At 32.4% G+C, this 57,671-nt stretch carries 59 protein-coding genes (2 of these 59 cut by a window edge); 39 read left to right on the forward strand and 20 right to left on the reverse strand.

All coding sequences use genetic code 11. The annotated features are described in order from the left end of the window. From hisF to LQ679_RS09570, 9 genes are all read right to left on the reverse strand, one after another. Positions 1 to 670, reverse strand: partial view of an imidazole glycerol phosphate synthase subunit HisF gene (hisF, locus tag LQ679_RS09530; protein ID WP_126477116.1) — the 5' portion only. The gene continues 89 nt to the left of window position 1, outside the view; only the first 670 of its 759 coding nucleotides appear in the window; the start codon lies at positions 668 to 670; its stop codon lies off the left edge, out of view. Then, positions 667 to 1,371 carry a 1-(5-phosphoribosyl)-5-((5-phosphoribosylamino)methylideneamino)imidazole-4-carboxamide isomerase gene (gene hisA / locus LQ679_RS09535; protein ID WP_126477115.1) on the reverse strand — a complete coding sequence of 235 codons (705 nt, stop codon included), beginning with the start codon at positions 1,369 to 1,371 and terminating at the stop codon, positions 667 to 669. The genes hisF and hisA overlap by 4 nt, the downstream gene beginning before the upstream one ends. Next, positions 1,364 to 1,945 carry an imidazole glycerol phosphate synthase subunit HisH gene (gene hisH / locus LQ679_RS09540; protein ID WP_126477114.1) on the reverse strand — a complete coding sequence of 194 codons (582 nt, stop codon included), beginning with the start codon at positions 1,943 to 1,945 and terminating at the stop codon, positions 1,364 to 1,366. Before hisH ends, hisA begins: the two co-directional genes overlap by 8 nt. After that, complete coding sequence (gene hisB, locus LQ679_RS09545; protein WP_126477113.1) at positions 1,945 to 2,523, reverse strand: imidazoleglycerol-phosphate dehydratase HisB; 579 nt, start codon at positions 2,521 to 2,523, stop codon at positions 1,945 to 1,947. Before hisB ends, hisH begins: the two co-directional genes overlap by 1 nt. Further along, on the reverse strand, positions 2,495 to 3,505 hold the full coding sequence (locus LQ679_RS09550; protein ID WP_126477112.1) for a pyridoxal phosphate-dependent aminotransferase: 1,011 nt from the start codon (positions 3,503 to 3,505) through the stop codon (positions 2,495 to 2,497). Before LQ679_RS09550 ends, hisB begins: the two co-directional genes overlap by 29 nt. Positions 3,506 to 3,508: 3 nt before the next feature. Beyond that, complete coding sequence (gene hisD / locus LQ679_RS09555) at positions 3,509 to 4,765, reverse strand: histidinol dehydrogenase (RefSeq protein WP_239762560.1); 1,257 nt, start codon at positions 4,763 to 4,765, stop codon at positions 3,509 to 3,511. After that, positions 4,755 to 5,372, reverse strand: a complete 618-nt coding sequence (hisG, locus tag LQ679_RS09560) for an ATP phosphoribosyltransferase (RefSeq protein WP_025905120.1) — start codon at positions 5,370 to 5,372, stop codon at positions 4,755 to 4,757. The genes hisD and hisG overlap by 11 nt, the downstream gene beginning before the upstream one ends. A gap of 9 nt (positions 5,373 to 5,381) precedes the next feature. After that, complete coding sequence (locus tag LQ679_RS09565; RefSeq protein ID WP_037589512.1) at positions 5,382 to 6,212, reverse strand: ATP phosphoribosyltransferase regulatory subunit; 831 nt, start codon at positions 6,210 to 6,212, stop codon at positions 5,382 to 5,384. Between the two features lie 221 nt (positions 6,213 to 6,433). Beyond that, positions 6,434 to 7,603 carry an MFS transporter gene (locus LQ679_RS09570; protein WP_025905122.1) on the reverse strand — a complete coding sequence of 390 codons (1,170 nt, stop codon included), beginning with the start codon at positions 7,601 to 7,603 and terminating at the stop codon, positions 6,434 to 6,436. A 144-nt stretch (positions 7,604 to 7,747) separates the two neighbouring features. Between LQ679_RS09570 and LQ679_RS09575 the strand changes: the two genes are divergently transcribed. The 11 genes from LQ679_RS09575 to LQ679_RS09625 all read left to right on the forward strand — a co-directional run bounded on the left by LQ679_RS09575 (position 7,748) and on the right by LQ679_RS09625 (position 20,228). Continuing rightward, on the forward strand, positions 7,748 to 9,223 hold the full coding sequence (locus tag LQ679_RS09575; protein ID WP_037589510.1) for a nicotinate phosphoribosyltransferase: 1,476 nt from the start codon (positions 7,748 to 7,750) through the stop codon (positions 9,221 to 9,223). Further along, positions 9,220 to 10,041, forward strand: coding sequence for an ammonia-dependent NAD(+) synthetase (gene nadE, locus LQ679_RS09580; RefSeq protein WP_037589509.1), 822 nt, complete (start codon positions 9,220 to 9,222; stop codon positions 10,039 to 10,041). The genes LQ679_RS09575 and nadE overlap by 4 nt, the downstream gene beginning before the upstream one ends. A gap of 64 nt (positions 10,042 to 10,105) precedes the next feature. Then, a complete protein-coding gene (locus LQ679_RS09585) occupies positions 10,106 to 10,675 on the forward strand; it encodes a DUF2179 domain-containing protein (RefSeq protein ID WP_025905125.1) in 570 nt (189 codons plus the stop codon). Continuing rightward, on the forward strand, positions 10,665 to 10,841 hold the full coding sequence (locus tag LQ679_RS09590) for an NETI motif-containing protein (protein ID WP_049320405.1): 177 nt from the start codon (positions 10,665 to 10,667) through the stop codon (positions 10,839 to 10,841). Before LQ679_RS09585 ends, LQ679_RS09590 begins: the two co-directional genes overlap by 11 nt. Before the next feature lie 200 nt (positions 10,842 to 11,041). Beyond that, positions 11,042 to 12,337: an adenylosuccinate lyase gene (purB, locus tag LQ679_RS09595; protein ID WP_126477110.1), complete on the forward strand. Its 1,296-nt coding sequence runs from the start codon at positions 11,042 to 11,044 to the stop codon at positions 12,335 to 12,337. A 78-nt stretch (positions 12,338 to 12,415) separates the two neighbouring features. Continuing rightward, positions 12,416 to 12,718, forward strand: coding sequence for a YerC/YecD family TrpR-related protein (locus LQ679_RS09600; protein WP_025905127.1), 303 nt, complete (start codon positions 12,416 to 12,418; stop codon positions 12,716 to 12,718). Positions 12,719 to 12,952: 234 nt separating this feature from the next. Then, a complete protein-coding gene (locus LQ679_RS09605; RefSeq protein WP_159315352.1) occupies positions 12,953 to 13,651 on the forward strand; it encodes a M15 family metallopeptidase in 699 nt (232 codons plus the stop codon). Between the two features lie 494 nt (positions 13,652 to 14,145). Next, positions 14,146 to 14,829 (forward strand): heptaprenylglyceryl phosphate synthase, encoded by a 684-nt coding sequence (pcrB, locus tag LQ679_RS09610; protein ID WP_159315351.1) that lies wholly within the window; start codon positions 14,146 to 14,148, stop codon positions 14,827 to 14,829. 12 nt (positions 14,830 to 14,841) lie between these two features. Then, positions 14,842 to 17,022: a DNA helicase PcrA gene (gene pcrA / locus LQ679_RS09615; protein WP_049320401.1), complete on the forward strand. Its 2,181-nt coding sequence runs from the start codon at positions 14,842 to 14,844 to the stop codon at positions 17,020 to 17,022. A gap of 3 nt (positions 17,023 to 17,025) precedes the next feature. Next, positions 17,026 to 19,029, forward strand: a complete 2,004-nt coding sequence (ligA, locus tag LQ679_RS09620; RefSeq protein WP_037590586.1) for an NAD-dependent DNA ligase LigA — start codon at positions 17,026 to 17,028, stop codon at positions 19,027 to 19,029. Positions 19,030 to 19,040: 11 nt separating this feature from the next. Beyond that, on the forward strand, positions 19,041 to 20,228 hold the full coding sequence (locus LQ679_RS09625) for a CamS family sex pheromone protein (protein WP_037590584.1): 1,188 nt from the start codon (positions 19,041 to 19,043) through the stop codon (positions 20,226 to 20,228). Positions 20,229 to 20,968: 740 nt separating this feature from the next. On the opposite strand, the gene putP (LQ679_RS09630) is transcribed toward LQ679_RS09625, so the two are convergent. Both putP (LQ679_RS09630) and putP (LQ679_RS09635) read right to left on the reverse strand, forming a co-directional pair. Then, the gene (putP, locus tag LQ679_RS09630) at positions 20,969 to 22,501 is read right to left on the reverse strand and encodes a sodium/proline symporter PutP (protein ID WP_275589919.1); all 1,533 of its coding nucleotides are present in this window, start codon (positions 22,499 to 22,501) and stop codon (positions 20,969 to 20,971) included. A 241-nt stretch (positions 22,502 to 22,742) separates the two neighbouring features. Then, positions 22,743 to 24,272, reverse strand: coding sequence for a sodium/proline symporter PutP (gene putP / locus LQ679_RS09635; protein ID WP_204168129.1), 1,530 nt, complete (start codon positions 24,270 to 24,272; stop codon positions 22,743 to 22,745). A gap of 165 nt (positions 24,273 to 24,437) precedes the next feature. Here putP (LQ679_RS09635) and gatC point away from each other — a divergent pair, with 165 nt between their 5' ends. The 10 genes from gatC to LQ679_RS09685 all read left to right on the forward strand — a co-directional run bounded on the left by gatC (position 24,438) and on the right by LQ679_RS09685 (position 35,705). After that, positions 24,438 to 24,737 (forward strand): Asp-tRNA(Asn)/Glu-tRNA(Gln) amidotransferase subunit GatC, encoded by a 300-nt coding sequence (gatC, locus tag LQ679_RS09640; protein WP_025905135.1) that lies wholly within the window; start codon positions 24,438 to 24,440, stop codon positions 24,735 to 24,737. A 3-nt stretch (positions 24,738 to 24,740) separates the two neighbouring features. Further along, on the forward strand, positions 24,741 to 26,207 hold the full coding sequence (gene gatA, locus LQ679_RS09645; protein WP_239762570.1) for an Asp-tRNA(Asn)/Glu-tRNA(Gln) amidotransferase subunit GatA: 1,467 nt from the start codon (positions 24,741 to 24,743) through the stop codon (positions 26,205 to 26,207). A 6-nt stretch (positions 26,208 to 26,213) separates the two neighbouring features. Next, positions 26,214 to 27,641 (forward strand): Asp-tRNA(Asn)/Glu-tRNA(Gln) amidotransferase subunit GatB, encoded by a 1,428-nt coding sequence (gene gatB, locus LQ679_RS09650; protein WP_037590579.1) that lies wholly within the window; start codon positions 26,214 to 26,216, stop codon positions 27,639 to 27,641. Between the two features lie 668 nt (positions 27,642 to 28,309). Beyond that, positions 28,310 to 29,761, forward strand: coding sequence for a helicase HerA-like domain-containing protein (locus LQ679_RS09655; RefSeq protein ID WP_126477104.1), 1,452 nt, complete (start codon positions 28,310 to 28,312; stop codon positions 29,759 to 29,761). Positions 29,762 to 29,832: 71 nt separating this feature from the next. Beyond that, on the forward strand, positions 29,833 to 30,798 hold the full coding sequence (locus LQ679_RS09660) for a diacylglycerol kinase (protein WP_025905139.1): 966 nt from the start codon (positions 29,833 to 29,835) through the stop codon (positions 30,796 to 30,798). Between the two features lie 60 nt (positions 30,799 to 30,858). Then, positions 30,859 to 32,232 carry a 23S rRNA (uracil(1939)-C(5))-methyltransferase RlmD gene (gene rlmD / locus LQ679_RS09665; RefSeq protein ID WP_239762572.1) on the forward strand — a complete coding sequence of 458 codons (1,374 nt, stop codon included), beginning with the start codon at positions 30,859 to 30,861 and terminating at the stop codon, positions 32,230 to 32,232. Positions 32,233 to 32,468: 236 nt separating this feature from the next. Continuing rightward, positions 32,469 to 33,593 (forward strand): PQQ-dependent sugar dehydrogenase, encoded by a 1,125-nt coding sequence (locus LQ679_RS09670; protein ID WP_239762574.1) that lies wholly within the window; start codon positions 32,469 to 32,471, stop codon positions 33,591 to 33,593. 95 nt (positions 33,594 to 33,688) lie between these two features. Beyond that, positions 33,689 to 34,234, forward strand: coding sequence for a DUF3267 domain-containing protein (locus LQ679_RS09675; protein ID WP_058591878.1), 546 nt, complete (start codon positions 33,689 to 33,691; stop codon positions 34,232 to 34,234). A gap of 69 nt (positions 34,235 to 34,303) precedes the next feature. Next, positions 34,304 to 35,371: a DNA polymerase IV gene (gene dinB, locus LQ679_RS09680; RefSeq protein ID WP_126477101.1), complete on the forward strand. Its 1,068-nt coding sequence runs from the start codon at positions 34,304 to 34,306 to the stop codon at positions 35,369 to 35,371. 118 nt (positions 35,372 to 35,489) lie between these two features. Continuing rightward, positions 35,490 to 35,705: a hypothetical protein gene (locus LQ679_RS09685; RefSeq protein WP_048540669.1), complete on the forward strand. Its 216-nt coding sequence runs from the start codon at positions 35,490 to 35,492 to the stop codon at positions 35,703 to 35,705. A 52-nt stretch (positions 35,706 to 35,757) separates the two neighbouring features. Here the strand turns inward: LQ679_RS09685 and LQ679_RS09690 are convergent, their stop codons facing one another. Continuing rightward, positions 35,758 to 36,312 (reverse strand): 3'-5' exonuclease, encoded by a 555-nt coding sequence (locus tag LQ679_RS09690; protein ID WP_126477100.1) that lies wholly within the window; start codon positions 36,310 to 36,312, stop codon positions 35,758 to 35,760. A gap of 142 nt (positions 36,313 to 36,454) precedes the next feature. After that, on the reverse strand, positions 36,455 to 36,961 hold the full coding sequence (locus LQ679_RS09695) for a ferritin (RefSeq protein ID WP_025905146.1): 507 nt from the start codon (positions 36,959 to 36,961) through the stop codon (positions 36,455 to 36,457). A gap of 146 nt (positions 36,962 to 37,107) precedes the next feature. On the opposite strand from LQ679_RS09695, the gene murT reads away from it, so the two are divergent. Both murT and gatD read left to right on the forward strand, forming a co-directional pair. Continuing rightward, positions 37,108 to 38,418, forward strand: a complete 1,311-nt coding sequence (gene murT, locus LQ679_RS09700) for a lipid II isoglutaminyl synthase subunit MurT (protein ID WP_204173704.1) — start codon at positions 37,108 to 37,110, stop codon at positions 38,416 to 38,418. Further along, complete coding sequence (gatD, locus tag LQ679_RS09705; protein ID WP_037590448.1) at positions 38,418 to 39,140, forward strand: lipid II isoglutaminyl synthase subunit GatD; 723 nt, start codon at positions 38,418 to 38,420, stop codon at positions 39,138 to 39,140. The genes murT and gatD overlap by 1 nt, the downstream gene beginning before the upstream one ends. 58 nt (positions 39,141 to 39,198) lie before the next feature. Here gatD and LQ679_RS09710 read toward each other — a convergent pair whose 3' ends face one another. Further along, entirely contained in the window at positions 39,199 to 40,194 is a 996-nt protein-coding gene (locus tag LQ679_RS09710; protein WP_191835831.1) for an FUSC family protein, read from the reverse strand. 97 nt (positions 40,195 to 40,291) lie between these two features. Between LQ679_RS09710 and map the strand changes: the two genes are divergently transcribed. The 5 genes from map (at position 40,292) to LQ679_RS09735 (ending at position 43,988) form a co-directional block, all read left to right on the forward strand. After that, positions 40,292 to 41,047 carry a type I methionyl aminopeptidase gene (gene map / locus LQ679_RS09715; RefSeq protein WP_025905150.1) on the forward strand — a complete coding sequence of 252 codons (756 nt, stop codon included), beginning with the start codon at positions 40,292 to 40,294 and terminating at the stop codon, positions 41,045 to 41,047. A 145-nt stretch (positions 41,048 to 41,192) separates the two neighbouring features. Beyond that, positions 41,193 to 41,603, forward strand: a complete 411-nt coding sequence (locus tag LQ679_RS09720; RefSeq protein WP_235906914.1) for a hypothetical protein — start codon at positions 41,193 to 41,195, stop codon at positions 41,601 to 41,603. A 15-nt stretch (positions 41,604 to 41,618) separates the two neighbouring features. After that, the gene (liaF, locus tag LQ679_RS09725) at positions 41,619 to 42,329 is read left to right on the forward strand and encodes a cell wall-active antibiotics response protein LiaF (protein ID WP_204188920.1); all 711 of its coding nucleotides are present in this window, start codon (positions 41,619 to 41,621) and stop codon (positions 42,327 to 42,329) included. Further along, entirely contained in the window at positions 42,326 to 43,369 is a 1,044-nt protein-coding gene (locus tag LQ679_RS09730) for a sensor histidine kinase (protein WP_037590451.1), read from the forward strand. Before liaF ends, LQ679_RS09730 begins: the two co-directional genes overlap by 4 nt. Continuing rightward, on the forward strand, positions 43,359 to 43,988 hold the full coding sequence (locus LQ679_RS09735) for a response regulator transcription factor (protein WP_025905154.1): 630 nt from the start codon (positions 43,359 to 43,361) through the stop codon (positions 43,986 to 43,988). Before LQ679_RS09730 ends, LQ679_RS09735 begins: the two co-directional genes overlap by 11 nt. Positions 43,989 to 44,027: 39 nt before the next feature. On the opposite strand, the gene LQ679_RS09740 is transcribed toward LQ679_RS09735, so the two are convergent. The 4 genes from LQ679_RS09740 to LQ679_RS09755 all read right to left on the reverse strand — a co-directional run bounded on the left by LQ679_RS09740 (position 44,028) and on the right by LQ679_RS09755 (position 46,549). Next, positions 44,028 to 44,597, reverse strand: a complete 570-nt coding sequence (locus tag LQ679_RS09740) for a beta-class carbonic anhydrase (protein WP_037590452.1) — start codon at positions 44,595 to 44,597, stop codon at positions 44,028 to 44,030. Next, positions 44,581 to 45,648 carry a YihY/virulence factor BrkB family protein gene (locus tag LQ679_RS09745; RefSeq protein WP_025905156.1) on the reverse strand — a complete coding sequence of 356 codons (1,068 nt, stop codon included), beginning with the start codon at positions 45,646 to 45,648 and terminating at the stop codon, positions 44,581 to 44,583. The genes LQ679_RS09740 and LQ679_RS09745 overlap by 17 nt, the downstream gene beginning before the upstream one ends. 72 nt (positions 45,649 to 45,720) lie before the next feature. Next, positions 45,721 to 46,020: a YtxH domain-containing protein gene (locus LQ679_RS09750; protein ID WP_025905157.1), complete on the reverse strand. Its 300-nt coding sequence runs from the start codon at positions 46,018 to 46,020 to the stop codon at positions 45,721 to 45,723. A gap of 163 nt (positions 46,021 to 46,183) precedes the next feature. Further along, a complete protein-coding gene (locus LQ679_RS09755) occupies positions 46,184 to 46,549 on the reverse strand; it encodes a PH domain-containing protein (RefSeq protein ID WP_025905158.1) in 366 nt (121 codons plus the stop codon). A gap of 137 nt (positions 46,550 to 46,686) precedes the next feature. On the opposite strand from LQ679_RS09755, the gene LQ679_RS09760 reads away from it, so the two are divergent. The 4 genes from LQ679_RS09760 to LQ679_RS09775 all read left to right on the forward strand — a co-directional run bounded on the left by LQ679_RS09760 (position 46,687) and on the right by LQ679_RS09775 (position 48,980). Next, the gene (locus LQ679_RS09760) at positions 46,687 to 46,890 is read left to right on the forward strand and encodes a DUF1128 family protein (protein WP_025905159.1); all 204 of its coding nucleotides are present in this window, start codon (positions 46,687 to 46,689) and stop codon (positions 46,888 to 46,890) included. Positions 46,891 to 46,908: 18 nt separating this feature from the next. Next, complete coding sequence (locus tag LQ679_RS09765) at positions 46,909 to 48,138, forward strand: aminopeptidase (protein WP_126477098.1); 1,230 nt, start codon at positions 46,909 to 46,911, stop codon at positions 48,136 to 48,138. Between the two features lie 77 nt (positions 48,139 to 48,215). Further along, positions 48,216 to 48,395, forward strand: coding sequence for a hypothetical protein (locus LQ679_RS09770; protein ID WP_037590455.1), 180 nt, complete (start codon positions 48,216 to 48,218; stop codon positions 48,393 to 48,395). 72 nt (positions 48,396 to 48,467) lie between these two features. Then, positions 48,468 to 48,980 carry an acyl-CoA thioesterase gene (locus tag LQ679_RS09775; RefSeq protein WP_037590456.1) on the forward strand — a complete coding sequence of 171 codons (513 nt, stop codon included), beginning with the start codon at positions 48,468 to 48,470 and terminating at the stop codon, positions 48,978 to 48,980. A 49-nt stretch (positions 48,981 to 49,029) separates the two neighbouring features. On the opposite strand, the gene yfkAB is transcribed toward LQ679_RS09775, so the two are convergent. Beyond that, entirely contained in the window at positions 49,030 to 50,157 is a 1,128-nt protein-coding gene (gene yfkAB, locus LQ679_RS09780) for a radical SAM/CxCxxxxC motif protein YfkAB (RefSeq protein WP_239762576.1), read from the reverse strand. A gap of 136 nt (positions 50,158 to 50,293) precedes the next feature. Between yfkAB and LQ679_RS09785 the strand changes: the two genes are divergently transcribed. The 4 genes from LQ679_RS09785 (at position 50,294) to LQ679_RS09800 (ending at position 53,386) form a co-directional block, all read left to right on the forward strand. Continuing rightward, positions 50,294 to 50,455 (forward strand): SE1561 family protein, encoded by a 162-nt coding sequence (locus LQ679_RS09785; protein ID WP_049320382.1) that lies wholly within the window; start codon positions 50,294 to 50,296, stop codon positions 50,453 to 50,455. Between the two features lie 12 nt (positions 50,456 to 50,467). Further along, positions 50,468 to 51,829, forward strand: a complete 1,362-nt coding sequence (rlmD, locus tag LQ679_RS09790; protein WP_159315345.1) for a 23S rRNA (uracil(1939)-C(5))-methyltransferase RlmD — start codon at positions 50,468 to 50,470, stop codon at positions 51,827 to 51,829. Positions 51,830 to 51,894: 65 nt separating this feature from the next. After that, positions 51,895 to 52,410 (forward strand): type 1 glutamine amidotransferase domain-containing protein, encoded by a 516-nt coding sequence (locus LQ679_RS09795; RefSeq protein ID WP_025905630.1) that lies wholly within the window; start codon positions 51,895 to 51,897, stop codon positions 52,408 to 52,410. A gap of 91 nt (positions 52,411 to 52,501) precedes the next feature. After that, positions 52,502 to 53,386, forward strand: a complete 885-nt coding sequence (locus LQ679_RS09800; RefSeq protein ID WP_204188922.1) for a nuclease-related domain-containing protein — start codon at positions 52,502 to 52,504, stop codon at positions 53,384 to 53,386. A gap of 423 nt (positions 53,387 to 53,809) precedes the next feature. Here the strand turns inward: LQ679_RS09800 and LQ679_RS09805 are convergent, their stop codons facing one another. Beyond that, positions 53,810 to 55,543 carry a pyruvate oxidase gene (locus LQ679_RS09805; RefSeq protein ID WP_239762578.1) on the reverse strand — a complete coding sequence of 578 codons (1,734 nt, stop codon included), beginning with the start codon at positions 55,541 to 55,543 and terminating at the stop codon, positions 53,810 to 53,812. A gap of 161 nt (positions 55,544 to 55,704) precedes the next feature. Between LQ679_RS09805 and sgtB the strand changes: the two genes are divergently transcribed. The 3 genes from sgtB to LQ679_RS09820 form a co-directional block, all read left to right on the forward strand. Further along, complete coding sequence (gene sgtB, locus LQ679_RS09810; protein ID WP_025905627.1) at positions 55,705 to 56,520, forward strand: monofunctional peptidoglycan glycosyltransferase SgtB; 816 nt, start codon at positions 55,705 to 55,707, stop codon at positions 56,518 to 56,520. Between the two features lie 82 nt (positions 56,521 to 56,602). Continuing rightward, positions 56,603 to 57,406: a recombination regulator RecX gene (recX, locus tag LQ679_RS09815; protein ID WP_159315343.1), complete on the forward strand. Its 804-nt coding sequence runs from the start codon at positions 56,603 to 56,605 to the stop codon at positions 57,404 to 57,406. Then, positions 57,399 to 57,671: the 5' portion of a YfhH family protein gene (locus LQ679_RS09820; RefSeq protein WP_025905625.1), read on the forward strand. Its footprint extends 45 nt past the window's final position; the window shows 273 of its 318 coding nt (coding positions 1–273); the start codon lies at positions 57,399 to 57,401; the stop codon falls past the right edge of the window. Before recX ends, LQ679_RS09820 begins: the two co-directional genes overlap by 8 nt.

Here is a 57,671-nt window from a genome sequence, read left to right on the forward strand (position 1 = left end):
CTGCAGATACATCCGTTTGTTTAAATAAATCAACAAAATGCTGACTATTACCGCCACCACCTGATGCAATAACAGGTAAAGAAACCCGTTGATTAATTTCAGTTAATAAACGATGATCAAATCCTTGTTTAACGCCATCGTAATCCATACTAGTAATTAATAATTCACCAGCGCCGAGATTTTCAACTTCTTGAACCCAATCTAACACACGTTTATCTGTACGCTGTTTACCACCATGAGTATAGCAATACCAATCTTGATGTTCTTCTTCCCATTTAGCATCAACTGCGATACAGATACATTGTTTTCCGAACTTATCACTCGCTTCACGAATAAATGTTGGATTACGCAAAGCACTTGAGTTTAATGAAATTTTATCAGCACCATGATTAAGTAATACCGAAATATCTTCAAGTGTACTAATACCACCACCAATAGTAAGTGGTATGAATAATTTTGAAGCTGTTTCTGATATGATATCTAACATCATTTGATGTCCATTTTCTGTCTTAGAAATATCTAAGAACACAAGCTCATCTGCCGCTTCTTGATTATAATATTCAGCTAATTCAACTGGATGTCCAATATCTCTCAAACCTTTAAATTTTATGCCTTTAACGACACGTCCATCTTTAACATCTAAGCATGGGATGATTCTTTTTTTGATCATTCAATACCCTCCCAAAATGCATCCGTATTTGCTGCTTTTCCAACAATTGCAGCGTGCACATTTAATGCATCCAGTTGATCTATGTCATCTTTATTTCTTATACCACCAGATGCAATGACAGGAATAGATGTAGATTGTACTAATTTACCTGTTAATTCAAAGTTTGGTCCAGACATTTTTCCGTCTTTTGAAATATCTGTATAGATAATTCCGCCGAGAGGGAATGTGTTGATTTTTTCAATAAAATCAAATAGGTCTATACCGGCATCATCGAGCCAACCGTTTAGTTTGATTTTTTCAACATACGCATCGACAGATAAATATATTTTGTTAGGGAACTTATTAGTCACTTCTTTTAACCAGTCTAAGTCTTGTATGCCTTTAGTGCCGACGATAATGTACTCAACGCCTTTATTTAAATATGATTCAATTGTTTCAACACTTCGAATACCGCCACCAACTTCAATTGGTAAATGAGTTAAACTGACGAGTTGTTCTATGTAATCTGCTTCTGTTGGTTGTTGATTTTTAGCGCCGATTAAATCGATAACATGAATTCTAGAAACTTGTTTAAATTTTGAATAGAAAGCAATTGCTTCTTCAGCAGTTCTAGGCATAGATTCTTTAGAATCATATTTACCTTCAGTTAATCTCACGCTTGTGGAGTCTATTAAATCTATTGCTGGCCAAATTTCAATCATTTAAAAAACCTTCTTTCAATGCTTGGTCTAGTATTTTGAGTCCATAATCACCACTTTTTTCTGGGTGGAATTGTATACCGATAATATTTTCTTGTTGCACGATAGCAGTAATTGGTTGTCCATAATCTGCTGTAGCAACTATAGGTAAATCAGTAGAGACATGATAAGAATGTATAAAGTAAACATCACCATCAAGAAGTGGATGTTCACTTTGTAAATTGTTCCATCCTAAATGAGGAACAGGGTAGGGACTCTCTATAGGTATAACGTTCCCTTGCAATAAATTTAATCCTTTTGTTGAACCTTCTGCACTGTATTCAAATAACACTTGCATACCTAAACAAATCCCAATGATTTTATGCGTATCTTTAATATCTTTAATCACTTTGTCTAGACCACTTGATGTTAATTGTGTCATAGCATCTTTGAAGTGCCCGACACCAGGAAGAATGACATGTGTACTATTTTTTATAGTTTCTTCATCTGAAGTTAATATGGCATCATATCCTAAATGTAAGAGGGCACGTTCAATATTTTTAATATTGCCAAGTCCGTAATCAATGATTGCAATCATTATTCAATCACACCCTTAGAAGAAGGAATACCTGCATAATCATCTTGTGTTAATGCGATTTTTAGACTTCTAGCAAATGCTTTAAAAATCGCTTCGATTTCATGGTGCGTATTGCCACCTCTAATTAAATCAATATGTGTTGTTAATCTTGCATTAATCACAAGTGCTCTAAAGAATTCCTCAACAAGTTCTGAATCAAATGTGCCAACTTTTTCACGAGAAAATGTCGCATTAAATGATAAATATGGTCTGCCACTAATATCTGTTACAACTCGTGCTAAAGTTTCGTCCATTGGTATATAGAATGAACCATATCTTGTAAATGATTTTTTATCTTTAACGACTTCAAGCAGTAATTGACCTATTACAATGCCAATATCTTCAACAGTATGATGATCATCTACATGTGTATCTCCATCTACTTCTATATTTAAGGCAATACCGCTATGAAAACTAAACAACGTCAACATATGGTCTAAAAAACCAACACCTGTATTAATGTGTGAATCTTCTCCATCTAATCGTAGTTGAATTTTGATATCTGTTTCTTTAGTTGATCTTTCTTTTTGATAAGTCATATTTTTGTCTCCATTCTTTAACGATTTTTTCAAGTTCATTTAATTCAGATTCTGTAGCAATAGAGTATCTAACAGTTTGTTGCATGTTTGGTTCATCATAAAATCTTGGTAAATAGCCATGGTCATAAATATACTGACCTAATGATTCTGCTAAATCTCCATAAGTTAATACGAAATTTGTTTTTGAAGGTATGACATGGATAACATCGCTCACATGTTGTTCAAAAATATTTCTTAATTGAATACTCAATTGTCTTTGTTGTGTTAATAATGAATGTACAAGTTCTTTGTTACTGAAAATTTCAGTCGCAATATTTAAAGTTAATGTGTTTAATGGATACGGATGTGCGATACGATTTAAAGTTTGAATGGTCTTCTCAGTTGAAATGACGATGCCGACTCTTAAACCAGCTATTGCAAATGCCTTACTTAACGTACGCATTTGAATGATATGGTCTTGTAATTCAATATCGTATGCATCTCCAAAATCTAAATAAGCTTCATCAATAATAAAATAACCACCAATTGCCTTCATTTCATTCGCAATTTCTTCTAAAAATGATTTAGGATATTGAATGCCTGAAGGATTATGAGGCACACTCATAATGAAAAATGCTGGCTTTAATTTTTGGATTGATTGCTTAATTTTATCTAACGAAAAAGTATAGTCATCTTCTGCATCTACATAATGAATAGGGCGATTAATCTGATGTGCATATGCTGTATACATGAAGAAATCTGGATTAAGTGTTAAGACTGGTCCATCAGGTAACGCAATCATGCATTTTTGAATCCACTCATCTGAACCATTCGCTGCAGAAACTTGGTTAGGTGATAATTGATAGTAGTCTGCATAAGACTTGATAAAGGCATCATATTCCTCATCAGGATAAAAATTAAAATTTGAATTGGCGATAATATTTTTTAAAGTTGCATCATCTAATGCAGGAATAGGGCTTTCATTCTTGTTTATTCTAATCATGTTTCACGACTCCTCGTTGTTTGTTAATCTCACTTCTAAAGATTGTTTATGTTGATATAAACCTTCTTGTTCAGCTAAAGCTATAGCACTAGGTGCAATACTTTGATAAGTGTGTTCATCTAAATGAATGACAGAATGACTCGTTAAGAAATCATTGACTGTTAAGCCATTCGAGAATCTTGCTGTTTTATCAGTCGGTAATACATGACTTGGTCCAGCAGCATAGTCACCAATTGCTTCTGGTGAATATTGACCTAAGAACATTGCTCCGACGTATTTAATTTTACCAATATATTTGCTTGGATCAGTCATTTGAATGGATAAATGTTCTGGCGCAATATAATTAATGACTTCTATCGTTTCATGAATATCACGCGTTAAAATTGGATAATGATAATTTTTGATACTTTGTTCGATAATCTGTTTTCTTGGTGCTTGATCTATAGCTTGTTGTAGTTTCTGTTGAACTTTTGTTAAGAATGAAGAATCTGTTGAAACTAGAAATGTTCTAGCCTGTTCATCATGTTCTGCTTGCGCTAATATATCTTGAATGATGTAATCTACATTTGAATTTTCATCAGCAATAAGTGCAATTTCACTTGGTCCAGCTATTTGATCAATACCAACTACACCGTATAATAACTGTTTACTTAATGAAACAAATTGGTTACCAGGTCCAACAATTTTATCTACTTTCGGAATTGTTTCCGTACCGAAAGCTAATGCAGCGATACTTTGAGCGCCACCAACTTGGAATACACGATCAACACCCGTAATATGGCATGCAGCTAGTATTGCCGGGTCGATACCATCTTTTTGAGGTGGGGTAACAACAATAATTTCTTGAACATTTGCTACTTTAGCAAGTGTAGCTGTCATCAGAACTGTTGATGGGTAACTTGCTTTTCCACCTGGTACATAGATACCGACTTTTTCAATAGGGTGATAAAGTTGGTAAGTTTGACCTGTAGTTACATTTTCATGTTTAATTTTTTGTTGGAAATTTTTAATTTGTTCAAAGCTTGTTTCAAGTGCTGACCTTAAAGTATCTGATATAAGGTTGATGCTGTTTTTTATATCATAATGTGGGACTTCAAGTTGCTCTAAATCAACATTGTCAAATTTCTTGTTATAACGAAATAAAGCTTGATCTTGCTGTTCTTTAACATCCTGGATAATTTTTTTAACATCTTCAGTATTACTTTCGTCTGTTAATCTATCTTGTTCAAATTTATTTATGAATTCCGTTTTAGATAGCATTCATCGACACCCCGATTTCTTCTATAAATGATTCAATCATATTTGATTTACTAAAAAATGCATGTTTATTTGTAATCAATTTAGCATTGATGTCACCAATAGATTCTTTTTCAACAAGTCCATTAGATTTTAATGTCGTACCTGTTTGGACGATATCAACGATAGCATCAACCATATTCACTACTGCTGCTAATTCTACAGATCCTGATAATGGAATAATTGAGACATCTTGACCTTTATTTTTAAAGTATGCTTTCGTCGTTTTAACATAAGTCGTCGCAATTTTTTTGTATTCTGTTACTTCAGGTTTACTTGCAACAGCAAAGTGACAATAACCAAAAGGTAAATCAACTAAGTTGTTTACATTGAGTTTATCTTTTTCATCAAGTATATCACTGCCTGTAATACCAATATCAGCAATGCCTTCTTCAACATAAGTTGATACATCATTTCCTTTAACAAGAATAAATCTAACGTTCGCAACTTCAATTTGAAGTTTACGTTCTCTATTATTTAATGCGTCTGCCCATTTTGGGTTGCCATTTTCATCAATGAATTTTATGAAATCTTTTAATAAACGTCCTTTACTTAATGCAACTGTTAACATAATGACCTCCTATGATAGTTGAATACCAAATCCAAAACCTTCTAAAGTACCATTATAATGTCCGCCTGAAGCGATTGGATTTCGATTGTTATTTTCATAAAGCTGAATGAAGCTCCCAACATAATATGATTTTGGGGGCATTGTTGTTATATCTAAATGTATATGGTTAATACCTGATGCTTCTAATGTCGCTTTCCAATATTGTAAAGATTTATAAGTTGGATGGTCAGTATCAGCAAAAGTTGTTAAAAAGTCTAATTGTTGATGAGTAGGTGTTTTAAGTAATTGTACGAGTGAATGATTTTGTGAAAGTAGTTTAGAAATTTTTGAAATATTTCTTTCACTAATAGCCGTAAATAATTCTTCGTTTTGTTCTTCTTTAGAAAGTAAAAGATCAAATAATTGATAATGTCCAATAACAGCAAAATCAACATTTAAATCAAGTTCATTTTGGATAAAGTCATGTATATATTCATAACATTGCAACATGTCATTCCTTTTAGGATTAAAGATTTCAACACCTAAATTTGTATATATATGTTCATTAATTGCGATAGGGCCAGCATATGTTACGGAACGTGCATCAAGGTTATATTCACGACTATAATGTTGGATTTGATCCGTCCAATCATTTCTTAAACTATAAAATGCATCGCCATTTTTCCAAATGCTTCTAGTATCTAAACTATTCAAATCATCTTGTGTTAATTGTTTCCAATGAAGTTTTTCTATAAAACTCATATCAATCACTTCGAAATCTCGAGCACTAAAATATTTTAGAAATTTAAGTTCTTTTTCTTTCTTTTGAATAACGTCATCTCTGTATTTTACATAATCCATATTATAAACCTCGCTTTTACTCTCTACCAAGTTAAAGTATTTATTTAATTATAAATGATACTATAACATGCATAACGAAACATATCAATTGAAAGTTCTGAATATTTAAAATATCAAAAAAATATATAAATAATAAACCCATAGACATTTGAATTGATCAAAGTCTATGGGTTTAAATTATATTATAGCGATGCGATTTTAATTTTTATTAATTACTTAAATTACGCTTCAACTTTTGTAGGTGTTCTATGAATAAGTAATAGAATAAACACGATAAATACAAATGCAGCAATCATCGTAAAGAATATTGTGCCGTTTGATAATTGTATAATCGTTCCTCCAAGCATTGGACCAATGATACTACCGACACTAAATGACATGGCTATCATTAAATTACCAGCTGGTAGATTATGCTTTGGTGTTAAATCTGTCATAAAGCTTACACCTAATCCATAAAATGATCCTGTGAATAATCCGGCAATTAAGAATAATCCCATCATAATAAATGTACTCGTTGGTAAAAAGTCACCTAACATAAACACGATGCTGCCGATTAATGTTAATCCAGTTAATACTTTCTTCCTACCATGAATGTCACTAAACATGCCTAATGGAACTTGGAAAAGAATAGCACCGAGACTAAATGCAGGTAAGATTAATGTAATACTTGTGACATCAAGTCCATTTCTTAAACCATAAACAGGGAAGTTACTATGTAATCCTGCTTCAAATAATCCATATAATAGTGGAAACATAAACGCTATCCATGATGTTCTTATAACATCTCCAAAATTTTTTAACGTATTTAATATACTGACTGGTCTAACATTAGATGAAGGGAATTCATTGTGTATTAAAAGGACTAATGAAATTGTTATTAATGAAAGTATTGCTGAAAGGATAAATGGTAAAGCTTCCGAAACATCTACAAGTTTAGCTAAAAGGGGCCCTAACATAAAACCTGCTGAGAAACTGAAACCATAAACAGAAATCGTTCTTCCTAATTTTTCTTTAGGTGTAATATGTGTTAACCAAGTTTGCGTGCTAAAGTGCAACATATTATCACCAATTCCAATTAATAGTCTTAAAATAAACCAAATAGATAATGTCTTTAAAGTTGGAAATAACAATAAAGATAAGGCAACTATGGCTCCACCAACTAATATCATATATTTAAACCCAGACTTTCTAACAAGCCCTTCGATAAAGAATGATGACAAGAATACACCTATATATAATGAAGTTGCATGCAAACCATTCAATGAACTTGAAATACCATTACGTTCAAAGATGACCGATATAAGTGGTAAGAGCATTCCTTGTGAAAAACCAGAGACAGCTACAATAATTGAAAGTATAATAAATAATTTTTTGAATGAAGAATTTTTCATTTGTATGCCTCCTTCTAAATTTTACATCTTTAGTATTTTATCACAGAGGTAAATGACTTGATATATTTAAGTTACTTTTTAATTTTTAATTTAAAAAGTATGATAAAATAATATAAAATTAGATAACCTGAGGAGTATTGAATAATGTATAAATATGAAGACGATAGTTTGATGTTACACACGGATTTATATCAAATCAATATGGGTGAAACTTATTGGAATGATGGTATTCATGAGCGTACTGCTATTTTTGATTTGTATTTTAGAAGCATGCCATTTAATAGCGGCTATGCTATTTTTAGTGGATTAGAAAGAATTGTGCAATTTATTGAGCATTTTAAATTTACAGAGTCAGATATTGAATATTTAAGAGAAGTTGGATATCAAGATGATTATTTAGATTATTTAAAGTCATTGCGATTTACAGGGAATATTAGAGCAATGAAAGAAGGGGAACTTTGTTTCAATAATGAACCACTCATTAGAGTAGAAGCGCCACTTATACAAGCACAGCTCATTGAAACAGCACTTTTAAATATCGTGAATTTCCAAACGTTAATTGCGACTAAAGCAAGTAGAATTAAACAAGTTGTTCGTGATGAAATAGTAATGGAATTTGGTACTAGAAGAGCGCAAGAAATGGATGCTGCGATTTGGGGTGCTAGAGCAGCAATGATTGGTGGATTTGATTCTACAAGTAATGTCAGAGCTGGTAAATTATTTGGTATTCCGATTTCAGGAACACATGCGCATTCAATGGTTCAAACATACGATGATGAATATACAGCGTTTAAAAAATATGCTGAAAGACATAAAAATTGTGTGTTTCTAGTAGATACTTTCCATACTTTAAAATCAGGTGTGCCAAATGCGATTAAAGTAGCGAAAGAATTAGGAGATAAAATTAATTTTATCGGTATTCGACTAGACTCTGGAGATATCGCTTATTTATCTAAAGAAGCAAGAAGAATGTTAGATGAAGCTGGCTTTACAGAAGCAAAAATCTTCGCTTCAAATGATTTAGATGAACAAACGATTACAAGTTTAAAAGCACAAGGTGCAAAAGTAACGGCATGGGGTGTTGGTACAAAACTGATTACAGCATATGATCAACCAGCATTAGGTGCTGTATATAAACTAGTAGCAATCGAAGAAGAGAATGGCGAATTATCAGATCGCATCAAAATTTCTAACAATGCTGAAAAAGTTACAACACCAGGTAAGAAAAATGTTTATAGAATTATCAATACTAAAACGAATAAATCTGAAGGCGATTATATTACTTTAGAAGATGAAGAGCCGAATAAAGAAGAACGACTAAAAATGTTCCATCCAGTTCATACTTATAAAATGAAATATATCAAACATTTTAAAGCTGTCGATTTACATCATGACATTTTTAAAGATGGTAAACGTGTATACACACTTCCAGAAATTAAAGAAATTAGGGAATTTGCTTTTAATAATTTAGATATACTATGGGAAGAAAATAAACGTTACTTAAATCCTGAAGAATATCCAGTAGATTTGAGTAAAGCATGTTGGGATAATAAAAATAAAAAGATATTCGATGTAGCTGAAAGAGTAGCAGAAGCGATAAAGGATGTGGAAGAGTCATGAGAGATTTACAATCAATCATTGTCAAAGAAATGAATGTTAAAAAATCAATTGATCCCAAAAAGGAATATGAAGAAATTAAGCAGTTTTTAAAATCTTACGTTAAAGCACATAGCTTTGTTAAATCTTTAGTGTTAGGTATTTCTGGCGGGCAAGATTCAACATTATTAGGTAAAATCGCGCAATTAACAGTAGATGAATTAAATGCTGAAGAAAATCATCAATATGAATTTATCGCTGTAAGATTACCATATGGCGAACAATTTGATGAACAAGATACACAAGATGCATTAGACTTTATCAATCCAAGTAAACGTGTGACAGTCAATATTAAACCGGCAGTGGACGCGAGTATTCAATCGTTGAAAGAAGCGGGTGTAGAATTAACTGATTTCCAAAAAGGAAATGAAAAAGCGAGAGAACGTATGAAAGTTCAATATTCAATTGCTTCTGCTAATAGCGGACTTGTACTTGGTACGGATCATTCTGCTGAAAATATTACAGGCTTCTATACGAAATTTGGAGATGGTGCTTGTGATGTTGCACCGTTATTCGGACTTAATAAACGCCAAGGTAAAGCAATTTTAAAATATTTAGGTGGTCCAGATCATTTAATCAATAAAGTACCAACAGCTGATCTAGAAGAAGATAAACCGGCTTTACCAGATGAAGAAGCGTTAGGCGTGACATATGATGCAATTGATGACTTCTTAGAAGGTAAAAAAATCAGTGAAAAAGATCAAGAAATTATTCAAAATCACTATGTAAGAAATGCGCATAAAAGAGAAATGCCTTATAACCGTTATACATGGCCAAAATAATTCGTGACTTTCATAAGTTTGCTTGATAAAATGATTCCAGTATTTTGATTTATGGAGGGTTTAAATGTCAGCTATATTAGATAATCCATGGTTAATGGTGCTATCTATATTTGTCATTAATATAGTATATGTATCCTGTTTAACAATGAGAACAATTTTAACATTAAAAGGATATCGATATGTGGCCGCTGCTGTTAGTGTACTTGAAGTAGTTGTTTATGTTATCGGGTTAGGTTTAGTAATTAATAGTCTTGACCAAATTCAGAATATATTAGCTTATGCGCTTGGATTTGCTGCAGGCATCATTGTCGGCATGAAGATAGAAGAGAAAATTGCATTAGGATATATTGTTGTAAATGTTACAACAGCTGAATATGAAACAGATTTACCAAGAACGTTACGAGATTTAGGTTACGGTGTTACACATTACGTTGCTAAAGGACGAGATGGTGATCGCTTAGTAATGCAAATTTTAACACCACGTAGATTCGAATTAAAATTAATGGATACAATTAAACAATTGGATTCTAAAGCCTTTGTAATCGCTTATGAACCTAAGAATATACACGGTGGATTCTGGGTTAAAGGTGTACGAAGCAAAAAATTAAAGGCGTATGATACGGATGAAGTTTAGAGTAGAAGACAACGAAACGATTGAAATGTGTCTAAAAAGAATGAAAGCTCAAGGTTATACACCTGTAAAAAGATTTGAAAAACCTGTATTTATTGAGAAAGAAAATGGTGACATTGAAGTTCTCAAACAAGAAATACAATTCGTAGGTAAGAAAATCAAAGAATGATTATAAATCTGGGACATGAGAATGTGGCCCAGATTTTTTTCTACTTTTAGTTTATTCTCCTACTGTTACAATATATAATGAAAGATATTAGGAATAAAATTATAAATCACGAACAATTTTGTATTTTTTATAAACAATGTACGTGTTCGAAGAAGTCTGTTATACTATAAATGACTAAAATATGTTAGGAGAATTTATCAATGATTGAACGTTATTCAAGAGAAGAAATGGCTAATATTTGGACAGAACAAAATCGTTTTGAAGCTTGGTTAGAAGTTGAAATACTAGCTTGTGAAGCATGGAGTAAATTAGGACACATTCCTGCAGAAGATGTAAAGCTTATAAGACAAAATGCTAAGGTCGACGTTGATAGAGCTAAAGAAATTGAACAAGAAACTCGTCACGATGTTGTGGCATTCACAAGACAAGTTTCTGAAACTTTAGGTGAAGAACGTAAATGGGTACATTACGGTTTAACTTCAACAGATGTTGTTGACACAGCTTTAAGTTATGTCATTAAACAAGCAAATGAAATCATTGAAAAAGACTTAGAAAGATTTTTAGAAGTATTAAAAAATAAAGCAATTGAACATAAAACGACTTTAATGATGGGTAGAACACATGGTGTACATGCTGAACCAACAACATTTGGTATTAAAATGGCACTATGGTATACAGAAATGAAACGTAACTTAGAAAGATTTAAACGAGTTCGTGAAGAAATTGAAGTTGGAAAAATGAGTGGTGCAGTTGGTACATTTGCAAACATTCCACCAGAAATTGAAGAGTATGTATGTACTGAATTAGGTTTAGGTTGTGCGCCAGTTTCTACGCAAACACTTCAACGTGATCGTCATGCGTATTACATTGCGACATTAGGATTAATCGCAACATCTATTGAAAAATTTGCAGTAGAAGTTCGTGGTTTACAAAAAACTGAAACTCGTGAAGTTGAAGAAGCTTTTGCTAAAGGTCAAAAAGGTTCTTCAGCAATGCCTCATAAACGTAATCCAATTGGTTCAGAAAATGTGACAGGTTTAGCACGTGTGATTAGAGGATATATTACGACTGCTTATGAAAATGTACCATTATGGCATGAAAGAGATATTTCACATTCATCTGCTGAAAGAATTATGTTACCAGACGTAACAATCGCATTGGATTATGCATTAAACAGATTTACTAATATCATCGATCGTTTAACAGTATATCCAGAAAACATGAAGCGTAATATCGATAAAACATTTGGTTTAATTTATTCACAACGTGTTATGTTAACGTTAATTAATAAAGGTATGGTAAGAGAAGAAGCATATGATATCGTTCAACCAAAAGCAATGGAATCATGGGAAACTCAAACACCATTTAGAACATTAGTAGAACAAGATGAAAAAATTACAAACTTGTTAAGTGCTGATGAATTAGATGAATGCTTCAATGAGAAACACCATTTAAATCAAGTCGATACAATATTCAGAAGAGCAGGTATAGAATAAGACACGTTTTACTGTACTTTAATAGGTTAGTGCGTTAAAATGCAATTAATGAACTTATATTAAACAGGGGTTGATTTTTTGCAAATTGAAAAATTAAGAGGAAAAGCATTAGATGAACTATTTGATGCAGTTCTTACACTAGAAACTCGAGAAGAATGTTATCAATTTTTTGATGATTTATGTACAGTAAATGAATTACAGTCATTGTCACAAAGATTACAAGTGGCTAAAATGATTAAACAAGGATACACTTATGCTCATATAGAAAAAGAATCAGGTGCTTCAACTGCAACAATTTCAAGAGTTAAACGCTCATTGCAATGGGGTAATGATGCATATACGATGATTCTTGAAAGAATGAATATTGACTTCGAAAAATAATCATAAATATGTATGAGGGGGAGCGAGACAGAAATTTAATTTGTGAAAAAGATTTCGTAGTCTCGCCCCGGCAAAGATGGCTAGAGTTGAAAAAGCTTGAAACAAGCGCATTTCAATTCAGTCATCTACTGCCAAATGACTAAGAGAGACTGAGACATTTTATTATGTCTCAGTCTCTTAATTGGTTAAAATCGTATAATAATAGTAAATTTTATGAAATAAGGAGCTTTACGCATGAAGAAATTATTTTTAATAATTGGCATATCTACTATAGTATTAAGCGCATGTAGTGATGATCAGAATACAGATAAGCAATCAACTAAAGAAGAACATACTCAAAAAGATAAAAAAGAGACTGCACAAAAATCTAAAAAGCAAGAACAAAAGAAACATAAAGTGACAAAGAAAGATGGCATCACTTATGTTGATGGACATGTTTTTGTAAACAAAAAAGTAGGCTTACCACATGATTATGCCCCAGGTGAAAATAGTACTGCAAGAAATCAATTAAATAAATTGATTCAAGATGGAACGAATGAAGGTTTAGACTTAGTATTTAGAAGCGGCTATCGTTCTTATGAAAATCAAAAACAACTATATAATGATTATGTAGCAAGAGATGGTGAAGAAGCGGCCAACCAATATAGTGCTAAACCAGGACAATCAGAACATCAGACAGGATTAGCATTTGATGTAGGTTCAAACTCAGCCACTGATGATTTTAGAAAGTCATTCGGTAATACAAACGAAGGAAAATGGATTAAAACACACGCACATCAATACGGATTTATCATTAGATATCCATTAGGCAAAGAAAAAATAACAGGATACCAATATGAACCATGGCATTTAAGATATGTCGGTAAAGAATTAGCAGAAAAAATTTATAAGCAAGACACAACATTAGAAGAATACTTTGATTACGGTAAATAGAAGTTATAAATGAGATTATATAGTCATGAGATCGTCCGAGTTATGGCTTAAATGCTGAATAAAGCCAAGAAATCGCTCAAGTCGTGGCTTAAGTCCTGAGTAAAGCCAAGAGATAGCCAAAGTCATGGCTTAAGTGGTGAATAAAGCCAAGAGATAGCCAAAGTCATGGCTTAATGTGTGAATAAAGCCAAGAGATAGCCAAAGTCGTGGCTTAATGAGTGAGTAAAGCCAAGAGATAGCTGAAGTCTTGGCTTAAGTGGTGAATAAAGCCAAGAGATAGCCAAAGTCATGGCTTAAGTCCTGAGTAAAGCCAAGAGATACCCAACTCACACCTCGCAACTTCACAAATATATATCTTCATCTTAACCGTATCTTAATCAATGTAAGAAGCGAAATTTTTCGCTTCTTTTTTTATGATAATTGTCCTATTTCATTTCGGAATTTAAACTTAAAAATGCTATAATTAATCTTATGATAATTAAAGGAGTTTAAGTATGTACGATATAAATTTGTGGAGTCACGTATTTAAATTAGATCCAGCGAAATCTATATCAGATGAGGACTTAATGAAAATATGTGAATCTGGTACGGATGCTATTATAATTGGCGGTACTGATGATGTTACGGAAGATAATGTACTAAATTTAATGAGTAGAATTAGACGTTATCCTCTACCTTGTGCACTTGAAATTTCTAATATTGAAAGTGTTGTGCCTGGCTTTGATTTTTATTTTGTACCAAGTGTTTTAAATAGTAATAATGTTGATTTCCATAATGGTCTGCTTCAAAAAGCTGTTAAGGAATATGGCTATATGATGGATTTTGATGAAATTTTCTTAGAAGGCTATGTTGTCATGAATGAAGACAGTAAAGTAGCGCAATTGACAGGCGCGAATACAGATTTAGATGAAGAAGATTTAATCAGTTATGCAAGAATGGTAGATAAACTTTATCATTTACCTATTTTTTATTTAGAATACAGTGGTAAGTATGGAAAAGTGGAAGAGGTTAAAGCTGTTAAAGAACATTTAGAAAACGCCCGACTTATTTATGGTGGCGGTATAGATAATTTAGAAAAAGCGAAAGAAATGGCAGAATATGCTGACATAATTGTAGTCGGTAATGCCATTTATGAAGATTTGAAAAAAGCTTTACAAACAGTAAAAGTAAAACAATAAAGGAAGGTTTTTATGAACGCATTGTTAGATAGAATGAATGACGAACAGAAACAAGCAGTCAAAACAACTCAAGGGCCATTACTGATTATGGCAGGTGCAGGTAGTGGTAAAACGAGAGTATTAACGCACAGAATTGCGTATTTATTAGATGAGAAAGATGTTTCTCCTTATAATGTTTTGGCAATTACATTTACTAATAAAGCAGCTAAAGAGATGAAAGAAAGAATTAGCCATTTAGTTGGTCCTGAAGCTGAAAGTATTTGGATATCTACATTCCACTCAATGTGTGTAAGAATCTTAAGAAGAGACATTGACCGTATTGGAATTGAAAGAAACTTTACAATTATAGATCCGACTGACCAAAAATCAGTGATTAAAGAAATATTGAAAAAGCAAAATATAGATAGTAAAAAATATGACCCAAGAACATTTATTGGTGCGATTTCTAATTTAAAAAATGAATTAAAAACAGCAGAAGATGCTGAAAAAGAAGCAAGTGATTTTCATGCCAATATGGTTGCTAGTGTATACAAAGGCTACCAAGAAAAATTACTTAGAAATCATGCATTAGACTTTGATGATTTAATCATGATGACAATTCAATTATTTAATAGAGTGCCTGAAGTATTGGAATATTACCAAAATAAATTCCAATATATTCATGTTGACGAATATCAAGATACTAACAAAGCACAATATACACTCGTTAATTTATTAGCAAGTAAATTTGAAAATATATGTGTCGTAGGAGACTCTGACCAATCTATTTATGGTTGGAGAGGTGCAGATATTAAAAATATTTTGTCATTTGAAGAAGATTATCCGAATGCACAAACAATCTTCTTGGAGCGTAACTATAGATCAACTAAGACGATTTTAACTGCAGCAAATGAAGTGATTCGTAATAATGCTGAACGTAAACCTAAAGCATTATGGACGGATAATAACTCAGGCGAAAAGATAAAATATTATGAAGCAACAACTGAAAGAGATGAAGCAGAATATGTTATTCGTCAAATATTAAAGAAAAAACAAGAAGGCTATAAAAACCAAGATATAGCCGTGTTATATCGAACAAATGCGCAATCACGTGTACTTGAAGAAACGTTCTTAAAATCTAATATTCCTTATACAATGGTTGGCGGAACAAAGTTCTATGACAGAAAAGAAATTAAAGATATTTTGAGTTATTTAAGATTAATTTCAAATAGCAATGATGATATTAGTTTTGAAAGAATCATTAACGTACCTAAAAGAGGTATTGGACCGACATCAGTTCAAAAAATTGCTCAATATGCAGCGATGAATCAATTAAGTTACTTTGATGCTTTAGGAGAAGTTGATTTTATCGGTTTATCTAAAAAAGTTACTGAAGAAGGCGCAGCATTTTATGAGATGATGAACAACTTTATGCAACAACAAGAGTTCTTATCAGTAACTGAAATTGTAGAACAAATACTAGAAAAATCTGGTTATAGACGTATGTTAGAGAACGAACAAACGATTGAATCACAAAGTAGACTTGAGAATATTGATGAGTTCTTATCAGTACCAAGAGACTATGAGAAAAACACACCAGTTGAAGAGCAATCATTGATGAACTTCTTAACAGATTTATCACTCGTTGCAGATGTTGATGATGCAGATTTAGAAGCCGGTGTAACATTGATGACAATGCACTCAGCGAAAGGTCTAGAGTTCAAAGTTGTATTTATCATTGGTATGGAGGAAAGTATTTTTCCACACTTTAGAAGTCTTCAATCAGGTGAAGAACATGAAATGGAAGAAGAACGCCGAATTGCATATGTGGCTATTACGAGAGCCGAAGAAGAGTTACACTTATCTCATGCGACAACTCGTACATTGTTTGGTAGATCTCAAGCGAACTTAAAATCAAGATTTTTAAAAGAAATTCCAGAAGATTTACTGGATGGCGTGAAACCAAAAACATCATTCAAGCAAAAACAAACATCAACACCTAAACGTAGTTTTGCAGGGCGTATGAATACGAAGCAGAAACCAGAAACATCATGGAATGTTGGGGATAAAGTAACTCATAAATCATGGGGTGAAGGAATGGTAAGTGCCGTAAATGATAAAAATGGTTCTGTTGAATTAGATATCATTTTCAAAAAAGAAGGGCCAAAACGTCTATTAGCACAATTTGCACCTATTGAGAAGAAAGGGGAGTAAACTATGGAAGATTTAAAATCAAGAGTTAAAGAACTTCATCAATTGTTACATCGTTATAACCATGAATATCATGTGTTAGATAATCCAACTGTTCCTGACAGTGAATATGATCAATTATTGCATGAGTTAATTTCTATAGAAGAAAAGCACCCTGAACTAAAAACGGACGATTCACCAACAGTTAGAGTTGGTGGACCACCGTTATCTCAATTTGAAAAAATTAATCATGACACACCTATGTTGTCATTAGGTAATGCTTTTAATGAAGAAGATTTAAGAAGATTTGATCAAAGAGTGAGAGAAAAAGTAGACAATGTTCGCTACACTTGTGAATTAAAAATTGATGGCTTAGCGGTATCGTTAAAGTATGTAAACGGACGATTTGTCCAAGGATTAACGCGTGGAGACGGTACAACTGGTGAGAATATCACTGAAAATTTAAAAACGATACATGCCATTCCATTAACAATTAAAGAACCTCTTTCTATTGAAGTTCGTGGTGAAGCATACATGCCTAGAAAATCTTTTGTTTCTTTGAATGAACAAAAAGAACAAAACGGTGAACAACTATTTGCAAACCCTAGAAATGCCGCTGCTGGTTCATTAAGACAGCTTGATTCAAAATTAACTGCTAAAAGAAAGCTCGATATTTTCTTATATAGTGTTAATGACTTAACTGAAATAGAAGCGGATAGTCAATCAGAGGCATTAAATAATTTAGATGAACTTGGCTTTAAAACAAACAAAGAAAGAGAAACTTTTGATGATATAGAAGGTGTATTATCTTTTATCAGTAAGTGGACTGAACAACGCAATAATTTATCATATGATATAGATGGTATTGTCATTAAAGTTGACGATTTAAGTCAGCAAGAAGAACTTGGATTTACTCAGAAATCACCAAGATGGGCAATTGCGTATAAGTTCCCAGCTGAAGAAGTATTAACTACATTAACAGATATTGAATTAAGTATAGGTAGAACGGGTGTTGTGACACCAACTGCGATATTAGAGCCTGTTAAAGTGGCAGGAACAACTGTTTCTCGTGCATCATTACATAACGAAGACTTAATCCATGAAAAAGATATCCGTATAGGAGATAAAGTTGTCATCAAAAAAGCAGGTGACATTATCCCTGAAGTCGTTAAAAGTATTGCTGAAGAAAGAAGCGAAGATAGTGAAGTTTATCATATGCCAACACACTGTCCTAGTTGTGAGCATGAATTGGTTAGAATAGAAGGCGAAGTTGCATTAAGATGTATTAACCCTAAATGTTCTGCTCAATTAGTAGAAGGTATGATTCATTTCGTATCACGACAAGCAATGAATATTGACGGTTTAGGAGATAAAATCATCGAGCAACTTTATCAAAATGATAAAATTAAAGACGTTGCGGATTTATATTATTTAACTAAAGATGATTTACTACCATTGGAAAGAATGGGCGAGAAGAAAGTTCATAAATTATTAACAGCAATAGAAGCTTCTAAAGAAAAATCACTTGAACATTTATTATTTGGTTTAGGTGTGAGACATTTAGGTACAAAAGCAAGTCGTGTAATAGCTGAAAAATATGAAACAATTGATCGTTTATTCGAAGTAACGATAGAAGATTTAACTGAAATTCCAGATGTGGGGCATAAGATGGCTCAATCACTTGTTACGTATATGGAAAATGATGATATAAAAGTATTAATCGATAAACTTAAACAAAAAAATGTTAACATGACTTATACAGGTATTAAGCAATCTGAAATTGAAGGTCATCCAGATTTTACTGGAAAAACATTCGTCTTAACTGGTAAAATGACAGAGATGACAAGACCTGAAGCAACAAAAGTAATCCAATCATTAGGTGCAAAGGTAACAGGAAGTGTCACTAAAAATACAGATGTTGTTATTGCTGGTGAAGATGCTGGATCCAAACTTGAAAAAGCTGAAAAATTAAATATAGAAGTTTGGTCAGAAGAAGATTGGTTAAACAAATATCGTAATATCAATGAATAGAGGTTAAAGATATGAAAAAAGGATTTCTTATTTTAGCGTCTGTAATATTGCTTACAGCATGTTCATCAGATACTACCCAAAAAGATAATCAAGATAAATCAGATAAAGAAAAAGAGCAAACAAAGCAAATTTCTACAGGTATGCAAATTTCCAGTGATTATTATCGAACTTTACTACCTTTTAAAGTAAGTGCTGCTAGAGGTTTAACACAAGATAATATGATTTCTAGTTATAACAGTGAAGCATTTGAAAGTGGTTTGTTAGATATAAGTAAACAAACATTTTCACCTGATGATTACTTATACAGAGATGGCCAATTCTTAGATAAAGATACTGTGAGGGCATATTTAGCACCTAAATATACAAAAGCAGAAATTAAAGATATGAGTGATGATGAAAAAGAACAAAATAATGCTAGAGAAAACTTAGGTTTGAATCCAACTCATAATGGAGAAACAGATCCTGAAAAAATAGCTGAGAATTCACCTACATATTTATCACATATCATCGAACAAGATTACTTCACAGAAAGTGATGCTAAAAAACAAAAGATTTCTGGTATGACAATTGGTTTAGCCATGAATAGTGAATATGTTTACCAAAAAGAAGAATACGGCGAAACATATACGAAGAAACTTGATAATAAAGAAGTAGAGAAAAAAGGTAAAGAGATGGCTGAAGAAATCCTTTCACGTCTTCGTGTAAGAGATGACCTTAAAAATATTCCAATTAACTTTGGTATATTCATACAGTCTGGAGAAGGTGACATCAAACCAGGTAAATTCGTTTCTTATGCTTCTAGTGAAGGCGGTAAGCGAAACGTTAAAAGTTGGGAAAAAATGAATCAAAAATATGTCACAATCCCATCAAACGATGCAGCAGATTTAGATGAAAATTTAAATTCTAATTTTGAACAGTTCAATCAAGACTTACAAAAATACTTCCCTAACTTTACACAATCAGTAGGAACAGGTAAATTTGATGACGATAAACTGACAGAACTAGAAATAAAAGTACCACTTGATTATTATGGAAAAGCAGAAGTAATTGGTGTGACTCAGTACGTAGCAGACCTATCTCAAAAATACTTTAAAGGTATAGATGATTTAGAAATATCTATCGTAGACGGAGAAGAACCACAAGCACTAATTACAAAGACTAAAGATGATGACGAACCACAAATTCATATTTATAAATAATTAATAAGAGAGTCTGGAACAGAAATGTTCTAGACTCTTTTCGTATTTTCGGAAATATGGGTCTGAACATTGCAAGTGGGGTGCGACAAGCAATGTTCAGGACCTCGTATTTATCAAGACTGACCAAACAAGATAAAAATGAGCTCTGTATTTATCAAGACTGGCCAAACAAGATAAATATGAGCCTTGTATTTATCAAGACTGCCCAAACAAGATAAATATGAGCTCTGTATTTATCAAGACTGCCCAAACAAGATAAATATGAGCTTCGTATTTATCAAGACTAGCGAAACAAGATAAATATGAGCTCTGTATTTATCAAGACTAGCCAAACAAGATAAATATGAGCCTTGTATTTATCAAGACTAGCCAAACAAGATAAATATGAGCTCTGTATTTATCAAGACTAGCCAAACAAGATAAATATGAGCTCTGTATTTATCAAGATTGACCAAACAAGATAAATATGAGCTCTGTATTTATCAAGACAGGCCAAACAAGATAAATATGAGCCTCCTATATTGCAAGACTGTCCAAACAAGCAACATAGACGCTCTCTATATTGCAAGACTGTCCAAACAATCAACATAGAACGCCCATATATTGCAAGACTGTCCAAACAAGCAACATAGATCGCCCATATATTGCAAGACTCCCTAAACAAGCAACATAGCCCCCAATGTTACAGCTATTTTTCCATAAAAAAGACTGGCACATTATATGTACCAGTCTCTTCCATATTAATTTTCTTTTAAGATACGTTTCATACGATCTAAGTTATCAATAACTTCTTTGTCTGGCTTTTTAGTAAATGAACTTACAATAACTGTAACGACGATGTTTGTGAAGAATCCTGGGATAATTTCGTATAATTCGAAAATACCGCCATGACTTTTCATCATAATCCAGAATAGTACGACGATTGAAGACGTAACCATACCTGCGATTGCACCGTTTTTCGTTAAGCCTTTCCAGTATAATGACATTAATACAAGTGGTCCAAATGCTGCACCGAATCCTGCCCAAGCATTACCTACAAGGTTAAGGATAGTGTCGTTTGGAGTCCAAGCAAGTAATATTGCCACAACTGCTACAGCTAATACTGCAAATCTACCTACCATAACAAATTCTTTATCTCTATCTGGTTCATAACCACGTTTTTTAGTTATGATTTTATAGAAGTCTTGTGTTAAAGCACTTGATGTAACGAGTAATTGAGATGAAATTGTACTCATAATAGCTGCTAAAATTGCTGCTAAGAAGAACCCGCCAACTAATGGGTGGAATAACACTTGACTCATTAAGATGAAGATTGTTTCTGGGTTATCAATTGTTTGGCTCGTGTCATGAATGTATGCAATACCAGTTAAACCAACTAAACATGCACCTAATAATGAAACTGCCATCCAACCGATACCGAATCTTCTTGCTGTTGGTAATTGTTTATGTGATTTAATAGACATAAATCTTACAATAATATGTGGTTGTCCAAAATAACCAAGTCCCCATGCAATTAATCCTATGATACTTACAACTGAAGTTCCTTTAAACCAATCTAAGTTTGTTGGTTTAACTTCTGCTACAGTGTGGAAAGTATCTAACCCGTTTAAAGTTAATAATGCCGCGATAGGTACCATAACCATCGCTATTAACATGATCACACCTTGGAAGAAGTCTGTTAGAGAAACAGCTAAATATCCTCCGAAGAATGTATATATTACAACGATACCAGCAGTTAAGATAATACCAAGACGATAATCCATACCAAATGCACTTTCGAATAAAGTACCGCCTGAAACCATACCAACTGAAGTATATAGTGTAAAGAATACTACAATGATAATACCTGAAATAATTTTTAAAGCATGTGTATTATCTGCAACACGTTTCTCAAAGAAATCTGGAATCGTAATAGCATTTCCAGTATGTTCAGTATATACACGTAATTTCGGTGCTACTAATATGTAATTTAACCATGCACCTACTGTTAAACCGATAGCAAGCCAAGTTGCTGATAATCCAATACTGTAAACTTCACCAGGAAGTCCCATAATCATCCAACCACTCATATCGGATGCACCAGCGGATAATGCTGTTACATAAGGACCTATACTACGGCCACCTAACATGTACTCATCTAAATTGCTTGTTGATTGTTTATAAGCATAATAACCAATTGCTAATAGAACAACAAAATAGACTATAATCATGAAATAAGTTTGCCAGCCTGAAGCAACTCCAGTGCTCGCATCAATTTGTCCTAAAATAAACATATTCCCGCTCCTTTATTTAAATATTTTAAAGTTGCACGTTGACCATTATACACAAATGAAATAATAATCAAAGGGTAAAAAGTAAATTATCCGTATATTCAGTTTATCATTTATATAGAATGATGTCACAATTTGTTCATATTTAATATTGCTCTATGCCTTGCGGTGTAAATGTTTACAAAGGATATGCATATGACTTATTTTGCTCATAAAATTACGATGTAAACTTTTTTAAAAATTTTTAGCTTTTTAAAATTTGTTCCATGTCGTCAAACTTTTTAAGGTCATATTCAACAGGTGGTTTCGTCATTAAGCTCACAATAACTGTTACGATTATACTTGAAATAAATCCAGGTATGATTTCGTAAAATTCAAAAATGCCACCATGATCTTTCATGAGTATCCAGAAAATAACGACTAATGAACCAGTCAAAATTCCTGCAATCGCGCCGTATTTAGTTAGACGTTTCCAATATAGTGATAATAAAACTAAAGGACCAAATGCTGCACCAAATCCAGCCCAAGCATTACCAACTAAATTCAAGATTGTATCATTTGGATTCCACGCGATGTACATCGCAACAATTGATACTAGTAAAACAGATAAGCGTCCTACAAGAACGAATTCCTTTTCATGACTTTTATCTTGTAACGTTTTTCTGCGCAATAACATGTAAAAGTCTTGCGTTAATGCACTAGATGTTACAAGAAGCTGTGAAGAAATTGTACTCATAATCGCAGCTAAAATTGCTGCTAAGAAGAACCCTGCAATTAGTGGATGGAATAAAATTTGACTCATCACGATAAAGATTGTTTCTGGGTTTTTAACTTCTATATTAGTGTGTTCAACAAAAGCAATACCAATTAATCCTGTCATACAAGCACCTAATAAAGAAATTGCCATCCATGAAATACCAATTCTACGCGCTCTAGGCATTAGTTTATGCGTTTTGATAGACATAAAACGTACTATAATATGTGGTTGACCGAAGTAACCTAATCCCCAAGCGAGTAAACTGATGATACCAACTGTTGTTGTACCTTTGAACCAATCTAAATTCGTAGGCTTTAAATCACCAACTTCACTAAACGTGTCTAGACCATTTAACTTTAACAACGCAACGATAGGTACTAATACCAATGCTAAGATCATAATGACACCTTGGAAGAAGTCCGTTAATGATACAGCTAAATAACCGCCGAAAAGTGTATACAAAATAACAATACTAGCGGCTATAAATAAACCGACATGGTAATCTAGTCCAAATGCACTATTAAATAGTACGCCACCAGCTACCATTCCAGAATGTGTGTATAACGTAAAGAATACAACGATAACTAATCCTGAAATAACTTTAACGATTCTTGTATGATCTGATAATCTTTTTTCGAAAAAGTCAGGTAAAGTAATAGCGTTATCAGTCAGTTCAGTATAAATTCTCAAACGTGATGCAACGAGTATGTAATTAAGCCAAGCACCTATTGTAAGACCAATCGCAATCCAAGTTGCTGATAGACCAATACTATATACAGATCCCGGCAAGCCCATAATCATCCAACCACTCATGTCTGAAGCACCTGCTGATAGGGCAGTAACAAGTGCACCTAAATCTCTGCCACCTAACATATATTCATCAAGCGTACTTGTCGAACGTTTGTAAGCATAAAATCCAATTGCTAATAAAATGGCAAAATAAATAGCAATCATGACGTATGTTTCCCAAGAAGTTTCGACTTTAACATTCTTAAAAGTATTTCCAAGTATAAACATGAAAAACCACCTCTCACTCATTGACATAAAATTCAGAAAAAATTCTGATAATTTATTATACACAATGTATGCGCTTTCATGTAGTTAATTTTTAATAACTTTAGATTTTTATATGAAAATTTGTTAAAATTATATGATGTTAGATTAACTAAGGAGGCGTCGCACATGACGAAGGTAACATCTGAGCAAGTTGAACATGTTGCTAATTTAGCTAGACTTGAAGTTTCACAAGACGAAGTCAATGAATTCACACAATCTTTAGAAAAGATCTTAAATTTTGCAGGACAATTAGATGAAGTTGATACTGAAAATGTTGAACCAACATTCCACGTATTAGACTTACAAAATGTTCTAAGAGAAGATAAGAGTGAATCAGGAATTCCTCAAGAACAAGCATTACTTAATGCGAAAGAAAAAGAAGCGGGGCAATTTAAAGTTCCAGCAATTATGAACGAGGAGGACTAAAGCATGACAATTCGTTATGAAACAATTGAACGTTTATCAGAAATGATTAAAAATAATGAAATTAAGCCATCTGAAATTGTTAGAGATATTTTTGATGCGATAGAAGCAGACGACGCAAATATTAAAGCATTCTTAGCTTTAGATAAAGAACAAGCAATTAAAAAAGCTGAAGAACAAGATAAATTACAAGCTGAAGGTAAAATGGAAGGTAAGTTATTTGGTATTCCAATGGGTATCAAAGACAATATTATTACTGAAGGTGTAGAAACTACATGTGCAAGTAAAATGTTAGAAGGCTTTATTCCTATATATGAATCAACAGTTATGAATAAATTAAATGCTGAAAATGGTATTTTAGTTGGTAAACTTAACATGGATGAATTTGCTATGGGTGGTTCAAATGAGAACTCTTATTTCAAGACAACTGTTAATCCATTTGACCATAAAGCCGTACCAGGTGGTTCATCAGGTGGTTCAGCAGCAGCTGTTGCAGCAAGCTTAGTACCATTTGCATTAGGTTCAGATACTGGTGGTTCAATCCGTCAACCAGCATCATACTGTGGTGTTGTTGGTATGAAACCTACATATGGTCGTGTATCTCGTTTTGGTCTAGTAGCATTTGCTTCTTCATTAGATCAAATTGGACCTATTACACGTAGTGTTAAAGATAACGCGTTAATCTTAGAAACGATTTCTGGACATGACGCACAAGATTCAACAAGTGCACCGATTGAAGATGTAGACTTTACGTCTGAAATTGGTAAAGATATTAAAGGCTTAAAAGTAGCTGTACCAGAAGAATTCATTGGATCTGGTGTATCTGAAGAAGTTAAGAATTCAGTAAATGAAGCGGTTAAAACTTTAGAATCTTTAGGTGCTACAGTTGATCGCGTATCATTACCAAATACTAAATACGGTGTAGCAAGTTACTATATCATTGCATCTTCTGAAGCATCAGCTAACTTAGCAAGATTTGATGGTATCCGTTATGGTTATCATTCAAAAGCAGCAAATACACTAGAAGAACTATACAAAAAATCTCGTGGTGAAGGCTTTGGAGATGAAGTTAAACGTCGTATTATGCTTGGAACGTTCGCATTAAGTTCAGGTTATTACGATGCTTACTACAAAAAAGCTCAAAAAGTTCGTACATTAATCAAACAAGACTTCGAAAAAGTATTTGAAGATTATGATGTTATCGTAGGACCAACTGCACCAACGACAGCATTCAATATTGGTGAACAAATTGATGATCCATTAACAATGTACGCTAATGATATTTTAACGATTCCAGTTAACTTAGCAGGTGTACCATCAATCTCTATTCCTTGTGGTAAATCAAATGGTCGTCCAATTGGTTTACAAATTGTTGGTAAACCATTCGATGAAAAAACGATATACAAAGTTGCTTATCAATATGAAACACAATATAACTTACATGATGACTATAAAACTTTACAAGGAGTGTGAAACTGAATGCATTTTGAAACAATTATCGGCTTAGAAGTTCACGTCGAATTAAAAACAGAATCAAAAATGTTTTCACCATCACCCGCTCATTTCGGTGCGGAACCTAATACAAATACAAACGTTATTGACTTAGCATATCCAGGCGTATTACCAGTTGTAAACAAGACAGCTGTTGATTGGGCTATGCGTGCAGCAATGGCATTAAATATGGATATTGCGAAAGAATCTAAATTTGATAGAAAAAACTATTTCTACCCAGATAATCCAAAAGCTTATCAAATTTCTCAATTCGATCAACCAATTGGTGAAAATGGTTGGATTGATATTGAAGTAGATGGAGAAACTAAACGTATTGGTATCACACGTTTACACATGGAAGAAGATGCAGGGAAATTAACTCATAAAGATGGATATTCTTTAGTTGATTTAAACCGTCAAGGAACACCTTTAATCGAAATCGTTTCTGAACCTGATATTCGTTCTCCTAAAGAAGCATATGCATACTTAGAAAAATTACGTGCAATTATTCAATATACAGGCGTATCAGATTGTAAAATGGAAGAAGGTTCATTACGTTGTGATGCCAACATTTCATTACGCCCATATGGTCAAGAAGAATTCGGTACAAAAGCAGAGCTTAAAAACTTAAACTCATTTAACTATGTCCGTAAAGGTCTTGAACATGAAGAAAAACGCCAAGCAGAAGTATTATTAGCTGGTGGAGAAATTTTACAAGAAACACGTCGTTTCAACGAATCAACTGGCGAAACAATTTTAATGCGTGTTAAAGAAGGTTCAGATGACTATCGTTACTTCCCAGAGCCAGACTTAGTACCATTATACGTTGATGATGAGTGGAAAGAACGTGTACGTCAAACAATCCCAGATTTACCAGACGTACGTAAAGAACGTTATGTTAATGAATTAGGATTACCAGCTTATGATGCACATGTATTAACATTAACTAAAGAAATGTCAGATTTCTTTGAAGCAGCAATTGAACATGGTGCAGACGTTAAGTTAACATCTAACTGGTTAATGGGTGGCGTTAATGAATACTTAAATAAAAATCAAATCGAATTACAAGATACTGCATTAACTCCAGAAAACTTAGCAGGTATGATTAAACTTATTGAAGATGGTACAATGAGTAGTAAAATTGCTAAGAAAGTATTCCCTGAATTAGCTGAAAACGGTGGAGACGCACATCAAATTATGAAAGACAAAGGTCTTGTACAAATATCTGATGAAGCAACACTATTAGGATTTGTTACAGAAGCATTAGACAACAATCCACAATCAGTAGAAGACTTTAAAAATGGTAAAGGCAAAGCGATGGGCTTCTTAGTAGGTCAGATTATGAAAATTTCAAAAGGCCAAGCAAACCCACAAATCGTCAACCAATTACTAAAATCAGAATTAGAAAAAAGATAATAAATATAATGAAAATCTCGTCACAGAGTGAAGTACTCGTGACGAGATTTTTTTGAATGAGTTGGTGGCACGGCTGTTAGGGACAGAATTCTGAGAAGTGTCCGTAAGAGGTGCTGTTAGAGACAGAATTCCGAGAAATGTCCGTAAGATGGTCTGTTAAGGACAGAATTCTGAGAAATGTCCGTAAGAGGCGTTGTTAGGGACAGAATTCCGAGAAATGTCCGTAAGAGGCGTTGTTAGGGACAGAATTCCGAGAAGTGTCCGTAAGAGGCGTTGTTAGGGACAGAATTCCGAGAAATGTCCGTAAGAGGTGCTGTTAGGGACAGAATTCTGAGAAATGTCCGTAAGAGGTGGTGTTAAGGACAGAATTCCGAGAAATGTCCGTAAGAGGTGCTGTTAGGGACAGAATTCTGAGAAATGTCCGTAAGAGAGCGCCCACCTAATTACCAGAATTCAGAATAATGGAAGTAACAGCGTTCTAACTACCAGAATTCGAAATAATGGAAGTTAGCGCCCACATAACTACCACAATTCAGAATTATGAATGGTACGCCACCATTAATTCTTAATCTTATTAAATTGCAAATTCTATATCTAATTACTTGCATGGTTGGTGTGTTGAAGTACAATAGTATTAAATCATAATGACGATGGAGGCGTAATTACATATGACGCAAATTAAAATAGCTAAAAATGAAAATGAAATCAATTTAGAATTAGGTCAAGCTAATAGACATGGTTTGATTGCTGGTGCTACTGGTACTGGTAAAACAATTACTTTAAAAGTATTGGCTGAACAATTTTCTAAAGCTGGTGTTCCAGTCTTTATGTCAGATGTTAAAGGGGACATATCAAGTATTGCAGAGGCTGGCTCTATCAATGATAAGATTCAAGAACGTATTGATATGATGAAAATTGATGATTACAAAAATAATGCTTTTCCTGTAACGTTGTTTGATGTATTTCAAAAAACGGGCGTACCTGTTCGTACAACGATCACAGAAATGGGTCCGCTATTAATCGGTAAATTATTAGATTTAAATAATACTCAATTAGGTGTATTAGATATTGTATTTAAAGTTGCTGATGAAAGTGGTCTGCTTCTGATTGATATGAAAGATTTTAAAGCGCTTTTAAAAGAAATTAATGAAAATAGAGCAGAGTATGCTGAAAAATACGGTAATATTTCTTCTGCGTCTATTGGTGCAATTCAACGTGCATTATTACGATTAGAATCTGAAGGTGCTGAAACGTTCTTCGGAGAGCCTGCATTACAATTAGAAGATTTTATTAAATTTGATGAATCAGGCAGAGGTATGATTAATGTACTTGATGCATCTGTTTTATATCAAAAGCCTAAATTATATGCAACATTCTTATTATGGTTATTATCTGAACTATTTGAAAGTCTTCCAGAAGTAGGCGATCCTGAAAAACCAAAAATTGTATTCTTCTTTGATGAAGCCCACCTTTTATTTAATGACAGCTCTAAAGAGTTAATTGAAAAAGTTGAACAAGTAGTACGTTTAATCCGTTCTAAAGGTGTAGGTATTTATTTTGTAACTCAAAATCCAATTGATATTCCAGAATCAGTGCTTGGACAACTAGGTAATAGAGTGCAACATGCACTTAGAAGTTACACACCTAAAGATCAAAAAGCGATTAAAAGTGCTGCACAAACTTTCCGTCAAAATGAAAGTTTCGATACTGCTCAAGTAATCGGAGAATTGAAAACAGGGGAAGCGTTGATTTCATTCTTAAATGATGAAGGTCAACCGAATATTGTTGAACGTGCATTTATTCGTCCACCTGAAAGTAAAATTGGTGTAATCGATGAATCTGTAAAAAAAGATTTAATTGATAATGCACCATTAAATGAAACGTATAAAGAAACATTTGATCGTGAAAGTGCATATGAAATGTTACAAAATAAAATTGAAAAGCAACCTGAAGAAGAACCAAAAACTAAGAAATCACAGTCAACTAAGAAAGAAACAACATCTAAGAAGAAAGAAAAACCTTCACAATTCCAAAAAGAAACGTCTAAGTTCTTATCAACAGTTGGAAGACAAATTGGTAGAGAAATCGTACGTAATATATTTGGAACGAAAAGACGCTAATTATTTTTTGCTTTCTTATATTTAGTATATGCTTTAATATAAAGATATAAGAATATACAAGAGGGATCATAATGAAGAAAAAAGCTAGAATCATTTACAACCCAACATCAGGAAGAGAGTTATTTAAAAGAGCATTACCTGATGTATTAATTAAGTTAGAACAGGCTGGTTATGAGACGAGCGCTCATGCTACAACAAGTGCTGGAGATGCGACACATGCTGCTAGGGAAGCTCTAAAATATGATTATGATGTAATCATTGCTGCTGGTGGAGATGGTACTTTAAATGAAGTTATCAATGGTATAGCAGAAGCAAAGAAGCGACCTAAACTAGGGTTAATTCCTATGGGGACAGTTAACGATTTTGGTAGAGCACTTCTTATTCCAAACAATATAATGGAAGCTGTAGATACAATCATTAAAGGTGATCTTGTACCAGTAGATGTTGGTAAAATGAACAATCGCTATTTTATTAATATTGCTGGTGGCGGTAAAATAACAGAAGTTTCTTATGAAGCGCCAAGTAAATTGAAAACAATGGTTGGACCACTCGCTTATTACATTAAAGGCTTAGAGATGTTACCACAAATTAAAGCGACTGATATACGTATCGAATATGATGGTAATGTATTCCAAGGCGAAGCGATGATGTTTTTAATTGGCTTAACGAATTCAATAGGTGGCTTTGAAAAGCTTGTACCAGATGCTGATATTAATGATGGTAATTTTACTTTGCTTATATTAGAAAAAGTGAATATAGCAGAACTTGGACATATTATGACATTGGCTTCTAGAGGTGATCATATCAATCATCCGAAAGTTCATTACACTAAAGCTAAAACAATTAATGTCTCATCATTTGAGCAAATTCAATTAAATGTTGATGGTGAATTTGGTGGCGTATTACCTGCTAATTTCTTAAACTTAAAACAACATATACAAGTCTTTTCTAAACTTGAGAGGGTTAAGAGAGAGCACGGAATTGAAACAGTAGAAAGAGAACGAGAAAGACTACACGAAGAACAAACAGAAGAATAAATACATAGGGACATTATTTTGTCCCTTTTTTCTATGTTTATCGTGAAAGAGGGAGTTAATATGGCAGGAGTCGTAAATAAGGATGAAATATATACTGGAGAGGTTATCGATTTTACACATGAAGGGCATGGTGTTGTAAAATTCGATCGTTATCCAATTTTCGTACCAAATGCAATTAAAGATGAAACCATTTCATTTAAAGTCATCAAAGTGAAAAAGCAATTTGCTATTGGTAAATTAATCTCCATTGAAGAAGCATCAAAGGACAGAATTGAACCACCTTGTGAATATTATAAAGTTTGTGGTGGATGTCAACTCCAACATTTAAGTTACAATGCGCAATTAGAAATGAAAAAAGAACAAGTGATTAATCTATTCAAGAGAAAATCACATTTTGAAGATACAATCATTCACGACACAGTTGGTATGGTGAATCCGTGGCATTACCGTAATAAATCTCAAATACCAGTCGGGAAAAATAAATCTGGTGAAATTGAACTAGGATTCTATAGACAAAGAAGTCACGATATTGTGAATATAGATCATTGCATGATTCAAGATGAAAAGCATGATTTAATTATGAAGAAACTTAAGCAACTTATAGATGAAACAAACATCAGTATTTATAATGAACAAAAGCACAAAGGTGAATTAAGACATATCATCTTGAGAACTGGTTATTATACTGGTGAAACAATGGTTATATTTGTGACGAATAGTAAACAACTTAGCCATAAAAATAAAATAATTGATTTTATACAAACAGAATTTGAAAATGTGGTCAGCATTAAACATAATATTAATTTAGAAAAATCAAATGTTATTATGGGGCATACGTCACATACTTTATATGGGAAAGATACCATTACAGATAAACTTTCTGAATATGAATTTAAAATATCCGACACTTCTTTCTATCAAATCAATCCAACACAAACAGAAAAACTTTATCATAAAGCGCTAGAGTATGCACAATTAGATGGAGAAGAAACTGTCATTGATGCATATTGTGGTATTGGGACAATCGGTTCATACATGTCACAAAAAGCAAAACACGTTTATGGCGTGGAAGTCGTAGAACAAGCTATAGAAAACGCAAAAGAAAATGCGCAAATCAACCATATAGACAACGCGACATGGGAAGCAGGAAAAGCAGAAGAGATTATCTTAAAATGGCAACAAGAAGGTATTAAGCCAGAAGTTGTAATGGTCGATCCACCAAGAAAAGGATGCGATCAAACATTTATTGAAACATTAATCGAATTATCACCAAAAAGAATAGTATATATATCATGTAACCCTGCAACACAGGTGAGAGATGTAGAATTGTTGAAAAATAGCGGTTATCAACTAAAAGAAATCACACCAGTGGACATGTTTCCACATACAACTCACGTCGAAACAGTAGCTTTAATCGAAAAAATAACAGAATAGAATTCACTAAGGAGATTGGGACATAATGGAATGTCTCAGTCTCTTTTAGTATCTTGGCAGTAGCTGACTGAATTGAAAATGCGCTTGTAGCAAGCTTTTTTCAACTCTAGTCATCCTTGCCGGGACGGGACTACGAAATCTTTTTATACAAATTAGATTTCTGTCCCGCTCCCTTTGAGCGTTATGTTTGTGTGAAAGTGTTTACAACTGTATAAATAATGTAAGGAGGGTTGTTTATGAAGCGACTAATGATTAGTGCGATTTCGGCTAGTTTTATTTTATCTGCTTGTGGTAATGATTCGCGTGATGAAACTGAAGATAAAGGTAAGCAAACTCAGAATGAAATGGAACATGAACAGAGTCAGTCAGATGACAACCAAGAACGTAAAGAAACTAAAGGGATTGAAACGGTAGCTCAAGGTTTAGATACACCTTGGAGTATTGCGAGATCAGATGATGTGTTTTATTTATCAGAACGTCCTGGTAAAATTATTAAAATTGATGGCAATAAAAAGACTGAGCAACAAGTGGATTTAGAGAAGGATGTTTCTACTGCTGCTGAAGCGGGTTTATTAGGATTTGTTCTTGCACCTGATTTTAAAGATTCTCAAGAAGCATATGCGTATTACACATATGAAGATAATGGCCAGTTTAATCGTATTGTAAAATTAAAATTAGAAAATGATACGTGGAAAGAAGAAGAGGTATTAATTGATAAAATTCCGAGTGGTCAATATCATCATGGTGGTCGTTTAAAAATTGGACCGGATGATAAATTATACGCGACAACTGGAGATGCTTCAGACGAACAAAATGCACAAGATAAAGATACTTTAGGTGGTAAAATTTTAAGAATTAATCTTGATGGTAGTAAGCCTAAAGATAATCCGATGTCTAATTCATATGTTTATAGTTACGGTCATAGAAATCCACAAGGACTTGTATGGACACCAGATGGACAGATGTATGCGAGTGAACATGGTAATCAGGCTAATGATGAAATAAATGAGATTAAAAAAGGGCATAATTACGGTTGGCCAGTGATTGAAGGTAATGAAGAAAATAATAATATGGAAACCCCGATATTTACTTCAGGATCAGATGATACTTGGGCACCTTCAGGCATCGCATTTAAAGATGGGATCATTTATTCTGCTGCATTGCGTGGAGAAGGTATTATGAGATTTGATGTAGAAAAAGATGAAATGAAAAAAGTGGCGACTAAATATGGAAGAATTAGAGATGTTTACATTGTAAATAATGATTTATATTTTGTAAGTAACAATACAGATGGTAGGGGTAATCCATCTAAAAACGATGATAAGATGTATAAAGTTTCACTAAGTCAATTAAATTCATAACTCAAACCGAGCATAAAATCATTAGTATAAATTGAATTTATATTTTATAATCATTATGTAAAGGTTATTAAGAAATGGTTTCACGGGGGTATTGGATGCTTAAAATTGACTTAGTTAACAATATATCTGTATTAAAAAGGTTAGCACTTTTACAATTTGTTTTATTTCTTTCATTAATATTAATTAGTTTTAAGTTAATTGCGAATATCATATATATTTATGAAGAAGGCTTTGTAAGAAATATTATAGTCGGGTTAGTTGGTTTAATTATATTAGTGTTTATCCATGAGTTAATACACGGTATTTGTTTTAAAATATTTAACCCAAAGGGAAAGGTTAAATATGGATATATGAAAGGCATGTTTTATGCAACGATGCCACATGCTATTTTTACAAGAAAACAATTTTATATCATATTATTAGCACCATTTGTTTTAATTAGTATAGGATTATTAATTGTATTATTATGGCTTCAAGTCACTTCTATTATTTATGTATTTGCTTTTCATGGTGCTGCATGTATCGGTGATTTTTACATGGCGCAAGTGATTTATAGTAATAAACAGATGAATTATGTAGAAGATACAGAAGTAGGCATTAATTTATTTACGGATAATAAAGACGTTCAATCAACAAGTTAAAAAGATTTTTGATATAATATATAGGAATTTGGGCAACCAACTTCCTATTTTTTTGTAGAGGTGTTTAGAATGGAACGGCGAATCATTCACATTGATATGGATGCTTTCTTTGCTCAAGTTGAAATAAGAGATAATCCAAAATTAAAAGGAAAACCAGTGATTATAGGTGGACGCGCTTCAGGTAGAGGGGTTGTATCGACAGCTAGTTATGAAGCTCGTAAATTTGGTGTTCATTCAGCTATGCCCATGGCTCAAGCACATCAACTTTGTCCGGATGGTTATTATGTACGCCCAAGAATTAATTATTATCGAGAAGTGTCGAATGATATAATGGCAATATTTAAAAGTTATACAGATATTGTAGAACCTTTATCGTTAGATGAAGCTTATTTAGACGTTACTGAACTTGTGAGAAAAGACTTACCTGCGTCAACGATTGCACAATACATTCAACGAGATATTTATGATAAGACGTATCTTACATCTTCAGCAGGCGTTTCTTATAATAAATTTTTAGCAAAGCTCGCTAGCGGTATGAATAAACCGAGTGGTCGGACAGTAATAGATTATGAAAATGTACATGATTTGTTGATGTCGTTGCCGATAGGAGATTTCGCGGGTATTGGAAAAGTAACCGAAGAAAAGATGAAATCATTGGGAATCAATAATGGTAAAGATTTATACGCATATGACCAAATGGAATTGATTCAATTATTCGGTAAACGTGGTGTAAGCTTTTATAATAAAGTACGCGGTATTGATCATTCGCCAGTGAAACCAACACGTGTTAGAAAATCAATCGGTCGAGAAACAACTTTTGAAACAGATCAAAATGATGATGACTTTATACTTAATACGATTAGAAAATTGAGTACGGAAGTTGCCAATAGAGCTGATAAACACGAACTAGCAGGACGAACGATAACAGTTAAACTTAAGACACATAACTTTGAAACATTATCTAAACAAACAAGTAGTCATACACCAGTCTATGACGAAGTTGAAATATATAATATAGCATATGATTTATATAATTCATTAAAAGACCCCGAGACTTCTATACGTTTAGTAGGTGTATCAATCGGGAATTTAGTTTCGAGGACGTATCGCAATTTAACAATATATGATTTTATTTAAACCAATTTACTTGATATCATCATGTATCCTTAGTATTCTGAATATTGTTGAATGCGCGTTTCGACTAAATGAGAAGTGGGTATTTATTAATACTTATAATAAGAAAGTAGAGATTGATATGAAATTTAAATTTTCAATTATTGCAATTACAGTATTATTAATCATTTTATTTATTAAAAGTTCCATTGAAACAGGTTCATTCGATATTATCAAATTACTAGGTATTATTGCGATAGCAATATTGTTATTCTGGGTTGATAGAAAATTAGAAAGACCTGTTAATAAAGCGAGTTTAAAAAGAGACATAAAAAAAGAATTCCAACACAAAGAGTAAATAAAAAATAAAAGCTTCTAGGATGCGTCATGTTATCCTAGAAGCTTTTTATTTATACATATTTTTTATCGGTTAATGTTTTGCCGTAAATATCTAATACAGCATCTAAGTCTGGGTAATGTTTTAACAATCGATAAGTAATAATCGCACATGCTTTAGCATCATTTAACGCATGATGGTGACCTTTAAAATCAATATTATAATAATCCATCATTGGCGCAAGTCCATATCTATGGTTGTTGACTGTTTTTCTAGCTAATATACATGAACAAAAATACGTTAATTCAGGAATTTCGATTTGGTGTTTAATGAGTGATTTAAACAATACAGTCATATCAAATTTAGCATTATGTGCTACAACTGGTAGTGTACCGATGAAATCCATCATATATGGAAACACGACATCGAAAGTAGGTGAATTTGTCACATCAGAAGGTTTAATTTTATGAATTTTAATATTTATATTTGAAAAATAATCTTCGGGATTCACTAATGTATAAAAAGTTTCTGTAATTTGATGATCAATTACTTTGACCATTCCGACAGAGCAAATACTTTCCGGACTTCCATTTGCTGTTTCAAAATCAAGTGCTACAAATGAAGACATGCCATCACTTCCTTTAGAAAGTTATTATAAACATTTGTTGGAATAATGTAAATGATGATGGTATGTAGATAGAATGAATAAAGACCATCTGCCATGAATAGTTCATGGAGATGGTCTTGTTTAAGTATTGTAAGACTATAAATTATTCAGCATCTTCATCGAAGTGACGAGAAGCTAAATCTTTTTCATAGATAAATAATGCGTTATTGTCTTCTTGAATTCTTTCTAAGTAGTCAATATGTGTTTCAAACATAGATTCTTCTTCAACTTGTTCATCCAAGAACCAGTTTAAGAATGAAATTGTAGCAAAGTCTTTTTCTTCTTTAGCAATTTCAGATAAATTGTAGAATCGACGTGTAACATCTTGTTCTTGAGCTAATCCATCTTTAAATGTTTCTAATAAAGAACTGAATTCAGTCTTAGGTGCATCTAAAGCTGTGAAAATAGCTTTTTCACCACGATCGTTAATATAGTCATATATTTTCATACCATGGAAACGTTCTTCTTTAGCTTGTTGAATATAGAAGTTTGCAAATCCATCGTAACTCTTATCTGCACAATAAGCTGCCATTGCCATATATGCATGTGCTGCGTAAAATTCATGATTCAACTGATTGTTTAAAGCATCTAAAATATTTTTAGATAACATAGAAATCTTCCCTTCTATAATAATTTTAACTTACATTTTTATTATACAATAACAACAAAATGAAACCAACGATTTGATACAGTTAAACACTTTTTTTAAAGCTTTTGAACGTGGTATAATGATGTGACAGAACAAGGAGGTAACGTATGAAGAAGTATGTTGCGAAAAATATAGCAAAGCTAGCTCGATATGCTAGTAGAAAAGTAGGTAAACAAGGTACGGATCTTCCGGGACAAATAGCTCGAAAAATAGACCCGCTTATTTTAAGAAAGTTAGCAAATGAAGTAGATGAAATCGTGATGATTAGTGGTACGAACGGTAAAACGACGACATCGAACTTAATAGGTTATACATTAAAGAAGAACAATATTGAAATTATACATAATACTGAAGGTGCCAATATGGCAGCTGGGATTACTTCAAGCTTTATTGTTCAATCTAATAAAAATACTAAAATTGCTGTTATAGAAATAGACGAGGGTTCTATACCAAGAGTGTTAAAAGAAATGACACCTTCTATGATGGTAGTGACAAACTTCTTTAGAGACCAAATGGATAGATTTGGTGAAATCGATACGATGGTAGATAATATTGCCAATTCAATCAAAGATAAAGGAATTAAACTATTACTGAATGCAGATGATCCTTTCGTTAGTCGATTAAAAATAGCAAGTGATGACATCGTATATTATGGTATGCAAAAAGGGATACATGAATTTGAACAAAGTACAATGGTTGAAAGTAAATATTGTCCTAATTGTGGTAGATTATTAAATTATAGTCATATACATTACAACCAAATTGGTCATTATACATGTGAATGTGGATTCAATAGAGCGACTCCACAATATGAAGTGACAGCATTTAAACAAGAACCATTTATACATGTCGGCTTAAATGATGCACATTTTGATATGAAGATTGCTGGTGATTTTAATGTATTTAATGTCATTGCAGCTTATTCAGTATTAAGAGAATTAGGTTTAAATGATCAATCTATTAAAGCTGGATTTGAAACATATACTTCTGATAATGGGCGTATGCAATACTATAGAAATAGTAAAAAAGAAGCGCTTATTAACTTAGCTAAAAACCCTGCAGGACTTAATGCAAGTTTATCTGTTGGTGAACAAATTGATGGAGAAAAAGTTTATTTAATCAGTTTGAATGATAATGGTGCAGATGGAAGAGATATTTCATGGATTTATGATGCAGACTTTGAAAAATTATCTAGACAGAATATCAAAACCATCATCTGTACAGGACAAAGAGCTGAAGAATTAGCATTAAGACTGAAATATGCTGAAGTTGAAGCGGAAGTTATTATAGAACATTCAATAGAAAAGGCAACGGAACTATCAATGACATACAATCAGTTTACAGTTGCAATTCCAAACTATACATCTTTATCACCAATGCATCGAACATTGAATAAAGCCTTCAAGGAGGAAGCGTAATGTCATCAATAAAAATATTTCATTTTATGCCAGATAAATTAAATTTATACGGAGATATTGGCAATATCATTGCACTGAAACAACGTGCAAAATGGCGTAATATAGAAGTAGAAGTAATAGATATAACAGATACTGATCAATTAAGTTTAGATGATTGTGACATTTTCTTTATTGGCGGTGGAAGTGATAGAGAACAAAGTTTAGCAACAGAGCAATTAAAGAAAATTAAAACACAACTTAAAGACGCAATTGAAGACGGCATGCCAACATTAACAATATGTGGAGGCTATCAATTTTTAGGATCTGAGTATGTAACACCTGATGGAACAAGATTAGAAGGTTTAAACATTCTTGATATTTATACAGAATCTAAGAAAGACCGTCTAATAGGAGATATTGTAATTGAATCAGAAACATTTGGACAAATTGTCGGTTTCGAGAATCATGGTGGAAGAACATATCACGAATATCCTACATTAGGTAAAGTCGTTGATGGGTATGGTAACAATGATACAGATAAGAAAGAAGGTATCCATTATAAAAATTTATTAGGTACATATTTACATGGACCAATATTACCTAAAAACCACGAAATCACGGATTACTTATTAAAACAAGCATGTATCCGAAAAGGTATAACATTCGAACCAGAACAACTAGACAATACAGTTGAAGAAGCGGCAAAACAAGCTATTATTAAACGATTGTTAAAAGCAAAATAATAAAAAGCGGCTGGGACATAAATTAATGTCTCAGCCGCTTTTTAATATTTTAGCTTAGTTATTTTGTTAATCTTGAATATCTATCGTTTAAAATTTTATTAATCATGAGTATTTCATAAATAATGTGACTTTTGATTTGGTTTTCATCAAATTCGTTCAGCCCTTTAACACTATTTTTTAAAGTGGATGCTGCATTTTTTTGTTTTTTATATTCATTTTCTTTTATTAAGTGTTCATAGGATTTGATGAAATTTGAGATTGCTGTGCGTTCTTTTTCGGTAAAGACGATGTGCGTATTCTCTGGTAAATATACTAGGTTTAATAAATGTGCGTTTAGTAGTCGGTTAATGTGATATTTCATTTCGACTTTTCTAATATGAGATTTAGATTCTTTCTTTGCTCTATGGTAATCGTATTCTTCTTTTTGGTATTTGATAAGTTGTTCAATTTTAGTGGCTTGTTGTTGTAATGTTGATACTTTTTTCATGGATAGGGCAGATTCATATTCACCTAGTAAGAGTTCTTTAAGTCTAGATATGTATATTTCTAAAATACTTTGATCCATTTTATGATTGATGTCTTCTATTTGATTTATATATTTAGGTGGCAAAATAATAAAATTGACGATGCCTGCTGTTGCAAGTCCAATTGTAGTCGTCGCTAATCGTGATACGAAATTATATACAAATGCTTCATGGATAACAGGAACCATTGCAACAGCTGTAATGGCAGCTACTAACATACCATCAAATAATTTAAGCTTATAACAAACTAAAATTGTGACGGTTGCTGCTAATGAATAACTTAAAGGTGATTCTCCAAAGAAGTATGTACTAATAACGGCAATAAATGCACCAAGTATTGAAGCGGGGAACCTAACAAATGCTTTCTTTAAGGATGCTTTAGCTGTAGGTTCAATTGTCACAATAGATGTGATAACCGCAAATATAGGATTTAAATTTAAAGACATACATATTAAAGCAGTTAAAAAAGTTGCTAATCCAGTTTTAATAATTCTTGCACCGATAATTCGAGATAACCAATTTTCTTTCATATTCAAAACTCCGAAATCATTTTTTTATAGTATAACATGCATTTTCTGATATAATGATAAACGACAAAAAAATTTTAAAAGAAAGAACGGGATTTAAATGATAATTCAAAACAATGAAGAACTTGAAGGCCTAAAAGAAATAGGTAAAATTTGTGCAATAATTCGTGATGAGTTAAAAGAAGCAACTAAACCCGGAATTACAACTAAAGAATTAGATAACATCGCAAAGGAAAGATTTGAAGAGTTAGAAGCAGAATCAGCACCTATTGCAGAGTATGATTTTCCTGGTTACACATGTATAAGTGTAAATGAAGAGGTTGCGCACGGTATACCTGGTAAACGTGTGATTAACGAAGGCGATCTTGTAAATATAGACGTTTCTGCTCGTAAAAATGGCTATTATGCAGATACAGGTATTTCATTTGTTGTTGGTAATGCAGATGATCCGAAAAAACAATTAGTAGTAGATGTAGCAGCTATGGCTTTTGAAGAAGCAATGAAGAAAGTTAAGCCAGGTGCTAAATTATCTCAAATTGGTAGAGCAGTAAATGCAACAGCACGTAAAAATGGCTTAAAAGTTATTAAAAACTTAACTGGTCATGGTGTAGGACGTTCATTACACGATTCACCACAACATGTTATGAACTATTATGATCCATTAGAAAAACAATTGCTTAAAGAAGGTATGGTACTTGCAGTAGAACCATTTATCTCATCAAATGCAACAATCGTTAGCGACGGTAAAAATGATTGGGCATTTGAAACGAAAGATAAAAGTTTCGTCGCTCAAATTGAGCACACAATTGTTGTAACTAAAGAAGGACCATTATTATTAACTAAATTAGAAGACTAAAAATATAAGAGGAGTGGATAGAATTGATTAAACATACAAGATTCTATACTACTCCTTTTTATTTTTCTAAGACTAAGGTCCTATTGAAAATTCAATCCTAGGTCCATTTTTAGAATTTAAATAACATTTTATAATAGAGTCTAATATGACAGAAGTAGGTGATTCTATGTTTAATGTTGTTTCAGATCAACTAAAGCAATTAATTCTTGTTTCATATTATGAAAGTTTAGATACATGTGCTAAACGCTTAGATGTTAAAATTAAAGCTATGAAGCAGTACTTAACGTATCTTGAACAAAAACGTTGTCAATTAAGTAAATTAATTGATAAATATACTTTAGAATTAGACAATAAGTATATGGACAAGATTGAAGATTTTAAAATTAAATGTGCTAAAAAATTAGAAGATCATGATTTACAATGGTTACAAAAGCAAATTAATATGTTAGAAAGTGAATTAGCGAAAATTGACGAAGCTATGAAAAGTACTTTAGATAAAATTGCTGAAACGATAGCTGAGCGTACGATGCTTACTCAGATGAATTCACTTCTCTAAAAAAGGAGTGGTATGTTGAAGAATAAATTTATATCAACGGAATTGTTGATCGTATTATCTGTATTGATGTTGTTATCAAACATTTACTATATTTTCTTTGAGAAAATTGGCTTATTACTCGTTGTTGTAATGGGTACGATATTTATTTATGTAGGGTATTTATATTTTCATAAATTACGGGGATTAATTATATTTTGGATAGGCGCCATTTTAATGATTTATGCATTACTTTCTAATCCATACATGCTTGCCATTTTATTTTTATTCTTAGTATTTTTAGTTATTAGATATCTTCTATATCGTAAGAAACCATTAAGAGTAGAACATGTCGATCAAACGTCCAATGAAAATATTAACGAATCATTTATAAAACAGCGATGGTTCTCTCCACAAAAGACACCACACTATATTTATAAATGGGAAGATATACAAATTCAACAAGCAATTGGAGATATTGAATTAGATTTATCTTTAGCTGCTAATTTATCTGAGCATAATGTTATTGTCGTGAGACAATATATTGGAAAGACGCAAATTATTGTTCCTTATAATTACCATGTACATGTACATATAACTGCTTTATATGGCAGATTATATATGAATGATCAAGTGTACAGAGTAAAAAATGAAACGGTACATTATGAGGAAAATAGTCATAAAAATTCATTTAAAGTTAATATATTCTTCTCAACATTTATGGGAGATGTTGAGGTGATTTATCGATGAATAACTACACGAGAATTATAGGTTCAATGCTTATTCTTGTTTATACAATTGTCGGCATTTTATTTTTCTTAGATCGAATTTTTATTAATATTATATATTTTCAAGGTTTATTTTACACACAAATATTAGGTGTACCAGCATTCCTGTTTATCAATATTGTAGTGATTTTACTATGTATCATAATAGGGACTGCAGTAGCCTACAAAATTAATCAACAGCATCATTGGATTAAAGAGCAAATCGAAAGATCTTTTCAAGGAGAAATGTTAGGTGTGAATCACCATGAAATTGATTTGCACAAAGAAACTTTAGAAATTTATCAAACATTAATTCCTTTGCATGAAGAACTATACACGTTGAGATTAAAGTCTCAACAAATAATTAATGAATCGTATCAAATGCAAGATTCTGTCGTTAAAAAAATCATAGAAGATGAACGACAAAGATTAGCAAGAGAATTACATGACTCTGTAAGTCAGCAATTATTTGCGGCAAGTATGATGTTATCTGCAATTAAATCATCAGAATTAAAAGAGCCATTAGCTAAACAAGTAGACTTATTAGAAAAAATGATACAAGATTCGCAATTAGAAATGCGTGCTTTATTATTACATTTAAGACCTTTAGGATTAAAAAATAAATCCCTTGGTGAAGGTATTAAAGATTTAGTAGTCGACTTGAAACAAAAAATACCAATGAAAGTTGTTTATGATATAGAAGATATAGAAATAGCCAAAGGTACGGAAGACCATCTATTCCGTATAACTCAAGAAGCCATATCTAATACGTTACGTCATTCTAAAGGTACAAAAGTTTCAATAGAGTTAATAGATACGAATGATTATGTTATATTACGTATACAAGATGATGGGGTAGGTTTTGACACATCTAAAAGAGATCCACAGAGTTATGGGCTAAATACAATGAATGAACGTGCATTAGAAATTGGAGCCACTCTCAATATTATTTCAATGCCTGAATCGGGAACGCGTATTGAAGTTAAGGTACCAAATAATAAGGAGGAACAATATGACAATTAGAGTATTATTTGTAGATGATCATGAAATGGTTCGAATCGGAATCTCTAGTTATTTATCTACACAAGAAGATATATCCGTCATAGGAGAAGCAGCATCAGGAAGAGAAGGTATTGAAAAAGCTGAAGAATTAGAACCCGATGTCATTTTAATGGATTTAGTGATGGATGATATGAATGGTATAGAAGCAACACAACATATAAAAAAGCATCAACCAAGTGTTAAAATCGTCATGTTAACAAGTTTCATTGAAGATAATGAAGTCTACCAAGCTTTAGATGCAGGTGTTGATAGTTATATATTAAAGACGACTTCTGCGGATGATATCGCAAATGCGATACGAAAGACGTACAATAAAGAGTCTATTTTCGAACCAGAAGTACTTGTTAAAATGAGAAATAGAATGAACCAGAAAGCTGAATTATTCGAAATGTTGACTGAACGAGAAATGGAAATATTATTATTAATCGCTAAAGGTTATTCAAACCAAGAAATAGCAAGTGCCTCACATATTACGATTAAGACAGTTAAAACACACGTTAGTAATATATTAAGTAAATTAGAAGTACAAGATAGAACACAGGCTGTTATATATGCCTTTCAACATAATTTAATATCATAATAAAAGAAGTTGAGCTTCCAGAAAGGAGCTCAACTTCTTTTATTTAGTATATTCATATCCATTTTGAATCACTTCTAAATCACCATTATGTGGATCAATTACGAGTCCATGTATCGGAACAGATTGATCAAATAATGGATGGTTATATACTTTTTGTATATTTGTTTGAACATTTTCAGTTACATCATCAAATCCTCTTAAGAATTGATGAATATTAATACCTGAATGTTCGATTGTGTTAAGTGTATCATCTGTGATACCACGGCTTTTCATTGTATCTATTACTGAATCAACATCTAAATTCCCCATACCACAGTCTTTATGACCCATGATAATGATTTCTTCAGCGCCAAGTGCATAAATCGCTACTAATAAACTTCGCATTGTAGAACCATATGGATGAGAAATAGTTGCGCCAGCATTTTTAACAACTTTGATATCGCCATTTTTAAAGCCTAATGCACGTGTAGAAAGTTCTGTTAATCGCGTATCCATACACGTGAGTAATACTGCTTTAGCGTTAGGTGTCTTTGTTGTTATAAGATTTTCATATTCCTTGTTTTCTATAAAAGCTGCATTATATTCTAAAATATCATTCAATAGAGGCATTAGTCATATCACCGTTTTCTGTTAAGTTATTAAATGCTTGTTCTTCTGGTGATCCATTTTTAAGCATTTTCTTCTGATGTAGTACTGCGTTTATTTCTGCACCGATGATAATAATTAATCCAGTTAAGAATAACCAAATCATGAGTACGATAATACCTCCGATACTACCGTATGTTTTAGAGTAGTTAGCGAAATTATTAACATATACACCAAATAAAGCACTTGAACCTAACCATGCAATTGTTGTAAAAGCTGCACCAGGAACAACTGATAATAATTTAATTTTGATGTTTGGTGCGAGTGTATAAAGTGTGATAAATACGATAAATGTCACAATTAATGGTAGTACGACTTTTATTAAACTAAATATCCAACGTAATTCAGATTCTAATCCTAAAGGACCAAATAATAAATTGCCGATTTGTTGACCAAATATAGGTAGTGCTATTGCAATACCAAATACAACAACCATAATAACTGTGAAGAAGACACTCATGATTTTAAGTATGATAGCATTTCTTCCATCTTCAACATCATAAGCGACATTAAATGCGTTCATTAAAGCAGTCATACCATTTGATGCAGACCATAATGCTGCGATTAAACCGAATGAGAATAAGCCACCACTAGCATTATTCATAACGTCATCAATTATCCCAGTAATTAACTTTGCCGTATCGCCAGGTGCATTTTCTGATATCATATTTGTAATTGTATCAGGGTTGACTTGGAATAACGGTATCAACGTTAACACAAATATTAGAGTAGGGAATAACGCAAGTAAGAAATAGTATGAAAGCTGTGCTGCAAGTCCTGTAGCATTATCCTTACCGATTCTGTAAATTAAAGTTGATAAAATATTACCGTCTTTCGTAAATTTAGCTGGCTTATTAATCTTTGAAACATAAAATATTTGGTTATCTTTCTTTGCTGTCTTAGATTCAAATTTTTGTGGTGGAATATAATATTCTTTCTTAATAGACTTTTTTTGTTCGTCTTTAAAGTTTTTAGCTTGTTCTAAAAATTTTGAGCTCGATTTATCATTTCCCATATAAATTCTCCTAATTTAATATGATGTTAAAAAAGACTAGGTTAGATGAATAAGCCTAGTCTTTAATATAAATTATGAATGGTTTGAACCTGAGATTTGTCTTTGATTCTTTTTCTCAATGAATGTATCTTTAGCATCCATAATTGATTGCTCTAATTCTGGATTTTTACGACGAATTTCTTCGATTACATCTTTCCAGTATAGAACTTCATCTTTAATTTGATCTAATTTAGAAGGTTCTCTTGAAGTGTTGCCTTCTTTAATGTTTTGCACTTGGTTTGATAACGATTGGCGAGTATTTTTATCAGCTAATGCAATAATTGCGCCAATTGTACCACCTATTAAAATAGCAGGAACTAATTTGTTTTGCATAATGTTTTTTCCCCTTTCAAGAATATAACTTTAAATTAACATTGACCTACATATCATATCACATATGAATCTCAAATTAGATAATATAGGCGTTAATATATGTTATAAATATCACTAATGTTGTTTATTCCCATAAATTTAGAGATATAAACACAATTGTAGTTTATAATAGTGCATTAGACAATAGCTTTTCAAAAGGCATAATATCTAAATTTCTGCCTATTTTAATTTTAAAATGGCCAGCTCTTGTCCATAATGTGATTTCACCGTTTAAATCAAGTAGTTTACCAGCATTCTCAGTAGACCACATTAGTATAATGTTATAAGGTATAGAGTAAGTTTCTATTTTCTTACCGGTGATACCTTGCATATCACGAATGATAATTCGTTTATTTGTAAATACGGCAGTATCTCTGAATGTCTTAAAAGCACTATAAGCTTCTTCGCCATCAACGAGATATTGCGAAATATTATCTGGTACTGCAACTTGTTCGAAAAGCGTCCATGAAAGTATATCTTGAACAGCCACTAGAATCACTCCTCACCTTATAATTCATGTTTATTGTATAAAATATTCATATAAATTGTAAAGTGAATATATAAGTTTGATAGTTTTAATTATAATTACTTTTTGCTAAACTAAATTTTGAAAGGATGATAAAAAATATGACAGAATCAATAGAACAAATGGTAGATGATTTAAAAGGCAAGCTACGATTAGTAAATACAAGTGTATTGAATAAAGATGCAATACCTGAAGAAAAGAAAGAAGAATTGAAAGAAATACATACTATGGTCATGTCTAGAAAAAACATTTCAGCTAGTGAAATGACAGCTATTACACAAGCTTTAGGTGACCTTAGAAAATAAACAAAGGTGGTTAAACAAATGGGTTATGAAAAACAGCTTCAAAAATATGCAGAGTTATTAGTGAAAGTTGGTTTGAATGTTCAGGAAAAAGAACCTGTATATATTCAAGCTTCAATTGATGCAAGTGAATTTGTACATTTAGTTGTTGAGGAAGCATACAAAATAGGGGCAGAAGATGTAAAAGTTAGTTACAAAGATGATAGAATTGCACAGCTTAAATATCAATATGAACCTGAATCATTTTTTGAGAATGTTAAACAATATGATATTGATGAAAAAATGGATTATTTAGATAGAAAAGCAGCGTTCTTATCAATTGTTTCATCTAGTCCAGATAGTTTAAAAGATGCTGATCCTAACAAGATCCGCAAATCTATGGCAGCAAACGGGAAAGCATTTAAAGACTATATGGTTGCCGTTCAAAGTGATCGCATGAGTTGGTGTGTTGCTTCATATCCATCAGTTGGTTGGGCTAAAATGATGTTCCCTGAATTAAGTGATGATGAAGCGGTCAATAAATTGCTTGAAACAATTTTAAAAACAGTACGAGTTGATCAAGAAGACCCAGTGAAAGCTTGGGAAGAACATGATCACTTATTACATGAAAAAGCGGATTATTTAAATAACAAAAAATATAAAGCATTACATTACAAATCAGAAGGTACTGACTTAACAATTGAATTACCAAACGGTCAATATTGGTCTGGTGCAAGTTCTGTAAACTCAAAAGGCAACAGCTTTGTAGCGAATATGCCTACTGAAGAAGTATTTACTGCACCTCATAAAAATGGTGTTAACGGAACAGTAAGTAATACATTACCTTTAAGCTATTCAGGTAATATTATTGATGACTTTACTTTAACATTTAAAGATGGTGAAGTAGTAGACTACAAAGCCGGTGTTGGTGAAGAAATTTTGAAATCGATTCTAGAAACAGATGAAGGTTCAAAACGACTTGGTGAGGTAGCATTAGTACCTGTTGATTCACCAATTTCTAACATGAACACGTTATTCTATAATACATTATTTGATGAAAATGCTTCTTGTCACATTGCATTAGGTTCAGCTTATGCATTTTGTATTGAAGGCGGGAAAGATATGTCAGCTGAACAGTTAGCTGAAAATGGTTTGAATGATTCAACAACACATGTTGACTTTATGATTGGTAGCAAAGATTTATCAATTGATGGCATTTTAGAAAATGGTGAGAAAGAACCAGTATTTAGAGATGGTAATTGGGCATTTTAAAAGATAGCCATTTAAGAATACATCATGTATAATAAAGATAAATAAAGTCTTTATAGCCATTCAAAGGAGGGGATATCATGAGTACACCAATGGAATGGAGTGTAATGATCGCATTTGTGTTCGCAATTTTTGCATTTGGCGGCGCATTAATGATGTATCTTGTTCAAACATTCGATAGTAGAGAGTCTGTACGAATTGATACTGCTGAAGAAGCACTAGAGAAGAAAGTCTTTGATGATGAGGAACATTATCATTAATAACAATGTATAGCCAGGGAAACCTGGCTATTTTTTTCAATAAAAATAGCAAATATCGAACGGGGTTATAATATGAAAACGAAGAAACCAATGAAAGAATCAAGAAGTGTAAAATCCATTCAAATATTTCCAGAGGACACAAATCACCACAATACGATGTTCGGTGGTAAATTAATGGCGGAAATTGATGAAATCGCAGCAATCGCAGCGATGAGACATAGTGGGAATTCAGTTGTAACAGCATCTACAGATTCAGTAGATTTCTTACAACCAATCGGAACGGGTGAAGTGATATCGTTAGTTTCATTTGTCACTTATGCAGGTAAATCATCTATGGAGATCTGTGTAAAAGTCATTAGTGAAGACAATATTAATCAAAAGAAACATTTAGCAGCGTATAGCTTTTTAACATTTGTTGCTTTAGATAAAGAAGGGAACAAAGCAGAAGTTCCAGCAATCTATCCTGAAACAGATGATGAAAAATGGTTCTATGAAAGTGCGCAAGATAGAGTGAAACTACGCCAAGAAAGAAGAAAAGAAAGCAAGAAAACATTAGACTTCATGTCTACAAAACTATATATCTAATTTAAATAAAGGGCTAGGACAACAATCGTTATCCTAGCCCTTTATTATATTATTGATTCATTCTTAATTCGTTTGCTTTAAAGTCAACATCTTTATAGTACATATCTTTTACGAGTAGATTTGGACCTAAACATCTCACTTTAGGACAGTGACAGTTAAGTGATTTTGCTAAAGATGAATTCATCCATGTTTGATATACATCTTCAAGTTTATCTTGTTTAATATTTGCGATAGATCCCGTTTCATCGCCGAAGTCTGTAACAATCACATCTCCAGAAAATACATTTACGTTTAATCTGCTTCTTCCATCTGGATCATTTCTTAAACTTACATTTTTAGATGATTTTAATCTAGATAATAAGTTTTGGTCTGATTCATTCATGAAACAAGGGTAAAAAGGTAACGTTCCAAATAACATCCAAGTATCTTCATCTCTAAAGTCTAAAATTTCATGAATAGTATCTTTCATTTCATCTAAACTCATAATATTTAACTGACTCGCAAAGTCAGAAGGGTACATAGGATGTATTTCATGACGACTACATTTCATATCATGAACAATTTCATTATGGATTTTTTGTAAATAAGGTTTCGTACTTTTATTTAACATCGTTTCAGCAGATACAAACATACCTTGTTCTGATAGTGTGGCAGAGTTTTGAACCATTTGTTCGTATAGACGATATCTTGCTTTTAAAGGTGGTTTCTTGTCCATCACATGGAAACCAACTTCACTGAATTCATCGATTGTTCCCCAGTTGTGTGAGATATGCATAACATCTATATACTCAGCAATTTCTAAATAACGATCAAGTGGTAACGTTAAATTAGAATTCATTTGCGTGTAAATGCCTCTTTTGTGTGCATATTTTAATAAAGGAACGACAGTTTCTCGAATTGATTTTTTACTGAACATTGGTTCTCCGCCAGTAATAGAGATAGTTTTTAAGTGAGGAACTTCATCAAGTCTCTTTAAAATTAAATCCATCGGTAACGTGTCAGGGTCTCGTAATTGCAACGTATAACCTACTGCACAATGTGCACAACGCATGTTACAGAGTGTAGTCGTTGTAAATTCTATATTACTCAGTTGTAATGAACCATGTTCATCTATATCGTTATAGGCTTCCCACGGGTCGTTTTTTACTGAAATAGGACTTTTCAAGTCGTATATCATGATATATCCTTCTTTCTGATTTTTTTCCTATCTATGAGCGTAACACTTGTTATCAAATTTTCCAATACTGATTTATGATTGTTTTTATACTTGTTATCATTCATAATAATATTATTAAAAATAAAGGAGTATTAAAATGAGTAAAAAAACATCACTTAATGAAATCAAACAAAGGTTATCAGACTTTTTAGATGAAATGGAAGCAATGAATCCTGAAGATATGGAAGTATCTGATGTAGATGAATGGATTGCTTTGCTTGATGAACTTGAGAAAAAAGTTCAAGCTATGCATGATTAATGGTGATCATAGATGAATGTTTCAGTAAAAGTAGGACAGAAGTTTCCTTTAACGATCAAACGATTAGGTATTAATGGTGAAGGTATTGGCTATTATAAGAAGAAGATAACATTTGTAGAAGGTTTATTGCCGGGAGAGGTTGGACTTGTCCAAGTTGTAAAAGCGAAACCAAATTTTATCGAAGCGAAAGTAGTCAAAATCCGTGAACGTAGTAAAGAAAGGGTTAAACCTAAATGTAAAGTTTATGATATTTGTGGTGGATGCCAACTGCAACATTTAAATTATGATGCGCAACTTTTATTCAAATCACAAATTGTAAAAGATGCGTTAACTAAATATGCGAAAAATATCCCAACAAAAATTGTAAAACCTACAATCGGTATGGATAATCCTTGGGGATACCGTAATAAAAATCAATTTCCTGTTCAGAAGAAAGGAAATCAACTCATTGCAGGCCTTTATGAAAAAGACAGTCATCAATTAATTGATATTAAAAAATGTCCAGTTCAAGATAAACGTACGATTCAAGTTACGAATGAATTGAGAAATATTTTGACAAATTTACAAGTTAAAGTATGTAGAAATCCAAATAAAGAACAAGGGCTAAGATATATTGTTACGAGAGTAGCAAAGCATAGTCAACAAATACAAGTTACGTTAGTTTGTACGGATGATCAATTGAAGTATAATCAGTCTCTTATTGATCAAATCATGAATTTGTCTTTCGTGGAAAGTTTATCCATCAATATTAATAAAGAGAAGACATCACGAGTACTTGGCAATCAAACGATTCATGTAAGTGGTAAACAACAAATTACAGAAACGCTTGGTCAATACTATTATGATTTATCGCCAGATTCATTTTTCCAATTAAATCCGGAACAAGCTACAAAAATGTACGGTGAAATTGAAGCTCAAGCGAATTTAACAGGTAATGAATCAGTTGTAGATGCATTTTGTGGAACAGGTACAATTGGTATTTGGCTTTCTAAAAATGCGAAAGAAGTAAGAGGTATGGATATCATTAAAGAAGGTATTGATGACGCCAAGAAAAATGCTGAACTCAATAATCGTCATAATGTACACTATGAAGTTGGTGATGCATATAAAGTTATGGATAAATGGATTAAAGAAGGTTTTAAACCAGACGTGATAACAGTTGATCCGCCAAGAACAGGATTAGGTATTAAAGCTGTTGAACTTATTAAATCCGTTCATCCAAAAACATTTGTGTATACAAGTTGTAATCCATCAACTTTAGCTAAAGATTTAGCACACTTATCTAAAAAATACAAAGTCGTAAGCATGCAACCTATTGATATGTTTCCACAAACAGCACAAGTAGAAGTCGTAGCAAAATTAGTTGCAAAATAAGTTTAAAACCTTTCAAAAGTGGTATATAAATATTAGACATACTATGAAAGGAAGAGATTGATATTATGAGTAAAAAAGTAGCAGCAGTTGTAACAGATTTATTCGAGGACGTTGAATTAACAAGTCCACAAAAAGCATTAACTGATGCTGGACATGAAGTTGTTATTATTGGTGAAGAAAAAGGTAAAGAAATCACTGGTAAAAAAGGCGAAAAAGTTACAGTAGAAGTTGGTATTGATGAAGCAAATGCTGCAGATTATGATGCAGTCTTAATTCCTGGCGGATTTTCACCAGATTTATTACGTGGAGATGAACAAGGACGTTTTGGCGAATTTGTTAAACATTTCGTACAAAATGAAAAACCTTCATTTGCAATTTGCCACGGACCTCAATTATTAATTGATACAGATTTATTAAATGGCAGAACTGTTACTAGTTTCTTGTCAGTTAGAAAAGACTTACAAAATGCAGGTGCAAAAGTCGTTGACGAATCTGTAGTCGTTGACAATGGCATCGTCACAAGTCGAACTCCAGACGACTTAGAAGACTTTAACCGTGAATCACTTGCATTGCTTCAATAGATGCTTTGATGAGCCACTCACTTTTATAGTGAGTGGTTTTTTTGTGCAGGCTATTATATAATTTTTTTATAATATGTAAGGAGCGTGGTTTATGGAAAGTAAGTATGATACAAAGTATTTTCAGTCATTAATAGGGCGCGCTGAATTAACCGAAAATATTTTGAAATCAATTCAAAATAAATCAAGTGGAAACGATGGCGAAAACTATTTTAGTGCTATTTTAAATTGTGATACGGATATCGTATATTTGAATGACTTTCAATTTACTTACAATAGTCAAGTTCAAATAGATACAATCGTCATCGATGATTATGCAATATATTTATTCGAGATAAAGAATTATAAAGGCATTTATTATTTAGAAGACACGTTGTTAAAAAATAATTTTGGAAGTACATTTACCTCACCGTTCATACAAATGGAACGAGCTAGAAATGAATTCAATAAACTATGTCACTATTTAGAAATTGGTAAACCCGTCATTTCAAAATTAGTCTTTACCAATCCTTACTTTAACTTCAAAAATAGAAACCTACTAAAAGATCAAGTTATCTTACCCTCAGAATTAGGCTCCATTACCCAACTTTTTAAAAATCAAAATCAATCAGAAAATATAAGAATTAAACAGAAACTATTGTCAGTAAGAAATTCATTTGATGCACAATACAGTAAAGGTGTGACAATACCGTTTGAACAAATCAATCCAGGTATTAAATGCCCTAGATGTAATCGCATGTTCACAGTAAAAAATGAACAAGACAAACAGAAATGTACATGCCAATATTGTGAGTCCGTCATGGATAAAAAGTATCTTTATGAATATAATTTGCAAGAACTGTATTATTTAAAACAAGAGCCATTCACTATCACCGAAGCAGTATGGTGGTTAGGAGGGAATAGTATTACTACAATTCGAAGAGTATGTGAACAAAACTTTAAAAGTATAGGTAAAAGGTATAAGAAATACTATATTTAGAATTAGATGAGTTAGCTAATTACCAGAATTCCGAATAATGGTAGTAAGAGCATTCTAATTACCAGAATTCAGAATAGTGGAAGTTACAGCATTCTAATTACCAGAATTCCGAATAGTGGTAGTAAGAGTATTCTAATTACCAGAATTCGAAATAATGGAAGTTACAGTGTTCTAATTACCAGAATTCAGAATAGTGGAAGTTACAGCGTTCTAATTACCAGAATTCAGAATAGTGGAAGTTCAGAGTTCTAATTAATACAATTTCAAAAAATGTCCCTAACATCCGTTAACAACCTCCATCACAATCTACAAAATTCCACATCTCAGCGCGCTATTTTAAAATTTTTATTGAAAATACTTAAATTTAACCCAACAGAAAAAGCAGTGAAGTTCTTCATAAACTTCACTGCTTCTTTATTTTTATTAGAAGAATCTTCTTATTAGTGTTTTGAGTGGTGGCATTTTTTCGAGTCTGTTTTCTTCTAATGCTGTTCTAATTTCGAATTTTGCATATCCTTTTGCTTCGTCCCATATAATTTTACCTGGTAATGGAGCAGCATCTGGATCTACTTTTACGTTAACAACTACAGGTTTATTCGCATTTTTAGCTTTTTCAAGTGTAGGGGCGATATCTTCTACATCTACGACATTGTAGCCTATACCGCCACAGCTATCTGCAAATTTAGCAAAGTCGATATCGCCTAAATCAATAGCGTATTCTAACTCACCAGCTGCTTGTTGTTCATATTTTATGAATGCTAATTCTTGGTTATTCAGTACGACAACGATAATTGGTAGTTTATATTGTACTGCTGTAACGAAGTCTTGCATAACCATCGCAAATCCTCCGTCACCTGTAATAGCAATTGCTTGCTTATCTGGATTTGCGACTTTACTTGCTATCGCTCCTGGTAATGCACAGCCCATCGTACCTAACCAAGATGACGTGATAAATTTATGGTTGTGACCGAGTTGTAAATATCTTGTACTCCATACTGTTGAAGTTCCGACGTCAACTGAAAATACTGTGTCATCTGTTGAAATTTTTTCTATTTCAGACATTAGTAATTCTGGTCTGATTGGCTTACTGTCATTATTTCTATCTTCTTCTAACCATCTGTTCCATGCTTTCATATTTTCTTGGCATGCTTTTAAGAATTTACGGCCGGTAACTTTTTCAGACGCTTCTGTTAAAGCAGCTAATACATTTTTTGTATCGCCTATTAAGCCGACATCAACATTAAAACGTTTGCCGATATTTGTTTGATTAATATCAATTTGTATACATGGTATATCTTTATCAGGTAAATAATCTACATAAGGATAATTTGTACCAACTAAAATTAATAAATCAGCATCTTTAGACGCTTCAAATGCTGGTTTAGTACCAATTTTACCTAAGTTACCCATGAAATTAGGATGTTTATCCGGTATGATACCTTTTGCTGGTAATGTAATTAAACCAGGTGCATCGATATGATCTAAGAAGTTAAGTAATTCTTCCTTAGCATCTTTAGCACCAACACCAGTTAGGACGACTGGTTTTTCACTTTTATTTATAAGTTCTACAGCTTTTTTAACATCTTCATCTTTAGCGTAAGTTACTGCATTTTCAAATTTATAAGTTTCTCTAGGGACATTGTCTTCAATTTTCTCACCTAGAACATCACTTGGAATCGTTAATACTGCAACGCCTTTTTTAGCATATGCAGTTTTGATAGCTTCATCTACAATTTCATGTACATTTTCAGCTGATTCTAATTGTTTATTATAAACAGCTACATCTTCGAAAAGGGCTGTTAAATTAACTTCTTGGAAGAATTTCGTGCCCAATAATTTCGAATCTGTTTGACCTGCTAAAACGAGCATAGGGACATTATCCATTTTAGCGTCATACATACCATTTAACATATGTATTGCGCCCGGACCACCAATACTTAATGCCACTGCTATCTTGCCTGTTAATTTGGCATAACTACTAGCAGCTAAAGTTGCAACTTCTTCGTGTCTTACATCATAGAATTTAATATTATCTTCTTCTGTTTTAAGTGCATCTACGACTTTATCTATTGAATCACCAGGTATGCCATATACGTGGTCAATTTGCCAATTCTTTAAGACTTGTACGAGTGCTTTGTTTGCTTTAATTTTTGCCATATAAAATTCCTCCTTATCGTTATCTATACCCAAATACGCTAAAAGTTATACTTATAAATAAGACTCAGGACTGATTTTGTTGTTTTTCAGTAAAAAGAAGTGTTTAAATTCATTATTACAAGCTATAATGATGTAAGAAATATGAATAAGGGAGAATACAGATGGGGCTATTTAAGAATAAGAAGAATGAAATACCACAACCTAATTCAGAAGAAGTTCAATATAGAAGATATCAACATTATTATCAAGAACCTGTACAGCCGAGAAAGAGAAAAAGAATTTCAAAGCTATTTGGTCTTGTAACAATACTTATTATACTAGCGATTGTATTTTATTTAGCAGTTATGTATATGTGGTCAAGAACATCTGATGTTGATGATTTAGTAAAAATTGAAGATAAACAATCTTATGTTCAAGTTGAAGATATGCCTGATTATACTAAAAATGCTTTTGTAGCAGTTGAAGATAAACGATTTTATGATCATGATGGAATTGACTTAAGAGGTGTATCACGTGCGCTTGCTGTAAGTTTGAAAAATGGTGAACTAACGCAAGGTGGAAGTACGATTACGCAACAAGTCGTTAAAAACTATTTCTATACGAATGAAACGCAACTCACAAGAAAAGTGAAAGAGATGTTTGTGGCGAAACGTGTTGAAGATAAATATAGTAAGAATGATATTTTGAGTTATTATGTCAATAATATCTATTTTGGTCAAAATAATTATACGATTGAAGAAGCGGCAAATTATTACTTCGGTGCGACAGTCGATAAAAATAATCCAAACCTTCCTCAAGTAACGGTATTACAAAGTGCAATTTTAGCTAGTGTCGTAAATGCACCATCCAATTTTGATATTAATAATATTAGTGATAGTTATATGACACGTATCAAAACAACGCTTGAAAAAATGAAACAACAGAATTATATTACTGAATCAGAGTATACTGAAGCTATAAATGAATTAAATCAATAATAAACACACTGAGTTAAGAGATTAAACTTTTAAACTCAGTGTGTTTTATTGTATCCTATATATATGTGTGGAGGGATGTAAAATGCTTAAAATAACTAAACTTGAAGTACAAAAGAAAAACAAAGAACGTTTAAATTTATTTATTAATAATGAATTTGAAATGGGTATTGATCAAGCAACATACATCTACTTTAATTTAAGAAAAGATTTAGAAATTACAAAAAGTAAGTTACAAGAAATTAAGGACTACGATCAATATAGACAGGCACTTAATCAAGCGATTGTCTATTTATCACATAAAAAGCGTACGAAATATGAAGTGGAAAAATATTTAACAGACAAAGAATATGGCACTGACTTAATTGATAGAGTGATAGAGTATTGTCAATCTAATAAATACATAGACCATAAAGATTATATTGAAAGTTTAAAAAACACCATTTTAAAAACAACGGATAAAGGTCCTGACCATTTTGAAAGAGTAGCTAAAGAAAAAGGTATAGAACAAGATTTAGTATACGAATTCAAAGAAAAGTTTGAAATGGAAATGGCGGAAGATCGCATTCCGAATATCGCAAAAAAGATTATGCAAAAAAAGAAACAACCTCCAAACCGTTTAAAGCAAACGATTGTCCAAACACTTCAACAAAGAGGCTATGCTTTTTCATTAATCAATGAACATCTAACAGATTTGAATATTGAACCGACATCTGATGATGTTGAAAATATTTTGATGAAAGATTTGGAAAAGGTATATAATAAATATCAAAAGAAATATAATGGATATGAACTTAAGTCACATGTTATTCAAGCACTCGTAAGAAAAGGGTATACATTTGAAATGATTAATGACAAATTAGTAGAAAGTGGTATTGTAGATGAATAATGATAAAAAATTTGTTGAAATGACAGAATATGAACTTAAAAACGCAATTGCTGAATATCGCGAAAAGATGAGAAAATCAGAAATGATGGGTATACTAAATGAATATGAAGTATATAAGAGAAAAGCGCTCATAGCAGAAAGTTACCTTGTCGACACTTCAAAAATAGAAGTCGGTAAAGTATATGGCTTAATAGGTGACACACCTAGTTACTTTAAAGTAGAACGCATTAATGGTGTATTTGCTTGGGGATTTAGATTAAAAGGA

This window comes from Mammaliicoccus sp. I-M35 (assembly GCF_022386455.1).
Lineage (GTDB): Bacteria > Bacillota > Bacilli > Staphylococcales > Staphylococcaceae > Mammaliicoccus > Mammaliicoccus sciuri_A.

What these genes read in the sequence shown, in the direction of transcription:
- LQ679_RS09745 (WP_025905156.1), bottom strand. Translation starts at nt 45,648, where the DNA reads ATGGGAAATGATAAATCGAGCTCAAAATTTTTAGAACAAGCTAAAAAC.
- LQ679_RS09740 (WP_037590452.1), bottom strand. Translation starts at nt 44,597, where the DNA reads ATGCCTCTATTGAATGATATTTTAGAATATAATGCAGCTTTTATAGAA.
- LQ679_RS09735 (WP_025905154.1), top strand. Translation starts at nt 43,359, where the DNA reads ATGACAATTAGAGTATTATTTGTAGATGATCATGAAATGGTTCGAATC.
- murT (WP_204173704.1), top strand. Translation starts at nt 37,108, where the DNA reads ATGAAGAAGTATGTTGCGAAAAATATAGCAAAGCTAGCTCGATATGCT.
- LQ679_RS09750 (WP_025905157.1), bottom strand. Translation starts at nt 46,020, where the DNA reads ATGCAAAACAAATTAGTTCCTGCTATTTTAATAGGTGGTACAATTGGC.
- gatB (WP_037590579.1), top strand. Translation starts at nt 26,214, where the DNA reads ATGCATTTTGAAACAATTATCGGCTTAGAAGTTCACGTCGAATTAAAA.
- LQ679_RS09570 (WP_025905122.1), bottom strand. Translation starts at nt 7,603, where the DNA reads ATGAAAAATTCTTCATTCAAAAAATTATTTATTATACTTTCAATTATT.
- map (WP_025905150.1), top strand. Translation starts at nt 40,292, where the DNA reads ATGATAATTCAAAACAATGAAGAACTTGAAGGCCTAAAAGAAATAGGT.
- hisH (WP_126477114.1), bottom strand. Translation starts at nt 1,945, where the DNA reads ATGATTGCAATCATTGATTACGGACTTGGCAATATTAAAAATATTGAA.
- rlmD (WP_239762572.1), top strand. Translation starts at nt 30,859, where the DNA reads ATGGCAGGAGTCGTAAATAAGGATGAAATATATACTGGAGAGGTTATC.
- putP (WP_204168129.1), bottom strand. Translation starts at nt 24,272, where the DNA reads ATGTTTATACTTGGAAATACTTTTAAGAATGTTAAAGTCGAAACTTCT.
- LQ679_RS09660 (WP_025905139.1), top strand. Translation starts at nt 29,833, where the DNA reads ATGAAGAAAAAAGCTAGAATCATTTACAACCCAACATCAGGAAGAGAG.
- LQ679_RS09655 (WP_126477104.1), top strand. Translation starts at nt 28,310, where the DNA reads ATGACGCAAATTAAAATAGCTAAAAATGAAAATGAAATCAATTTAGAA.
- yfkAB (WP_239762576.1), bottom strand. Translation starts at nt 50,157, where the DNA reads ATGATATACGACTTGAAAAGTCCTATTTCAGTAAAAAACGACCCGTGG.
- LQ679_RS09785 (WP_049320382.1), top strand. Translation starts at nt 50,294, where the DNA reads ATGAGTAAAAAAACATCACTTAATGAAATCAAACAAAGGTTATCAGAC.
- recX (WP_159315343.1), top strand. Translation starts at nt 56,603, where the DNA reads ATGCTTAAAATAACTAAACTTGAAGTACAAAAGAAAAACAAAGAACGT.
- LQ679_RS09575 (WP_037589510.1), top strand. Translation starts at nt 7,748, where the DNA reads ATGTATAAATATGAAGACGATAGTTTGATGTTACACACGGATTTATAT.
- LQ679_RS09695 (WP_025905146.1), bottom strand. Translation starts at nt 36,961, where the DNA reads ATGTTATCTAAAAATATTTTAGATGCTTTAAACAATCAGTTGAATCAT.
- sgtB (WP_025905627.1), top strand. Translation starts at nt 55,705, where the DNA reads ATGGGGCTATTTAAGAATAAGAAGAATGAAATACCACAACCTAATTCA.
- nadE (WP_037589509.1), top strand. Translation starts at nt 9,220, where the DNA reads ATGAGAGATTTACAATCAATCATTGTCAAAGAAATGAATGTTAAAAAA.
- pcrA (WP_049320401.1), top strand. Translation starts at nt 14,842, where the DNA reads ATGAACGCATTGTTAGATAGAATGAATGACGAACAGAAACAAGCAGTC.
- rlmD (WP_159315345.1), top strand. Translation starts at nt 50,468, where the DNA reads ATGAATGTTTCAGTAAAAGTAGGACAGAAGTTTCCTTTAACGATCAAA.
- hisD (WP_239762560.1), bottom strand. Translation starts at nt 4,765, where the DNA reads ATGCTATCTAAAACGGAATTCATAAATAAATTTGAACAAGATAGATTA.
- purB (WP_126477110.1), top strand. Translation starts at nt 11,042, where the DNA reads ATGATTGAACGTTATTCAAGAGAAGAAATGGCTAATATTTGGACAGAA.
- LQ679_RS09605 (WP_159315352.1), top strand. Translation starts at nt 12,953, where the DNA reads ATGAAGAAATTATTTTTAATAATTGGCATATCTACTATAGTATTAAGC.
- dinB (WP_126477101.1), top strand. Translation starts at nt 34,304, where the DNA reads ATGGAACGGCGAATCATTCACATTGATATGGATGCTTTCTTTGCTCAA.
- LQ679_RS09675 (WP_058591878.1), top strand. Translation starts at nt 33,689, where the DNA reads ATGCTTAAAATTGACTTAGTTAACAATATATCTGTATTAAAAAGGTTA.
- LQ679_RS09795 (WP_025905630.1), top strand. Translation starts at nt 51,895, where the DNA reads ATGAGTAAAAAAGTAGCAGCAGTTGTAACAGATTTATTCGAGGACGTT.
- LQ679_RS09800 (WP_204188922.1), top strand. Translation starts at nt 52,502, where the DNA reads ATGGAAAGTAAGTATGATACAAAGTATTTTCAGTCATTAATAGGGCGC.
- hisA (WP_126477115.1), bottom strand. Translation starts at nt 1,371, where the DNA reads ATGATTGAAATTTGGCCAGCAATAGATTTAATAGACTCCACAAGCGTG.
- LQ679_RS09670 (WP_239762574.1), top strand. Translation starts at nt 32,469, where the DNA reads ATGAAGCGACTAATGATTAGTGCGATTTCGGCTAGTTTTATTTTATCT.
- LQ679_RS09690 (WP_126477100.1), bottom strand. Translation starts at nt 36,312, where the DNA reads ATGTCTTCATTTGTAGCACTTGATTTTGAAACAGCAAATGGAAGTCCG.
- gatD (WP_037590448.1), top strand. Translation starts at nt 38,418, where the DNA reads ATGTCATCAATAAAAATATTTCATTTTATGCCAGATAAATTAAATTTA.
- LQ679_RS09770 (WP_037590455.1), top strand. Translation starts at nt 48,216, where the DNA reads ATGAGTACACCAATGGAATGGAGTGTAATGATCGCATTTGTGTTCGCA.
- LQ679_RS09590 (WP_049320405.1), top strand. Translation starts at nt 10,665, where the DNA reads ATGAAGTTTAGAGTAGAAGACAACGAAACGATTGAAATGTGTCTAAAA.
- putP (WP_275589919.1), bottom strand. Translation starts at nt 22,501, where the DNA reads ATGTTTATTTTAGGACAAATTGATGCGAGCACTGGAGTTGCTTCAGGC.
- LQ679_RS09710 (WP_191835831.1), bottom strand. Translation starts at nt 40,194, where the DNA reads ATGAAAGAAAATTGGTTATCTCGAATTATCGGTGCAAGAATTATTAAA.
- gatC (WP_025905135.1), top strand. Translation starts at nt 24,438, where the DNA reads ATGACGAAGGTAACATCTGAGCAAGTTGAACATGTTGCTAATTTAGCT.
- LQ679_RS09565 (WP_037589512.1), bottom strand. Translation starts at nt 6,212, where the DNA reads ATGGATTATGTAAAATACAGAGATGACGTTATTCAAAAGAAAGAAAAA.
- LQ679_RS09760 (WP_025905159.1), top strand. Translation starts at nt 46,687, where the DNA reads ATGACAGAATCAATAGAACAAATGGTAGATGATTTAAAAGGCAAGCTA.
- LQ679_RS09720 (WP_235906914.1), top strand. Translation starts at nt 41,193, where the DNA reads ATGACAGAAGTAGGTGATTCTATGTTTAATGTTGTTTCAGATCAACTA.
- LQ679_RS09730 (WP_037590451.1), top strand. Translation starts at nt 42,326, where the DNA reads ATGAATAACTACACGAGAATTATAGGTTCAATGCTTATTCTTGTTTAT.
- LQ679_RS09625 (WP_037590584.1), top strand. Translation starts at nt 19,041, where the DNA reads ATGAAAAAAGGATTTCTTATTTTAGCGTCTGTAATATTGCTTACAGCA.
- hisB (WP_126477113.1), bottom strand. Translation starts at nt 2,523, where the DNA reads ATGACTTATCAAAAAGAAAGATCAACTAAAGAAACAGATATCAAAATT.
- pcrB (WP_159315351.1), top strand. Translation starts at nt 14,146, where the DNA reads ATGTACGATATAAATTTGTGGAGTCACGTATTTAAATTAGATCCAGCG.
- gatA (WP_239762570.1), top strand. Translation starts at nt 24,741, where the DNA reads ATGACAATTCGTTATGAAACAATTGAACGTTTATCAGAAATGATTAAA.
- LQ679_RS09775 (WP_037590456.1), top strand. Translation starts at nt 48,468, where the DNA reads ATGAAAACGAAGAAACCAATGAAAGAATCAAGAAGTGTAAAATCCATT.
- hisG (WP_025905120.1), bottom strand. Translation starts at nt 5,372, where the DNA reads ATGTTAACAGTTGCATTAAGTAAAGGACGTTTATTAAAAGATTTCATA.
- ligA (WP_037590586.1), top strand. Translation starts at nt 17,026, where the DNA reads ATGGAAGATTTAAAATCAAGAGTTAAAGAACTTCATCAATTGTTACAT.
- LQ679_RS09585 (WP_025905125.1), top strand. Translation starts at nt 10,106, where the DNA reads ATGTCAGCTATATTAGATAATCCATGGTTAATGGTGCTATCTATATTT.
- LQ679_RS09685 (WP_048540669.1), top strand. Translation starts at nt 35,490, where the DNA reads ATGAAATTTAAATTTTCAATTATTGCAATTACAGTATTATTAATCATT.
- LQ679_RS09550 (WP_126477112.1), bottom strand. Translation starts at nt 3,505, where the DNA reads ATGATTAGAATAAACAAGAATGAAAGCCCTATTCCTGCATTAGATGAT.
- LQ679_RS09765 (WP_126477098.1), top strand. Translation starts at nt 46,909, where the DNA reads ATGGGTTATGAAAAACAGCTTCAAAAATATGCAGAGTTATTAGTGAAA.
- LQ679_RS09805 (WP_239762578.1), bottom strand. Translation starts at nt 55,543, where the DNA reads ATGGCAAAAATTAAAGCAAACAAAGCACTCGTACAAGTCTTAAAGAAT.